The organism is Pseudoalteromonas sp. T1lg88 (genome assembly GCF_002964765.1).
Classification (GTDB): domain Bacteria; phylum Pseudomonadota; class Gammaproteobacteria; order Enterobacterales; family Alteromonadaceae; genus Pseudoalteromonas.
The window spans coordinates 57,672-115,159 of the sequence record NZ_PQCF01000001.1 but is presented as its reverse complement, the minus strand read 5'-3'; the positions used below and the strand labels follow the sequence as shown (position 1 = coordinate 115,159).

The following is a 57,488-nucleotide window of genomic DNA, read 5'->3' as shown; positions in this document are numbered from 1 at the left end:
CCATGTTGACCCATGTGGCCCACGACATTAAAGCTGTGCGCGATCGCGACCCGGCGGTGGACACCTACCTGATGGTGATTTTAAACCTCAAGGGCTTTCATGCCATTCAGGCGCACCGTTTAGCTCATTGCTTATGGCGCCAAGGCCGCAAAGAGTTGGCGCGCTTTATTCAAAGCCGCAGCTCGGAAGTGTTTGGCGTGGATATTCACCCAGCCTGTAAGGTTGGTCATGGCATCATGTTCGACCATGCCACAGGCATTGTGGTGGGTGAAACCGCTGTGATTGAAGACAATGTGTCTATTTTGCAGTCTGTGACCCTAGGTGGTACGGGGAATGAGTCTGGCGACCGTCACCCGAAAATCCGCGCCGGGGTATTAATTGGTGCCGGTGCCAAGGTGCTGGGTAATATCGAAGTGGGCGAGGGTGCCCGTATCGGTGCCGGTTCTGTGGTGCTTAGCCCAGTGCCTGCGCACACCACAGCGGTTGGCGTACCTGCTAAAGTGGTGGGTCGTCCGGATTGTCCTTGTCCGGCCGAGTCCATGAACCAAAACTTTTTGGATGACGAACCGGAAAATAAATCCCATACTAGTGCCATGCTCTAAAACTGAACAGCAGGGAAAGTATGGCAAAGAATCAATTGGTTATGGCCGTTTCAGCGGCCTTTTTTGTGGGTCTGGGATGCGGCTATATGCTGTTTTCCGACACCGAACAACAGCTCACAGCAACAACCCCCAATAGCCTAGCGGCTCAGGCTGGCTTGCTTCCTGCGCCAGCGCCTGTAATTCAACAGGGTCAAAGTGAGATGATAAGCAAGGCCGACATAAGTGCTGAAGAGCCAGTTCAGGAAGATCTGTTTCTCGATGAGCCGCCTACTGGCGAAGCTGCAAGCACAGAGCCGGAAAATGCGAGCAAAATCCCGGAAGAGGCGGAGCAGTTGGAACAACAACTGGCTCAGGCGCGCCAGGAAATAAAAATGTTACAGCGCGCCTTAAAAGGGCCGGAGAAAATGGAATCTCAGCTACAAGAGTTGTTTGCACAGGAAGTCCGTGATGAAAGCTGGGCCTATCTGACGGAAACCCAAACCAGTGATTTTGTTTACAGTGAAGGTTTTGGCGATAAGATCGCCCTAGACAAGGTGCAATGTAAAAGTACCGTGTGTCGTATTGAGTTTTCCGTTTTGGATGGCGCCGAGCATGATCCGCGTACCGATTGGCGACAAATTCAATCACGCCTAGATAAGCAGCCATGGTGGCGCCAATTTCAGCGCACCAGTGCGGTGAGCTCAGATGGCTCCCTCAGCTTTTGGGTTGAACGCAAACCACCTGAGTCATAATTTCCCCGTCGACAACCACGGTCGTTAATTGCTGCTGTGGTTGCACCTGATGCACCGACTTCACAATCCCTTGTTCACTTTTGGTTATGCTATAGCCCCGGGCTAATACCGCCAGCGGGCTGATGCTATCGAGTCTGGCCGCCAATTGCGCAAGCTGAGACTGAGCCTGATAGAGCTGCTCTTTTTGCACCGCCACCAAGCGCGTAGACAACTGCTGCAACTGATATTTTGCCGCCGCCACCTGAGTACCCGGGTTGGCGCGTTGCATGCGCATATTAAGCTGATTTAACTGCCTCTGCTGGTGGCTTAGGCGTCCTTCCATGGCATGGTGCAAGCGCATTTGCAGTTCATCCAAGCGTTGCTGCTGTTGCATTAATTGATTGGCCGGATGCTGCTGCGCTAAGCGGCTTTGCAGTCGTTGCAATAGCTGTGAGCGCTCATGCAACTGATGACGCCAGGCGCTGTAAAGGCGCTGCTTTTGATGCTGTATGGCTTGCTTGAGCTGATTGCTGTCCGGGCTCACCAGCTCTGCCGCTGCCGAAGGCGTGGCGGCGCGAATATCGGCAACAAAGTCGCTGATGGTGGTGTCGATTTCATGGCCGACGGCGCTGATCACAGGTAACTGGCTGTTAAAGATGGCATGGGCTAGCTGCTCGTTATTAAAACACCAGAGATCTTCCAGGCTGCCGCCGCCGCGACCGATGATCAGCACATCCACTTCATTACGGGCATTGGCCAGTTGCAGCTTGTCGATGATCCCCTGATGGGCGGTGTCGCCTTGCACCTGACAGGGATAAATCACCACCTCTAATTGCGGGGCCCGACGTTGTAACACGGTTAAGATGTCCTTGATGGCGGCACCGGTCGAGGAGGTGATCACCCCGACCTTGTTAATCGTGCTGGGTAAAGGTTTTTTATGTGCCGAGCTAAACAGACCTTGTGCCGCAAGGCGCATTTTCAGTGCCTCGAATTCTTGTTTTAAGGCGCCTTCGCCGGCGGCTTCCATCTGCTCGACAATAACCTGATAGTCGCCACGGGGTTCGTACAGGGATACTCTGGCTTGTACCTGCACCTGGTCGCCGTCTTTGGGGCGGAATTTGGCGTAGCGATTATTACCGCGCCACATGGCCGCGCGCACCTGAGATTTATCGTCTTTTAGCGAGAAGTACCAATGCCCTGAGGCGGGGGCGACAAAGTTGGAAATTTCACCACTAAGCACAATCGAGGCAAAGCCACGTTCCAAAATGGTACGGATCTCGCGATTGAGTCGAGACACAGTATAAACGCCCTGGTTAGCGGCAGAATTTGATTGTGAATACATAGTGATAAAGCGCCTGGGGGAAACTTGAGGCAGTTTATCATAAATAAAGCGCAAATTTTATTTTACTCGTGCGTACATCGCTGATAAAATGCCGCCGCAACTCCACCCAATCACCAATTCGTGAGAAGTTGCCAATGCTTAGGATCGCTAAAGAAGCTTTAACCTTTGATGACGTACTATTAGTACCAGGTCATTCAACTGTATTACCACATACAGCAAACCTTAAAACTCGTCTAACCAAAACAATCGAACTGAATTTGCCAATCGTTTCTGCGTCTATGGACACAGTTACCGAAGCGCGTTTAGCGATTGCGTTAGCACAAGAAGGTGGTCTTGGCTTTATTCACAAAAATATGACCATCGCTGAGCAAGCAGCGAATGTTCGTAAGGTAAAAACTTACGAAGCGGGCATAGTTTCTCACCCTGTTACTGTCACTGCTGATCTGACTATCGCTGGAGCCTTAGAGTTAGCACACGATAAAGGTTTCTCAGGTTTCCCTGTTGTTGACACCGATAACAACCTAGTTGGTATCGTAACAAGCCGTGATATGCGTTTTGAAACCAAACTAGACCAGCCAATTTCGACAGTAATGACGAAAAAAGACCAGCTAGTAACGGTAAAAGAAGGTGCGGACCGCGAAACTATTCTAGGTCTTATGCACGAGCACCGTATCGAAAAAATCTTAGTTGTGAATGATGACTTTAAACTCAAAGGCATGATCACGGTTAAGGATTACCAAAAAGCACAAGATAAGCCAAACGCATGTAAAGACGAGCAAGGCCGTTTACGTGTGGGTGCTGCCGTTGGTGTTGGCGCAGGTACCGATGAGCGTATCGCTGCATTGGTTGAAGCGGGTGTTGACATTCTACTTATCGATACCTCGCATGGCCATTCACAAGGCGTTATCGACCGCGTTAAAGCAACGCGCGAAGCCTTCCCTGATTTACAAATCGTTGCCGGTAACGTAGCAACGGCTGAAGGTGCGGTTGCATTAGCTGATGCCGGTGCAAATGCCGTTAAAGTAGGTATTGGCCCAGGCTCTATCTGTACGACCCGTATCGTAACTGGTTGTGGTGTACCACAAATTACCGCGATTTCAGATGCTGTTGAAGGCTTACAAGGCCGTGATATTCCGGTAATCGCCGACGGTGGTATCCGTTTCTCTGGTGATATTGCTAAAGCACTTGTTGCTGGCGCGTCATTGGTAATGGTTGGCTCAATGCTAGCGGGTACAGAAGAAGCACCAGGTGAAGTTGAACTTTATCAAGGCCGTTACTATAAGTCATACCGTGGTATGGGTAGCTTAGGTGCAATGAACCAAAAAGAAGGTTCATCAGACCGTTACTTCCAAGATGCTAAATCAGAAGAAAAGCTTGTACCAGAAGGTATTGAAGGCCGTGTAGCATATAAGGGCCCAATCGCTAATATTATTCACCAGCAAGTGGGTGGTATTCGCAGTGCCATGGGTCTAACTGGCTGTGCAACGATTGCAGAACTAAATACTAAGCCGCACTTTGTACGTGTTACTGCCGCAGGTATGGGTGAATCACACGTACATGATGTGCAAATCACCAAAGAAGCGCCAAACTATCGTCTAGGCTAATTGCCACTTTAGACGAAAACAGGGCTAGCAAGTTGCTAGCCCTTACTAATTTCTGATTAACGAAAAAGCATTAGCGTTAATCCAATTTCATTTAATTTAGATGAGATCGCAATGAGCAAAGATATCCATGACTCCCGTATATTGATCCTAGACTTTGGTTCACAGTACACGCAATTAATCGCCCGTCGTGTGCGTGAAATTGGTATTTACTGTGAGCTATGGGCATGGGATGTAACGGAAGAGCAAATCCGTGAATTTAACCCACAAGGTATCATTCTATCTGGTGGCCCAGAGTCAACGGTAGAGCAAGGCAGCCCTCGCGCGCCTGAGTACGTATTTGAAGCGGGTGTGCCGGTTCTTGGTGTATGTTACGGCATGCAAACCATGGCCATGCAGCTGGGCGGTAAGGTACACGGCTCTGATAAGAAAGAGTTCGGTTACGCGCAAGTTGAAAAAGTGGGTAACTGTCCATTATTCGACGCCATTGAAGATCACCTAGGTGAAAACGGCGCGGGTCTACTGGATGTGTGGATGAGCCACGGTGACAAGGTTGAGTCAATTCCACCTCAGTTCGCGACTACCGCTAAAACAGATACTTGTCCGCATGCGGCCATGTCATGGGAAGAAAAGCGCTTCTACGGCGTTCAGTTCCACCCGGAAGTAACGCACACACTACAAGGTCAGCGTTTACTTGAGCGCTTTGTCGTTGATATCTGTGGTTGTGAAAAACTATGGACTCCGGCGCAAATCATCGAAGATGCGATTGCCCGTATTAAAGAAAAAGTAGGTGACGACGAAGTTATTCTAGGTCTTTCTGGTGGTGTTGATTCATCGGTTGTGGCCATGCTTATCAATAAAGCGATTGGCGACAAGCTGACCTGTGTATTCGTTGACAACGGTCTACTGCGTTTAAACGAAGGCCAACAGGTAATGGACATGTTCGGCGACCACTTCGGTCTGAACATAGTTAAGATTGATGCAGAAGAGCGCTTCTTGAAAGCCCTTGAAGGCATTGACGAGCCAGAAGCCAAGCGTAAGGCAATCGGTCACACCTTTATCGAAGTATTCGACGAAGAAGCTGGCAAGCGCGTAAACGCGAAATGGCTTGCCCAGGGTACCATCTACCCAGACGTAATCGAGTCAGCAGCATCAGCGACTGGTAAAGCGCACGTGATCAAGTCACACCACAACGTGGGCGGTCTTCCTGAAGATATGGAGCTGGGCCTTGTTGAGCCACTGCGCGAGCTATTCAAAGACGAAGTACGCAAGATAGGTCTAGAGCTAGGTCTGCCTTACGACATGCTTTACCGTCATCCGTTCCCGGGTCCTGGTCTAGGTGTACGTGTACTGGGTGAAATCAAGAAAGAGTACTGCGACCTGCTTCGTCGTGCCGATGCGATTTTCATCGAAGAGCTGCATAAAGCGGATCTTTACCATAAAGTGTCGCAAGCATTTACTGTATTCCTGCCAGTTAAGTCGGTAGGCGTAATGGGTGATGCCCGTAAATACGACTGGGTTGTGAGCCTACGTTGCGTTGAAACCATCGACTTTATGACCGCGCGTTGGTCACACTTACCGTATGACTTCCTAGGTAAGGTTTCAAACCGTATCATCAACGAAATCGACGGTATTTCTCGCGTAGTTTACGATATCTCAGGTAAGCCACCTGCGACTATCGAGTGGGAATAATTCCTGATTATCTCTCAATGAGATAAACACACTAAAAAAGGGCTGATATCAGCCCTTTTTTGTTATTGAAAATGAATACCCGTAATGTCGTATTCCTTGATGTAGCGTTTACCGTGCACATCGCTAAAGAAAAACTCCATCTCTATTTTGTTATCCAGCTGTCCATTGTGTTCAAGAATTTCGACTAGGTAGTAATCAACACCAGGCTGATTGATGTTTTCATAGCGCCTGTGTTGAGCCACCTCGAACTTGCTGGGGTTACCAATTTTATCGAAGTAGGCGAACAGGGTTTGCAGTCCACGCTTATAAATATCCTTGTTCTTTTCTGAAGCCTTGGGGTCGCGATACTTTAATAATGGTGCCGAGCGCTTGGCGTTTACTGCGCTGATAAAGTCCGTAATGATCTCTTCATGGGGTGTGACCTTGGTCGCCTGGGTGTCCTTAACCGCCTTCTTCAATTTTTCCGACAAAGGATAAATATTTGCCAGGTAAGCCTGGTAGTCGGTCGAGGTGCTGGTGTAGCTAAAATAGTGCGGCAGGCCCTTGTCGTATTCGGCTTTTAACTTGGTATAGCCTTTTGGGATATGCTGCGAATAAGACGAGAAGAAATTGTATCCAGCCTTGTGATCAAGATGATAAAAGTCGCTCTCATCCACAAGCTTTGAAAAAAGCAGGGTATTAAAGTCTAAAAAGTTCTTTTGGTTGCTAAAGATAAAGACATCACTGATCCACACTTTGTCGTCTTTTTTGATGCTAAGTGTAAATTCGTAAAAGACCTTGTCGTCCTCGGGCATAAAGGTGAGGCGCTTCTTGTTCACCTCATGTTTTTTCTCGCTGAGAATACTCTCGCTGAGCGACAGCTGGTATTGCTCTCCCAGTGCCAGTATTTCATCCGCTACTTCGATATTTAGGTAATTCTTTGCCAGAGTCGGCGTGCTTGCCAGCAGGGCGAGGGCGGTGCACAAGGGTACTAACCAGTTATTGGCTTTTTTCATATTAACGTCCTTATTTGCTTGTTAGCGCTTTGGCCATAAGCCATGCCTATAAAAGCGCTATCCATTTGATTTTTATTGGCATCCGTTTCAATGCCAAATAGGCCGTTAAGGAAAATAGCAAGCAGCCTACAAGGGTGTCAATCCACTTGTACCTATATTTATAGGTGTGCTGCTCATGGACAAAAAAAAGGCCCTGGTTGGGGCCTTTTGACGTCACATTACTTAAATGACTTACTCTGAATTTTTTTGCTTAAGGCTGAATCATGAGCTTGCCTTGACGCGGCTGGTCATAGGTGGCACCGGCTTTAGCAATGTCCTTGATGGCAAAGGTTTCATGCACCGGCAAGGTTAGTTCGCCTTGCTCGGCCAACCCAATCAGCTCCAGTACCGAGTCGGTGATTTGCTCCGGGGTTAAACGGCTGAACTCCACCATGCCCCAAAAGCCTTTTAGGGTGATTTCCTTAAAGATCAGATCGGCCGCATCCACCGCCATGGGCTCGTTGGACATGGCACCAAAAGACAGGACAGTACCACCGTTTCCGACCAGGTTAATCAGCTTACGGGCGGCTTCACCGCCAATCATTTCGATACCGCCGACCACGGGGCCGTCAATAGCGGCAAGGGCACTTTCAAACCAATTGGCTTCGTCCATGGCAAAGACGTTGCCAATACCCAGCTCGTCAAGTTGCGCCTTGGAGCTGCCACGGTTAACCAGGCTCAGTACCTTAAGGCCACGGCCTTTGGCTATTTGGGCCACGGTTTTGCCGACGGCGCCGTTGGCGGCGTTAACCACGATCCAATCACCTGTTTTGGCGGGGATTTTATTAAGCGCCATTACCGAACTCATCGGCATGGCTAATAATTGCGCGGCGATATCGTCGCTGATGCTATCCGGCAGCGGCACCGCCGCCATAGCAGGAGCAATAAAGTACTCTGCCCAGGTGCCAGCGGCGCCGGCCACGTTTACTCGTGTGCCAACAGCAGGGCCTACAACGCCCTCACCCAGTGCATCAACAATGCCTACGGCTTCACTGCCGCCGATGGCGGGCAATTCGGGTAGGCTGCCGTACTCGCCGCGAACGGTCATGATGTCATGGTTATGTATGGGCGAGCGTGTCATACGCACGCGGATCTCCCCCGCCTGTGGCTCGGGAATGGCTATTTCACGGGCGTCTAGCACCTCTGCGGGGTGGCCTGTATTTGTATACATGGCGGCTTTCATTGTGTTCATACGGACTCCAAAATTTATCTTCAGGCGGATTGTTCAAGGTTTTTAACGCGCACCTTGGCATTGCCGCGCAGTGCATTTGAATAAGGGCAAACCTCATGGGCCAGGGCGATAAGCTGCTCGCTCTGTGTTGGCTCTAGGCCTTCTATTGAAACATCTATGGTTACATCAAGCAGATACTGCTCGGCGACCTTGTCCAGGCCCACGGTGACCTGGGTTTGACAGCCCTTAAGTGCCATCTTCAAACGCTTGGCAGTGAGAATAAGGGCATTGTCGAAACAGGCTGCATACCCCATGGCGAACAGCTGCTCCGGGTTATGCCCAGGTGCGCTGGTACCCGGTGTGGTCATGGTAAGGGTCAGGCTGTCGTTGGCTAGCTTGGCGCTGCCATCGCGACCACCACTGGCAATGGCTGTGGTTGAATAAATCATACTGGCTACCTTGTTGGCTCTTACTGTGTTGGGACCCAGTATGCGTGAGAAGCAGATAGAGGAAAAATAATCTAAACTTGGTTTAATATAATTTAATTTATAGCTGAAGCTTATGTCCATTCACCAACTACGCACCTTTGTTGAGGTCTACCGTCAGCGTTCTTTTAGCAAGGCCGCCGATGTTTTGCATATCACTCAACCTGCGGTTTCCAGTCATATCGCTTCACTCGAGTCGCAATTGGATCACCGTTTGTTTGTTCGCCATGTGCGCGGAGTGCGGCCAACCCGTATTGCCGATGAACTAGCGATACAACTGGGAGATACCCTAGATTATGCCGAAGGCGTGTTGGCAAAAATGAAGTCGCACGGCAGCAAAATAGACGGGGTGATACATATAAATGGCCCCATAGATATGCTCTCGAGTATGCTTGCCCCAAAGTTGCAACCGCTCACCGATGCCGGGGCGCAAATACGTTTACACCCCAGTCACGATGACGACATGTTTACCTTTCTGAAAGATGGTAACTCGGACTTTGCCTTGTGTTTAACGCCTCCGGAAGACGGGCAACTGGATTACTGTTTACTGGGAGAGGAGCGGGTTTTCTTGGTCGCCAGCCCAGCCAGGGCGCGGCAAATGAGCCAGGACCTGGAGCTGGTATTAAGTGAGCAACCCTTGGTGGCCTATGATCTGGGCCGTACCCTGGTGCGCCAATGGGTAAGTCATAATGGTTTATTCTTGGGGCACTTAAATGAGATTATCACCGCCCCAGATCTGCGTTGCTTGCGTACCCTGGTGCTGGCGGGATTAGGATGGTCGGTGTTACCCGAGTACCTGGTGAATGATGATTTAAAACACGAACGTTTAGTCGCCATAGGCGGCTCTCAGTCAAACCCGGCGATACAGTATCACTTGTGTTGGCGGGCGGGGGCGTTGCGTAGCCCCAGGATTGCCAGAGCGCAGCAGTTGCTGCGTGGGGTATTTACGCCTTAACGCGGCTAAAATAGACTGTTTTTTCTGCAGTTGTTTATTTTCAAAGCAATTGAACAGGTGCGGTGATATTTTTTCTTTACCTTTATAAAAAGCTCATTATAATGCGTCGACATTGCAGGGGCGTAGTTCCAATTGGTAGAACAGCGGTCTCCAAAACCGACGGTTGGGAGTTCGAATCTCTCCGCCCCTGCCACTTCTTTCCTGAGCGTCTTTACGCTACACTGGCAGCCGCCAAATGCAGTTAATAATTTCCCTATGCAATCACAGTTAGCCGATATTTTTGCTATACAGCCGGTGCGCTTACGTGCAGCTTATCGAACACAAGACACACAGCCTCTTGATGGTGAACAAGTCAAAGATTCACAACCCTTGTCTGGCACTCTGGCCGAGGATATTTTGCGCCTGCTTCCTGCGGGTAGCGAAGTGCACCTAGGCAATGTAAGTACACCACAACTACAAGGCAATCGCGTTTACCTTCCAAGTGATAACTTATCAGTGGCACATAAGCAGGCCCTGTGGCAGCAATTGTGTGAATGCGAGCAGGTACTTAGCCATGCATAGCCTGGCGCCTTTAGGCGAGCAACACCTGGCGGATATGATGGTTATCGAACGTGCCTGTCACAGCCACCCGTGGAGCGAAACGCTGATGCGCTCTTGTATGTCCGGACGCTATTTTTGCACCGGGCTCTTCAGTGATAACACGCTGTTGGGCTTTTATGTCGCCGAGCAAGCCGGCCCCGATATCACCCTGGTGGATATTTGTGTTGCGCCGAGCCAGCAAGGGCAGGGTTTGGGTAAGGTGTTGATGCAATCGCTCATTAAGGACTCGAACGCGCGTAATGCCGAGCTGCTGTTTTTAGAAGTGCGCGAAAGCAATGTGGCCGCCATCGCCCTGTATGAAGGCTGTGGTTTTATCGCCAACGGCGTGCGCAAGAAATATTATCCCGATGGTGAGGATGCCACCCTGATGATGTGCGAATTAAGCACAGTCGAATACTTCAGATAGTTATGCTGAGCGCTTTGACTAGAGCGCTTTAATTAGGCAGTAGGTTGTGTGTCCCTTAGGACAATCCGCTAACTCTCCATATACCTTATAGCCAAGCTTTTCATAAAAGGGCTTGGCCTGAAAGTCCAAGGTTTCCGTGCGCATATAGTTAAAGCCTTGAGCCTTGGCATGAGCTTCAACCGCGGCCATTAGGCGTGAGCCCACGCCACTGCCACGAGTTTGCGCCGACAACCATAGCAGCTCGATAATGCAATAATTCCAAAAAGCATTGGCACGAATGCCGCCAACCACCTCACCCTTGTCATTGCGCGCAAACGCGGCAAAGCGGGTATCCGGCTCGAACACCAGCTGATCTGGCAGATGGTCTTGATTAAAAGACTGGATTCCCTGACTGATGGTTTTTAAATCCGCTTCTGAGGGGGAGGCACTTAATTCTATGTGCATATCTTACTCCGTAACACTAACGCCTTTTAAGTCGACCTAAAGGGGCCTGGTGGCATCCTTTTCTAAAACAAAGCGGATGGCGTGCTCAAGTTTAAGCACCGGATATTCGTGGTGGTCGCATTCACCTTTGCGCAGCGATAATTCAAGCTCGCTGGCGGCTTCGGCCACAGCGTTAAAGCCAAAGCAGCTGGCGCTGCCTTTGATGCTGTGGGCAATGGCCTGCAATTGCTCCCATTCTTTAGCTTCTTGGTGAGCCAAGACCTGCTCAAGGTAGTCGGGGAGCTTTTGCTTGTAGTTTTCATTGATCTGTAAAAAGCGCTCGCTTTTCAATATGTCGTCCCACTTAGAGTTGGCCTCCTGCTGCAGACTTAAATAGGTGGCCAGGGTATGTTCAAGCTGCTCCTTGTCTATGGGTTTGGCCAGTGCCTTGTCGCAGCCCGCCGCTAAATAGCGCTCAATATCATGTTTCATCACGTTGGCGGTCAGTGCAATAATAGGCCCGTCGTAGGCGGCATGGCGCAGCATTTGCGTTGCTTCTTCACCGCCCATCACCGGCATCTGCATATCCATTAAAATCAGCTGGTAGTCTTTAACCAAGGCCTTCTCCACCGCTTCGGCGCCGTTATTGGCAAAGTCCGGGGTGATCCCCCAGCGCTCCAACAGCAAAGAGATAAGCGCTTGGTTGTCCTGATTATCCTCGGCCACCAGAATTTCGCCGTCAAACTGCTGCCAGCTTAAGGTCGGCATAGGCTCCCTGACCGGCTGCATTTCTTCGGCACCATAATAGAAGTCTGGGGCTTCATACACCTGGTTACACTTGATTCTAATGGTAAAGCGACTGCCAATGCCCTGCTGGCTATGAGCATGGACATCACCGCCAAGCAATTGCGCCAGGTTTTTCGCGATACACAGGCCCAGACCACTGCCGCCAAAGCGACGGGTGGTGGTGGTGTCGGCCTGCTCAAAGGGCTTAAAGATACGGGTTAGCTCTTGATCTGAGATACCTATGCCGGTGTCACTGACTACGCACTCAAGCAAGTCGTCGTGGTAGCTGACCTCCAATTGCACCTGGCCTTGGGCGGTAAATTTAACCGCATTGGTGAGGATGTTAAGGAGGATCTGCTTAATGCGGGTCTGGTCGCTGTTAATGTATTTGGGTAAGGGGAACTGGTAGTTGATGGCAAACTCCAGCTGTTTTTGTTGCGCCTGGGGCTCGACTATGGAGTTTAAGTCGTCAAACAGCTCATAGAGTGACACTGGCTCGCGGTTCACCGCCAGTTTTTCCGCCTCAATTTTTGATAGATCCAAGATGTTGTTGATTAGCTCCAGCAGGTGACGCGAGTTACGCAGTACGGTTGCAAGCTGGTGTTGCACCTTGTCATCATCAATCTGGCTGTTCTCCAGCAACTGCTCGGTAAAGCCCATGATGGCGGTTAAGGGAGTGCGAATTTCATGGCTCATATTGGCTAAGAAGCGGCTTTTTAGCTGGTTGGCCTGCTCCGCCTGTTCAATGGCCTGTTCCAGCGCTTTATTGGTTTGCTCCAGCTCCAGGGTGCGCTCTTCAACTCTTTGTTCCAAGGTGTCTTTGTAATTTTTTAGCTCGACCTGGGAGTGATAAATCTTGCTCACCATGTTGTTAAAGTCGCTAAACAGCTGACCGACCTCATCGGTGCGGGTGTCATCAAGGCGCACGGCCAGATTGTTGTTGCCGACACAGTGACTGGCAGCCCCCAGTTGCTCTATGGGGTTAAGTAGCAAGTTGCGCACCACGATAAAGATCAACACCGGCAGGGTGATAATGGAGATCAGCACGATCAGCGCGGTGATGAGACTTATCAGCTTACCGGCCTGGTAGAGCATTTTTTTCGGGATGCTGGTAACGAAATAATGGCCGTCGGGCATTTGCACGCCATAGAGCATACGCTCCGTCTTATCGACGCTCTCAAGCACAATTTCATTGAGGCGGCCATTGTCGGCCCAGAGATCTATGGCCTCTAAATCCTGTTTGCTAAGGGTTTTGCCAAGCAAGGTGTGGTTAGAGCTAAACAGCACCTTACCTTGCTCGGTCAGCAATAAATTCAAGGTGTTGTTATAGGGCGCCTCTAAAATTGCGGTGTTTAAAACCGTCGGCTGTACCCGTAATATAATGTGGCCCAGCAGCACAGGGCGCTCCAAATGGTAGTCCGGGGCAAACACCTTTTGTGCAAAGTAGAGGCTGGTTTCGCCATTGTCTTCTTGCACCATAAACTGCTGGCGGCGCAAAGAGCTGGTCAGCAATTGCTCGAAAAACGGATATTGCGGAGGCGCACTTTGCAGCGTGGTGGAAAAGTAAGCGTAACTTTCCTGCTCGCTGGAAATAAAGTTAATGCTGAGAATATCCGGGTAGGCCTCGGTATAACTGCTAAATACATCGAGCAGGGCACCCAGATGCGCTGTATAGGAGCTTTTGGGGTGATTGAGCTGGTGTAAAAAGTTTTGCAATACCGGCGAGGTGCTAAGCAGTTCTGTGGTGGAATGATAGACATTGAGCGAATGAAACACCTTGTTCTGCTGCTGCTCAACAAAGCGGCTGACGATCAGCTGCGCCTGTTGCTCCGAGGAGCTGGTGACATTGGTAAGGGTAAAACCACCTAAAAACAGCAAGGGCAAGATCACCACAGGAGTGATGTACCACAATAAGCGAATACTGAGCTTGCTTGTTTTCACGGTGCGCCTCCTTGCAACGTCTTAAAATAGCCTGAGCGCGTTATGGTAATCGCCACAACAAAAAAATTATACAAAATGCTCAGCAATAATACACATAGGTGGGTCATGAAGTCACTTTTACTTGTATTCGACGCTTTTGTGCACACCCTAAAGTCGGTATAATCTCGCGTATTAATGTCTTTAAAATTTAATTGCGACTTAACCGCCTCGCCGTGGTTGGGTCGACAGCTCATAAGTGACCGCATGTCAGAATTAATACAGCAAATTAATAAGCGTCGCACCTTTGCGATCATCTCTCACCCGGATGCGGGTAAAACAACCATCACCGAGAAGGTACTCCTGTTCGGTCAGGCCATTCAAAAGGCCGGTACGGTTAAGGGCCGAGGCTCTAACCAGCATGCCAAATCGGACTGGATGGAAATGGAAAAAGAGCGTGGTATCTCGGTCACCACTTCTGTGATGCAGTTTCCTTACAATGAGCGCTTAGTTAACCTGCTGGACACCCCGGGACACGAAGACTTCTCGGAAGATACCTACCGTACCCTGACCGCCGTTGACTCCTGTTTGATGGTGATCGACGCCGCCAAGGGTGTAGAGGACCGTACTCGTAAGCTGATGGAAGTAACGCGTTTACGTGATACGCCGATAGTTACGTTCATGAACAAATTGGACCGCGATATTCGTGACCCAATGGAGCTTCTGGATGAGGTGGAAACCGAGCTTAACATCATGTGTGCGCCCATCACCTGGCCTATCGGCTGTGGTAAAGAATTTAAGGGCGTATACCACCTGCACCGTGATGAGACCATCTTGTATCAAACGGGTCACGGCCATACCATTCAGGAAGTTCGCACCATCAAGGGGCTGGACAGCGCCGAGCTAGATGCCGCCGTGGGTGAGAGCCTGGCCGAGCAACTGCGTGAAGAAATCGAACTGGTGCAAGGTGCGTCAAACGAATTTGATCTGGAAATGTTCCTAAGCGGTGAGCTAACGCCTGTGTATTTCGGTACTGCACTTGGTAACTTCGGTGTTGACCATATGCTTGACGGTTTAACCGAGTGGGCGCCGGCACCTATGCCGCGTAAAACCGATGATGAGCGTGAAGTGAGCGCAGAAGACGAGAAGTTCACCGGCTTCGTCTTTAAAATTCAGGCCAATATGGACCCGAAACACCGCGACCGCATCGCCTTTATGCGTATTGTATCGGGTAAATACACTCAAGGCATGAAGATGAATCATGTGCGCTTAGGTAAGCAGGTGAGTATTTCTGATGCCGTAACCTTTATGGCCGGTGACCGTGAGCGCGCGCAAGATGCTTACGCTGGCGACATCATAGGTCTGCACAACCATGGTACCATTCAAATCGGTGATACCTTTACCGACGGTGAAAAGCTCAAATTCAGCGGTATTCCAAACTTTGCCCCTGAATTGTTCCGCCGGATTCGTTTGAAAGATCCACTGAAGCAAAAGCAATTGCTTAAAGGCCTGGTACAGCTTTCAGAAGAAGGCGCGGTGCAGGTATTCCGCCCGCTTATCAACAACGACTTGATCGTAGGTGCCGTAGGTGTGCTGCAGTTCGACGTGGTTGTGGCGCGCTTAAAAGCGGAATACAAGGTAGATGCCATTTATGAGAGCGTTAACGTTAACACTGCGCGCTGGGTATCAAGCGCTGACGTGAAGAAGTTTGAAGAATTCAAACGTAAGTGTGAAGCGAACCTGGCTCTTGATGGCGGTGATAACCTCACCTACATAGCGCCAACCCGTGTAAACTTAAATCTGTCGATGGAACGCTATCCTGAAGTGAACTTCAGTGAGACCCGTGAACACTAATCGCCCCTAATTTATCCCGGCCAGCGTAATGCTGGCCCAATTGCAAGGTAACTGCAACGATGAACATTAAACAAATTTTAATCGACAAAGCCAATGCCGCCATGCTTGCTGCGGGGCTTGAAGAAGGCACTAATCCAGCGGTAACGCAAAGCACGCGTCCGCAGTTCGGCGATTATCAAATCAATGGCGCCATGGGCGCGGCCAAAAAATTAAAAACCAACCCCCGTGAACTGGCGCAAAAAATTATTGATGCTCTCGACGTATCTGATTTAGCGGATAAGGTTGAAATCGCCGGCCCGGGTTTTATCAATATTCACCTTAAGCCTGAGTTCCTGGCCGAGTCTGTTGCCAGCGCCAACCAGGACGCCAAACTGGGTGTGGCCGAGCATGCGAAAGCCGACACGGTTGTGGTTGACTATTCATCACCAAACCTGGCCAAAGAAATGCACGTGGGTCACCTGCGCTCCACCATTATCGGTGATGCCATTGCCCGCACTCTGGAGTTCCGTGGCGACAAAGTGATTCGTCAGAACCACATGGGTGACTGGGGTACGCAATTCGGTATGTTGATTGCGCACCTAGAAGACCTGCTTAATGACGGTGTTGACCTGGAAAAGGTGGCCTTGGCCGACCTTGAGAGTTTCTACCGTGACGCGAAAAAGCGTTTCGATGATGAGGAAGGCTTTGCCGATCGTGCCCGTGAGTACGTGGTAAAACTGCAGCAAGGCGATGCTCACTGCGACAAGCTATGGCAGATGTTTATCGACACTTCCGTGAAGCACTCAGAAGAGGTATACGAAAAGCTGAATGTAACTCTTAAGCGTGAAGATATCTACGCGGAAAGTGCCTACAACAGCGAGCTACAGCGCATGATCGATGTGCTGCGCGAACAAGGCATTGCCAAAGAAGACCAAGGTGCCCAGGTGGTATTCCTTGATGAGCTAGCCAACAAAGATGGCGAGCCTTCGGTGTTTATCGTGCAAAAATCTGGTGGTGGCTTCCTCTATGCCACGACCGACCTTGCGGCCTGTGAATATCGTTCACAGAAGCTAGGTGCGGATCGCATCATGATTTTCGTAGATGCCCGTCAAAGCCTGCACTTTAGCCAGGTTGAAATCACCGCCCGTAAGGCCGGTTTATTACGCGATGAAACCAGCTACGAATTCTGCCCGTTCGGCACCATGATGGGTGAAGACGGCAAGCCATTTAAAACCCGTACCGGCGGCACGGTAAAACTGGCTGACCTGCTTGATGAAGCGGTGACGCGTGCTAAGGCCAAGCTGTCTGAGCGTGAGTCGCCGTTAATGACCAGGAGCAGGAAGAGATCGCCACTAAGGTGGGTATTGGCGCGGTGAAATATGCGGATCTGTCGAAGAACCGTACCAGCGACTATATCTTTAACTGGGACACCATGCTGAGCTTTGAAGGTGCTACGGCTCCTTACCTGCAATATGCCTATACTCGTGTTAAGAGTATCTTCCGCAAGGCCGGCATCGACAGCGCCGCGCATCAGGCACCGGTAGTGATTGCCGAGCCACAGGAAAAAGCGTTGGCCATTAAACTGATGCAGTTTGAAGAAGTGCTGGATCAAATGGTCGGTGACGCTACGCCGCACGTATTGTGTGGTTACCTGTATGAGCTGGCAAGCCTGTATATGAGCTTCTACGAAGCCTGCCCAGTATTAAAAGAGGGTGTGAGCGAGGAAGATAAGAACAGCCGTTTGGTGCTGTGTTCGCTAGTGGCGAAGACTTTACGCCAAGGTCTAGATTTACTCGGCATCGAGGTTATGGAGCAAATGTAATCTCAGCGGCGTGTAGTTCGTTTTGACGGCGTTGGTACTCTTTTTGAACACTAGTCACATACTTTATGTATGCTCCTAGGTATAAAAAAGAGTACCGCCTTGTCAGCACTTCTACACTTGCTGAATCAGGCGGCCTGTAGTTCGCTTTAGCTGCGTTAGAGAAATGATTGAGTCAGAGTCACATACTTTATGTATGCTCCTTGACATAAATCATTTCTCTGCCTAGCTAGCACTCCTACACTTGCTGATGTGATTTGTAGGTCGGTGCTCTGCGCCGACAAGATAGCTGATAGTTCGTTTGTCGGGATTAAATTCCGATCTACAACCTATATTTGCGGCTTTAGCCTTGCCATTTGTGTTTTAGACGGCGGTGATAATTAGAAGGATTTGCTATGAAACTTGATGATATTCGTCGTGAATATTTACAAGGCGGGTTGGATGAGAGCATGCTCGAGGCCACGCCCATTGCGCAATTTGAGAAGTGGCTAGAGCAGGCTATAAAGGCGCAAATTCCAGACCCAACGGCCATGGTGGTGGCGACTGTGGATGAGCATGGTCAGCCTTCGCAGCGCATTGTGTTGTTGAAAAACCTGGATGAAAACGGCTTTGTTTTCTTTACCAACACCGGCTCGCGTAAGGCCAGTGAATTGGCGAAGAACAACAAGATCAGCCTGCATTTCCCCTGGCATATGTTTGAGCGTCAGGTAATAGTCTATGGCGAAGCTCAGCCCTTGCCGGTATCCGATGTGGCCAAGTACTTCTTATCCCGTCCTAAAGAAAGCCAGCTCGCAGCCTGGGCATCAAGCCAGAGCCGACCCGTGTCTTCACGCCAGGTGTTGATGGAAAAATTCGCGCAAATGAAGAACAAGTTTGCCAAGGGGGAGATCCCCTTACCGGATTTCTGGGGCGGTTATTGCGTAAAGCCCACCAAGGTGGAGTTTTGGCAAGGCGGCGCCCATCGCCTGCACGACCGCTTTATGTATATTCGCCAGGAAGATAACAGCTGGCGTGTTGAGCGCTTAAACCCCTGATGCGCTTTATTGACTCCCACTGTCATCTCGATTTTAGCGAATTCGATGAGGATAGGGCGCAGTGTATTGCCAATGCTCTGTCGCTGGGAGTCACACACCTTGTGGTGCCGGGCGTGAGCCTGGCACAATGCAAAAATCTGCTGACCTTCACCAAACAATACCCCACGACCTATATCAGCGCCGGCCTGCACCCATACTTTCTTGCCCAGCATCACGACTCGCATATCGCCGAGCTGAGTGATTTAATTGCGGCCAATCGCGACAGTTTTGTCGCCGTTGGCGAATGTGGTCTGGATAGAAGTATCGGTGAGCTAGAGAAACAGCAAAGCCTATTTGAGGCGCAAATCGCTTTGGCCAATGAATTTGAGCTGCCGTTGATTGTCCACCACAGGCAAAGTCACGACCTAATCGCTGCCAGCTTTAAGCGCTGCCCGCCCAAATTCGGTGGTGTGATCCATGCGTTTTCCGGCTCACAGCAGGTGGCCCAAAGTTACATCAAGGCCGGATTTAAACTCGGGGTGGGGGGCACCATCACCTATCCCAGAGCACAAAAAACTCAGCAAGCTTTGCACCATGTGGGCGTCGAGCATCTGCTACTCGAAACCGATGCGCCCAGCATGCCCTTGTGTGGTTATCAGGGGCAAAGAAATACCCCAGAGCGCATACCTAATGTGTTTTTAGCCCTGGCCGCGCTGTTACAACGGCAGGACTATGAGGCCTTAAGCGAGCAGCTTTATCTAAACTGCTTGGCTTTTGTGCGAAAGTAGCGCTTTAACTGCCAGCGCTTTAGACCGCGCCCAAGTTGCCAGGTAAAGATGCAGCAAATAAACAGCATCAGCAGCACCTGGCGACCCACCTCATGAATATAGCGGTGGCTGGTGTCTATAGCTGTTTGTGGCAGGTAGTTGACCCGGGCAAAACCTATGGGTTTGTTGTCTTGTGGCGAGGTGATGGGCACCACTATGGGTTGTGTAAGCTTGCTGATCCCCGGTGTAGCCTGAGTGATCCCCAAGTCAGATTGATAGGGACTGTAGGCCTCGCTGTGTGCCTGAGCCGTGCCATGTATATCGTAAATAACCGCGCTTTGGATCACCGCATCGCTGCTGAGTTGATTGGCCAGCTCACCCAGGCGAGGCTTGTTGTTTTGCTCCAACGGCACAGCTGCGGTCAGCGCCAGCTGCTGCGACAGGCTTTTGGCACTGTGATAGCCTTGCTGGTAAAGCATATGGTGACCCTGAAAGCTGGTGTTAAAGGCCATCCAGGTCAGTAACACAAAACACAGCGCGGCAAAGATCAAGCGTCTAAGACGTTGCCATCGCGAGCTGCGCACCGGATTTTTTACTTGTTTATTTTTCATATCACTCATGTGGTTACTGACTTTCGTGGCTATCGGTGATTAAATTGGCAATGCCGTATCACGACTACATTTCGCCTGGGAGCCTTTGATGTCACAGCCTAATATTGCCTTTTCCACTTTAGCACAGCAAGACGATCTGTCCTTAAGTAATCAGCTAAGTTTAAACCTTTGGTATGACATCGACCATCCGTCTTTGGTGGCAGAAAACGCGCCTCAACCCCCAACTTATGTACTGCTATTCGGTTTTCAACTGGGTATGCAAGTGGCTAATTTAATACAACAATTACAACAATGGTCCGGTCAAGTCAGCGCCGTTTGCCGCTTTGAAGCCGACAGTGATTTGCCTCCGGCCTTTGTCTTTGTCGTGCATGGCGGGATGCCGGAATTGGCGCAGCAACTTAAGCAATATGGCGCCGACAATGGCGTGCAATGCGCGGCACTGGTTAATCCGCCTAAGCTGAGCGAGCCCGGATTACTGGTGATGGATATGGACTCCACCGCCATTACCATTGAATGTATCGATGAAATCGCCCGCCTAGGTGGCGTTTATGAAGAAGTGGCGGCGGTGACCGCACAGGCCATGGCCGGAAAACTTGAATTTAGCGCCAGCCTGCGCCAGCGGGTCGCTAAGTTAACGGGGATCCCGTTAGACCTGGTGACCGAACTACAAAGCCAGTTACCGCTTATGCCCGGCATAGAGCAGGTCTGTGAGGTTTTGAAACAACATAATTGGCATCTGGCCATAGCTTCTGGGGGCTTTGTGCCCTTCGCCGCTCAGGTGCAAAGGTTGTTAGATCTGGACCGTATTCATGCCAATGAGTTGGATGATGATGGTCAGGTCTTAGTGGGCACTGTGAGTGGGAAAATCGTCGATGCCGAGGAAAAGGCACGCTTTCTGTGTGCCTATCGCGATGAGCTGGGCCTGGCAAAAGCACAAACTCTGGCCATAGGCGATGGTGCCAATGATCTGCCGATGCTGCATCAGGCCGGTTTAGGCGTGGCGGTGCATGGTAAGGCTAAGGTGGTGGCCGAGGCCCCTGCGGCGATCACCGCTGGCAGCCTGGCACAACTGCTTTATTTTTTAACTATTCCGGCACGTTAACCAATACTTTGTAACCACTTAATAGGGTGCTCGACCAGACTTGGGTGGGCGCCTATATACACCTGCACCAGGCGCGGTATCAGCTCGTTTATGGCAGGACACCCATTCCCTTGCGCCCTTATTAAACCATTACCCAGAGGTGAAAAACCGTTATACTGACAGTCAAATTATTGTTTATTCTTTAATTACGCAAGTTTAAGCGCAAGGTTTAAACACAACCCAAGTAAAAGTTATGCCCTCACTATGGTAAAAAAGAAAACAGCCTTTGTATGTAACGAGTGTGGTGCCGAGTTCGCGCGCTGGCAAGGCCAGTGCAGTGAATGTAAGGCCTGGAACACGGTGACCGAATTTCGCGTGCCCTCGGTTAAAAACACCGGCCGCAGCAGTGCTACCAGCGGCTATGCCGGCCAGGTAGAAGCCAAAATTCAAACCCTGGACGAAGTTAACTTAGAAAGCCTGCCGCGCTTTTCCACCGGCTTTATCGAGTTTGATAGGGTGCTCGGGGGAGGCGTGGTGCCGGGTAGCGCCATTTTGATCGGTGGTGAGCCGGGTGCCGGTAAAAGTACCATCTTGTTGCAAACCATGTGTGGCCTGGCCGAGAACATGAAAACCTTGTATGTCACCGGCGAGGAGTCGCTGCAACAGGTGGCCATGCGCGCCAAACGTTTGGGCCTGCCTACCGATAAGATGCAGACCCTGGCGGAAACCAATGTGGAAACCATTTGCCAGCTGGCGCTGCGTGAAAAACCCGGCATCATGGTTATCGACTCTATTCAGGTGATGCATATGGCCGATATTCAATCGGCCCCAGGCAGTGTTTCTCAGGTACGTGAAAGCGCCGCTTACCTCACCCGTTTTGCCAAACAAAACCAGATTGCCATACTTATGGTGGGTCATGTGACCAAAGACGGTTCTCTGGCCGGTCCTAAGGTGCTCGAGCACTGTATCGATTGTTCTATCTTGCTCGAGGGCAGCAGCGACAGCCGTTTTCGTACCCTGCGTGGCAATAAAAACCGTTTTGGTGCGGTCAATGAGCTGGGTGTGTTTGCCATGACGGGTCAGGGGCTGCGTGAGGTTAAAAACCCCTCCGCTATTTTTTTAAATCGCTCCCAGGAGCAGACGCCGGGCTCCTTGGTCATGGTGATCTGGGAAGGGACGCGTCCGCTGTTGGTGGAAGTGCAGGCGCTGGTGGACTATTCTCAGTTGGCTAACCCCCGTCGCGTGACCGTGGGCTTAGAGCAAAACCGTTTGGCCATGCTCTTGGCTGTGCTGCACCGCCATGGTGGCCTGCAGGTGGCGGATCAAGACGTTTTCGTCAATGTGGTTGGCGGCGTTAAGGTATCAGAAACCAGTGCCGATTTAGCATTAATTGTGGCCCTGGTTTCCAGCTTTAAGAACTACAGCTTGGAGCGAGAATTGGTGGTGTTTGGCGAGGTGGGCCTAGGCGGTGAAATTCGTCCCGTACCCAGCGGTCAGGAGCGTTTACGCGAGGCCGCCAAACACGGCTTTAAACGGGCCATAGTGCCGGTAGATAATAAACCGAAAGAGCCGATAGAGGGCATGCAGGTGCAGGCGGTTGCCAGCCTCAGCGAGGCTCTCGAAGCATTATTTTAGGGTTGTGCCCTTAATTTAACTCGGAGCGTGGACAGCTCCAAAGGAACTTAGTATGAAGAGACTACTTATTGTTGCCGCCCTCGGGGCCATGGCATTTGGCGGTTATAGCTACGCTAATTATTATGTCAGTAAAGAAGCCCGCAAAGACGTCGACGACTACTTATTGCAGCTACAGGCCCAAACCGGCCTGGATGTGCGCTATAAGGAAATAAGTAGCAACCTCTTCAACCAAAGCCTGGAGCTTAATAGGGTCGTGGTTAAAGGGCCTGATGGTGTGCAATTTGCTGATATCGACAGCATAGAGTTAGCGGGTTTCAATCCGATGCAGGCGAGCGATAATACTCGCATGGCCATAAATAACATGACCTTTATGGGCCCTGTGGTGGTGGAGATGCAGGAGCTCGACGGCGAGCGTATCAATGTGGTCAGCGAATTTAATTACAGCGCCGATAACGGTGATGCCGACACTAAGACCGTGATCAATGCCGGCAAGCTCGCCGATGTCGAGTTTAGCTTTGCCATGACCAACTCTCAGTCGCTGATGGCTCTGCGCCAGCAATTTGAAGAGCTAGAACAAAACGGGCAGGGTAATTTGCAACAGCAACTGGCGCTACAAAGCCAGCTGATGACGGCCATGACCGAGTTGGTGCCGAAAAGCTTCAGCTTTAAGCTGGACAATAACGGCAAACTTAAGGACCTGATACAAAGGGTGATTGCCGAGCAGGGCCTGACCTACGAGCAGTTTCAGCAACAGGCGCAGCAGCATCTAAGCATGTCACCAGCGCCGCAAACTTTGCGTGATGCGGCATTGGGCTTTATCGAAGGCACAGAGCAGTTTAAGGTTTCCGTGTCTTTACCCGAGGGCACGACCGTGGCCCAGGTTAATGAGCAGATGATGACCTTGATGGGTCACCCAGAAGAGTTGGCCAAGTATTTTAATTTAAAGGCCTCGGGTAAATAACCCTTTAGGGTTTGTTTAGGAAAAGCCGGATATTAATCCGGCTTTTTTGTGCATTCTCAGCCCGTTTTTATGTATATGGGGTACAGCGCCTAAGCTTTAGTTAGGGGCGCAGCTTTCTGTACACCTTGCCTTGTATCCCACCCTAAAACGCACTTGTTTTATCAATTTTAGTGCCGCAATAAAGGCAAGTATAGTGTCTAGCCGAGACAACCCGTGCGCAACTACCGCATACATTTGCAGGGGCAAATTTACCATCCAATGTACCATCCCGTAGATCAATTTCTTTCATTTTCGAAAGGAGCAGTTCTCGGTTAAAGCCAACCTCTTCGAGGAGCTCACTCATGGCCATGCAAACCAGAGAAAGGTGGTCGACTTTGCTTTGCAGCTCAACGATGTCGTATTGATTATCTGTAGCTTTGCGGTCAACCTGCCTAGTTCGCTCGGCTGCTTCGGTTTTCGTTTGCTCAAGACGGTACTGCTGAAATATATCGAATAGATCCACTTTTACCTCATTAGGGTTATTACTTGGCTGTAATGACAGTTAGCCAGTGCTTGTATTTTCTTTCGTAGCTGTTTTGTTGGCGTCAACCTAGATATTTCTGTTTTGGAATCTCACGGGCTTCAAGCTCTGTTAATTTTTCGGAGAGATATTTTCGAATATCATGGAGTGAAATGTTTTTGGGAACACCTATGGATAAGTTAAAACCCTGAGGGTCGCCAAATATGATTAACTTTCCATCGGGAACTGCAGCATTCGGTATATCTGTCAGTGACCATCCCATTAAATCTTTATAATCCTCTGTACGAGAATATTTTGTGCCAGTAATGATGACGGACGTTTCACTCAAAGAAATGGTAAGTATTTCTATTCGATTCCATTTAGAGATTAGCTCAGCTGCTGGGCCTGCGACCATACAGAACAGCATGGCCAGCAGTGTGAAGTCCCACATCACCGCTTTGTTTGTTAATAAAGCTGAGAGAGGTATTAGAATCAATGGAATTAGAGCGTACCCAATGGCCGATATGGTGATCAATAGTGGGTGGTACTCCGCTTGGTTTTGTAATTTTGCGCGCGCGGCGGCAATCTCTTTTGGCTCTGTCCATTTCATAGTTACTAACAAATTACTCTCGACCAAATGGGTCTTTCCTTGTTTAACTTATTTTTAACACACCAGCTAACTTATTGCTATGCATTGGCTTTGACTTACCTTTAGAGCGTTATCCCTTGTAATATTTTATTTCGACCATAGGTCTAGTAGCTCAGTGGCGCAAAATTATGCAAAGGAGCATTCATGAGCACAACCCCCTATACTCCGCCTAAGGTCTGGCAGTTTGATAGTGAAAATGGCGGCAAATGGGCCAGTCTGAATAAACCAACATCCGGCGCAACCTTTGAACAGCATTTGCCGCGCGGACAACATCCGTTTCAGCTTTATTCATTGGCCACTCCCAACGGCCAAAAAGTAACTATTATGTTTGAAGAGCTGCTGGCTAAGGGGATCAGCGATGCGGAGTATGATGCATTCTTGATTGAAATTAGTGAAGGCTCGCAGTTTGGCTCTGATTTTGTCGCCATCAACCCTAATTCAAAAATCCCCGCCTTGTTAGACACCAGCACCTCACCGGCGACCCGGGTCTTTGAATCGGGCTCTATTTTGCTGTATTTGGCAGAGAAGTTTTCTTCATTTATTCCCAAGGATGCGCAGGCTAAAACCGAGTGTATGAACTGGTTGTTTTGGCAAATGGGCAGTGCCCCCTACGTGGGAGGTGGTTTTGGTCACTTCTATGCTTATGCGCCGGAGCCCATGGAGTACCCCATTAACCGTTTCGCCATGGAAACCAAGCGCCAGTTGGATGTGCTAGATAAGCACTTGGCACAAAACGAATACATGGCCGGGGATGAATACTCCATTGCCGACATGGCTATCTGGCCCTGGTATGGTGCTCTGGTGCTGGGCAAGGCGTACGATGCTGCCGAGTTTTTATCCGTGCATGAATATCGTCATTTACTTGCCTGGGCGAAGAAAATTGAACAACGCCCTGCGGTACAGCGCGGTCGACGCGTTAATCGCACTTGGGGCGACGAAGATGAGCAATTGCGCGAGCGCCACAGCGCCGCCGACTTGGACTAATTAATAAATCTACAGGCACAAAAAAGCACAGCCTAGGCTGTGCTTTTTCATATACGAGCACTGCTGTTGATAGCTTAGTGCAAGATACGGGCGCGAATGGTGCCGTCTACGGCACTCAGTTCTTTTAGCGCCACCTCCGAGTGGTCGCTGTCTACATCGATAACTACATAGCCTATGCTTTCGTCCGTTTGCAGGTACTGAGCGGCGATGTTGATACCGTGCTGGGCAAAGGCTTGGTTAATCTGCGTTAGCACACCCGGGCGGTTTTGGTGAATATGGAGCAGACGGCTGCGGTTAGCCAGCTCCGGCAGGGCTACCTCAGGGAAGTTGACAGCCGTCATGCTTGAACCGTTATCCGAGTACTTGGCCAGCTTGCCAGCTACCTCAACGCCAATGCTTTCCTGCGCTTCCTGAGTTGAGCCACCCACATGCGGAGTCAAAATCACATTATCGAATTGACGTAGCGGCGAGATAAACTCTTCGTCATTTGATTTTGGTTCCACCGGGAATACATCGATGGCGGCGCCAGAGAGGCTTTTATCTTCCAGAGCTTCGGCCAGGGCATCAATATCCACTACAGTGCCGCGCGAGGCGTTAATCAGTATGCTGCCTTTTTTCATCACTGCCAGCTCGGCGGTGCCGATGAGGTTTTTTGTTTGCGGTGTTTCCGGTACGTGCAGGCTTACCACATCCGAGCTTTGCAATAGCTGGGTCAGGTTTTGGATCTGCTGGGCATTACCCAAAGATAGCTTGTCTTCGATATCATAGTACTGCACCGTCATACCTATGTTTTCGGCCATGATGCCAAGCTGGGTACCGATATGGCCATAACCTATAATACCTAAGGTTTTACCACGGGCTTCGAATGAGCCTTCGGCGGTTTTTAACCACTGACCGCGGTGGGCCATGGCGTTGCGTAAAGGAATGCCGCGTAATAACAGCAGGATTTCACCCAATACCAGTTCGGCAACCGAGCGGGTGTTGGAAAAAGGCGCGTTAAATACAGCGATACCGCGTTGTTTGGCAGCGCTTAAATCCACCTGGTTGGTGCCGATGCAGAAGCAGCCCACGGCAATCAGCTTTTGTGCCGCGTCCAGTACCGCTTCGGTGATTTGCGTGCGTGAGCGAATACCCACAATGTGGGCATCGCTGATACGCTCGATGAGCTCATTTTCAGGTAACGATGTTTTGACATAGTCGATATTGCTGTAGCCGTTGCGCTTGAGTGTTTCAATTGCGCTTTGGTGTACACCTTCCAGCAAGAGAATCTTAATTTTATCTTTTGCTAACGATACCTTACTCATGTTCCTCATTCCTCTAACGTGTAGTTGGGCCCTCCGGCGTGCCGATGATCACTGTGTCGGCGCCGCGGTGAGCGAATAGGCCGTTGGTAACCACACCAACAACCTGATTTAAAGTTTGTTCCAGTGACTTGGCATCTGTGATCTGCAGGTTGTGCACATCTAAAATTACATTGCCGTTATCTGTCACTACGCCTTGTCGATAAACAGGGTCACCGCCAAGTTTTACAATTTCGCGGGCCACATAGCTGCGGGCCATGGGGATCACTTCGACGGGCAGTGGAAAATCGCCCAGAGTGTCGACCAATTTGCTGCTATCGACGATACAAATAAATTCTTTAGCCACGGCGGCTACAATTTTTTCGCGGGTTAACGCGGCGCCACCGCCCTTGATCATTTCGTTAGCGCCATTGATTTCATCGGCACCATCAACATAAATGTCCAGGCTATCAACATCATTTAATTCAAATACTTCGATACCCAGAGCCTTTAGGCGTTCGGTCGAAGCTTGCGAACTAGATACCGCACCGCGGATATCGTCTTTCATTGTTGCCAGGGCATCAATAAAGTGATTAACCGTTGAACCGGTGCCCACACCAACAATGGTGTCTTTCTTTACATAATCGAGTGCGGCCCAGGCGGCCGCCTTTTTCATTTCGTCTTGAGTCATGTTGTGCTCGCAAATGAGTTAATAGCTAAGGTTGCGGACTATTGTACCACTACCCGTGAGGGCAATAAATTCGCTCTGGGGTGACAATGTAATCTAATGGCACATCCCAACTGGCCACCGGCAGCGTATCTAGGTGCTGACATTGGTGCGCCACGCCGATTAATTTGGGGCGATGGGGCGCATCCGGTGGTATCTGGGCAAAGGTGCGGTCGTAATATCCGCCACCCATGCCTAAGCGATTACCCTGGCTATCAAAAGCCACCAAGGGGGTTAGGATAAAATCCAACGCCGCAACGGGGCTTACATGACTGCAATTCAACTCGGGCTCCAAGATACCATAGCGGTTAGTGCTCATGGGTGAATTTTCTTCATATCTCTGAAAGAGCAAATGCACCCCGGTAAAGGGGTGGAGAATGGGTAGAAATGGGGTCGCTTTATTTTGCCATAGCCATTGAAATACGGGGTCTAGATTGGGTTCGCCATCATTGCTTAAATAGGTGCCTACTCGAGCGCTTTTAGGGTCTTTTATGACTTGAGAAATATTAATTTTCAGCGCGTTCGCGGCACTTTTTTGTTCTTCTGAAGTAAGCTTTTTGCGTAAATTTCGCATTCGCTTTCGAATGTCAACACGTTGCTCGTCAAATTGCATAGGGCTCTTACATTAAAATTTAAACAGTTTGAGATAAGGAATAGCTCACACCTGGTATGGCTAGAAACACAGTGATCAGTACCAGGATAATTATTAATAACGAATGGCGATATTGTTCACTCATCTATCCCATGGCCATCATTGGCAGTGCTGTTGGCGACTCGATCACACTTAGGCTTGAGTATAAATCCTTTTATTTAAAAAGAAAAAACCTAGCGGTAGGCGCCCATAAGGCATAAAAAACGCCGCACTAAAAAGCGCGGCGCAGTTGCGGTTTAGCAGCTCCAAATTTTTAGTACTTGGCCGCTTCCCCTTCTGCCGGTAGGGCATTGATAATAAAGTCGCGCAGGTCGTTGTTGGAGCTTTCTAAGTCGGCGCGACGCAGATACATCATATGGCCGCTGCGGTAGCCTTTAAAGCTCAGGCGCTCTTTCATCTTGCCGCTTGGATCCAGTTGCCACATGGTGTATTTGGCATCGAAATAGTTGGTGGCACCGTCGAAGTAACCGGCTTGAACCAGCACATTCAGATAAGGGTTTTGCGCCATGGCCAAACGCAGGTTTTCACCTGTGTTGTTGTTGCTGCGATCCCAAGGGTGAACCGAGCCAAACATATTGTATTTAACGTCGGTTTTATAATTTAGCTCTTCACGCAGATAGTAGTTGATGGCCGGGGTAAAGGAATGCAACCAAGAGGTTAGCTCGGCCCAGTAGTCCGGGCGGTCGCCGGCGTTGCGCTTGTCTATGCCCAGGTAGCGTGAGTCCAGACGGCCCACTGTTTTACCCTGGCTGCGCAGCAACTCTTTCCAGAACGACGAGGTAGGAATATCCAGGTTGTTGTTTTCCACGTAAGTCGGCGATACACCGGCATAGCGCGCCATTTGCGCGACAATACGCTGCTTTTCTTCGGCGCCGATAAAGCCGCCTTTAGCTATGGCGGGGATCAATTCGTTGACGGTAAAGTCTTCAACCTGAGGCAATAGCTCATCCAGGTCAAGGGCTTGCAGCTCGGCGTCCAGGGCTTTGTGATACCAGGCGGTGGCGGCAAAATAAGGCAGGCGGTTGGCCGCTTCTACCGGACCTTCACGCTTGATGCCAATCTCGGTGGGCGATACCAAGACCACGCCATTGAGGTACATCCATTGGCTGTTTTGCAGTGCCAATGCCAGACCCGAAACGCGGGTGGTGCCGTAGCTCTCACCGATTAAAAACTTCGGTGAGCGCCAGCGGTTGTGGCGGCTCACAAAGGTATTTAACCACTCGGCCAAGTATTTAATATCGGCATTAACGCCAAAAAACATGTCTTTTTGCTGATCGCGACTAGGCAGTTTGCCATCGGCACCGGCCAGCACACGTGAATAACCTGTATTCACCGGGTTCACATAAAGGATATCCGCCACATCAAGTACCGAATAGGGGTTCTCTTTTACGCCATAAGGCTGTACCGGGTAACCTTCGTCGTCGATTTTTAGCACTTTGGGGCCGGTGTAGGCTAGGTGCATCCAGACCGAGGCAGAGCCCGGGCCGCCGTTAAATGAAATCAACAGCGGGCGCTTGGTATCGTCATCCACACCGCCGCGCTTGTAGTAGGTATAGTGCAAGGTGGCGACTGCATCGCCGTTGTCATTCCATACCGGCTGAGTGCCGGTTTCGGCACTATAAGAAATGCGCTCGCCGTTAATGCGGGCCTTATGCTCGGTAATGACCTTGCTGTCGATATCGATTTGGCGACCATGGGCCGCGGCATTATGTTGGTCTACCTCGGCCAGCGCCGATGGGGCGATCACCACGGCCAAAGACAGGGCCACGGCTTTTAGATGGGTTGCAAACATGATTTACCTTTTGGTTTTTCTTTTCGCTCCATTAAAGGTGCTTGTATTGGAAACTACAAGTTATTGCGATAAGTGGGGCGTTAGCACCTCGGCGATGCGCTTGGCAAAATCGTTGTTTATTTCAATTCCATGTAAGGCAAGTCGCGTGTCTTTAAGGGTGCAATCCAAGGGGCGCGTGGCGGCATTGTTAGCGGTTGCTACGGGGGCTGGGCTCAAGGCGCTTGCGTCCAGGTCCAAAAGCGGCGCCATGGCTTTGGCCATATCCAGCTTGGTTAAGCGCTCCTGGGCACTGAGGTGATAGATCCCTTCTAGCTCAGAGCCCAAGGTGATTATGGCGCCAGCCAAGGCATTGGCGATATCTGCGGTGTCGGTGGGAAAGCGCTGACATTCATTATCGAAGTGGGTGACGCCGTTTTGCAGTTGCTCGGCAATGACGGTTACCGCCGACTCACCGAGATAACCAACTTCACCGTAAAGCACGGGAATGCGAACAATGGCCGCGCTCGGGTAGTGGGCTTGCAATAAGGCTTCGCTGCGCGCCTTGGATTGGCCGTAAAGATTTAACGGGTTTACCTCGGCGTCCTCAGCATAGGGCGGGTTGCGGCCATCGAAGACATAATCGGTGCTAATAAAAATCAGCTTACAAGTGAACTGCTCACAGCACTTGGCAATATGCTCGGTGACCGCGCAGTTAAATTGGATGCTCTGCTCGGGGTCATTATCGAATTTGTCCGGATTGCGCTCGGCGGCGCTGTGAATAAAAAAGTCCGGTTGATGCGTTGCGAACAGGGTGCTGATGGCCTCTTTATCAAACAGATCTACTTTGACTATGGGTGCCTGTGCGCGGGAAAAACCCAAGCCTGTCACCTGATGAGTGGGGGTTAGGTGCGTAAAAAGGGCGCGGCCCAGCAGTCCGGTGGCACCGGAGACGATGATTTTAGCCATAACTTTGCTCTCTAACGGCAGGGGAAAGCGGCAGCCTAACTGTGGTGAAGGGTAAAGTCAAAGTGTCCATTATGGTCTCAAAATGCGTATGTTTACGTTGAAAGTTAACTAGTTAAGCTGACTCGCGGTTGGCGGCGCTCAAGCCTATGGTGTGTTGCTGCCGGCGTTTGAGGCTGGAAAAGCAGCTATGCTTATTCTCATTGCTTCATAGTAAACGGGCTGTGGCCTTGTGCCTTGCACAGCTTTGGCAAAAACCCCCTTTTAACGCACCAAGTTGGTGCGTTTTTTGTGCGCATTAAAAGTTATCTTTTTGTTAATTAAAGAGAAAATATTTTGGCACAAAGATTGATTTTATCTGGAGGAAGAATAATAAACCGAATTGCCTACGAGGGGGCCATATGAAAATGATCAGTGCCATCATCAAGCCATTTAAGCTCGATGAAGTGCGAGAAGCGTTAGCAGAGCAGGGAATAGAGGGAATGACGGTAGTGGATGTTAAGGGCTTTGGCCGCCAGCGCGGGCATACCGAACTCTACCGAGGTGCCGAGTATAGGGTGGACTTTATTCCCAAAATTAAAATCGAGATTGCCACGCGTAGCGACAATGTGGAGCGAGTAGTAGAGCTGATCACCCGGGTTGCCAACAGCGGCAAAATAGGCGACGGCAAGATATTTGTTTTCGATCTTGAGCAAATCGTGCGCATCCGAACGGGTGAGCTTGATGAAGAAGCGATTTAGGGGGCGCAGTCATGGAAAACACCATAGTTGAATTACAATTCTCATTGAACACCTTTTACTTTTTGATCTCCGGCGTGCTGGTTATGTGGATGGCGGCGGGCTTTGCCATGCTGGAAGCCGGCTTGGTGCGTTCGAAGAACACCACCGAGATCCTGACCAAGAACGTCGCCCTTTATGCCATTGCCTGTACCATGTTTTTGCTGGTTGGTTACAACATCATGTATGTGGGTAACAGCGAGGGCGGTTTTGTGCCCAGCTTTGGCTCCTTGATTGGCACTCAGGCCAGTGACGCCGATCATGCGCTGGAGTCTGATTTCTTCTTCCAAGTGGTTTTTGTGGCTACGGCCATGTCCATTGTCTCCGGCGCCGTAGCCGAGCGCATGAAACTCTGGGCTTTTTTGATCTTTTGTGTGGTCATGACCGGCCTGCTATATCCCATTGAGGGCTACTGGACCTGGGGCGGCGGTTTTCTGTCGGCCATGGGTTTTGTCGACTTTGCGGGTTCGGGCATAGTGCATGGCGCCGGTGCCGCTGCAGCCTTGGCTGGGGTCTTGCTGCTGGGGGCGCGTCGTGGCAAATACGGCAAGCATGGTGAAATCTATCCGATTCCCGGTTCTAACCTGCCGCTTGCGACCTTGGGTACCTTTATCCTATGGATGGGCTGGTTTGGTTTTAACGGTGGCTCGCAACTGCTTATCAGTGATGCGGAAAATGCTACCGCGGTGGGCAAAATCATGCTTAACACCAATGCTGCTGCTGCGGCCGGTGCCATTGCTTCCCTACTGGTATGTAAAACCTACTGGGGCAAGGCAGATTTGACCATGGTGCTCAATGGTGCACTGGCGGGTTTGGTGGTGATCACCGCGGATCCGGCCTCGCCATCACCCTTGTTGGCGCTCTTGCTTGGTGCCATAGGTGGCATGGTGGTGGTCTTCAGTATTGTGGTTTTGGATAAGATGCATATCGACGATCCCGTGGGGGCTATTTCGGTGCACGGCGTGTGCGGAGCGCTTGGCCTGATGCTGGTGCCTCTGTCTAATAGTGAGGCCAGTTACGCGACTCAGTTTATTGGTATCTTATGTATCTTTGGCTTTGTCTTTGTCGCATCCTCTCTGGTATGGGGAATTTTAAAAAGTACGGTGGGGATCCGCGTGAGTGAGGAAGAAGAGCTCAGTGGCATGGATCAACATGATTGCGGTATCGATGCCTATCCCGAGTTTGTATCGGTACGTTCAAGTTAATCAGCTAGTTATTACTTACAGCGGCGAGTTTATCTCGCCGTTTTTTATGACTATAATTCCATTTTCAGTCCCTTTAAAAGGTTCCAATCATGGACAATAAATTACTACTGATCATACTTTCAATCTTTTTGCCGCCCGTTGCCGTATTTCTAAAGGCCGGTGCCGGTAAGCACTTAATTATCAATATTATTCTGTGCTTTCTATTCTTTTTGCCTGCGGTTATTCATGCCCTATGGGTATCAACCCGCTAAGCCCTTCTAACTGAGCAGACAGCCAAGCGCACAGCTCTGCCTGCCTCTGAGTCAGATATATTCTGATTTTGATAAGCTAACAAAAGTCAGTACCAGTTAAGCTAGCCCTGGTTAGCCTTAACCTGCACCCTGTCTTGGCATACTCTTGGGCAATTAATTTTGTTCATGAGTATGTTAAGCTTCCACCAATTTTTCATTCAAGCCACGCATTTTCAATCCTATGGCGACAAAAAAGACACCGACAAAGAAACAACCGAAGAGAAAACCTAAGGCCGCACCTGGGTCAAAAATGAGGCGCCTGGGTAAGCGGTTATTTTCCTTAGCCTGGAAAATCGCCCTGGTCACTGTTATCAGCGTGGCCCTGTATATGATTTACCTTGATGCCAAGGTAACGCGACAGTTCGAGGGCAATAAATGGCAGTTGCCGGCTCAGGTATATGCCCGCGCCATGACCTTTTACCCGGGGCAATACCTGTCCATGGACGAGGTGGAATGGGAGCTTAAGCGCCTTAACTATACCCAGGTAACCAAGCTCAATCACACCGGCCAATATGAGCAAAGCAAAACCCGCTTGCGTATTTATCGTCGTGCCTTCGAGTTTGCCGACGCCAATGAAGAGGCCCGTATTATTGAGCTGCGCTTTAGCGGCAACAAGGTTGCCAGCGTCAAAAACAATATAGGTCAACGTCTTGAGAGTGCTCGTTTGGAGCCGGTGCAAATAGCCCGTATCGGTAATGACGAAACTCAGGACCGCGAATTTGTGCCGCTCGATAAATTCCCAGACTTGCTAAAAGACACCTTACTGGTGGTTGAAGACCGCAACTTCTATAAGCACCATGGGGTGTCCTTATGGTCCATTATGCGTGCTCTTTACGCCAATATTCGCGCCGGCCGCACGGTGCAAGGTGGCAGCACCCTGACCCAACAGCTGGCAAAAAATTTCTACCTTACTCGTGAACGCTCACTGGTGCGCAAAATCAACGAGGCCTTGATAGCCCTTATTCTTGATTATCGTTATACCAAGGACGAGATCCTTGAAGCCTACCTAAATGAAGTGTATCTGGGCCAGTCATATACCAAGGGTGTACATGGTATGGGTCTGGCGGCGGAGTTTTATTTCTCTAAGCCCATCGACGAGCTGGAGTTTGACCAAATAGCCCTGCTGGTGGCCTTGGTTAAAGGGCCATCTTATTACAACCCTCGCCGCTATGAAGAGCGCACCATGGAACGTCGCGATCTGGTACTCAGGCTGATGGCGGAAGATGGCCTTATCAGCACCACAGAATATCGTAATGCCCTTAATCGTCCGCTGGATGTTGCGCCTATGCGCCGGGATATAGACAAAACCTATCCGGGTTATTTAGAGCTGGTTAATCGCCAGTTGAAGGAGTTGCTCACCGACAAGGAAACCCTGGATGCCGGAGTGCGGGTCTTTACTTACCTGGACCTGCAAAAGCAGGAAGCCATGGAAGATGCCATCGCCCAGTCCTTGCCTTATTTAGAGAAGCGCCCGAAAACCGAGCAACTTGAAGCAGCCATGCTTTCGGTGAATCGTCAGGTGGGTGGGGTCTCGGCTCTGGTTGCCGGTCGTGATATGCGTTATTCCGGCTTTAACCGGGTGCTGGATACCAAGCGTAATATTGGCTCCTTGGTGAAGCCGGCCGTGTATCTGAGCGCCTTGCAGGTGCCGCGTTATAATCTCGGTACCTTGCTGCATGATGAACCGCTGGAAATCACCGACGAGCGCGGTAAAGTTTGGCGTCCGGATAACTTCGACCACCAATTCCGCGGTGCCTTGCCGCTGTATAAGGCCTTTAGCAACAGTATTAATATTCCGGCGGTGAATCTGGGCCTGGATATCGGTGTCGACAAGGTGGCCAACACCTTAGAAGGTTTGGGTGTGGAAAGTCATATCAACCAGTTTCCTTCCTTGCTGCTGGGGGCCTTGGAGCTGTCCAGCTATGAGGTGGCACAACTTTATACCACCTTGGCAAACGACGGTGCCTATACCCGTTTAACCAGTATTTCGGCCTTGACCGACAACGGCGGCAAGCTGCTGTATCAGCACAAGCCGCAGTGGCAACAGCGCTTCCCTAAGGATGCCATGTATATGACCAAATATGGTATGAAGCGGGTGACCAAGGACGGCACGGGTAAACGTTTGAATAAGCATTTCCCCACCATACAGTTGGCGGGTAAAACCGGCACCAGTAACAATCTGCGTGATAGTTGGTATGGCGGTTTTGACCAAAATACCGTGACCGTGGCCTGGTTGGGACGCGATGATAACCAAAGTACCGGCCTGACCGGTGCGGTGGGTGCCTTGGAGATGTATATTCGTTATCTGCGCCAGCTAAATCCGCAGTCCATTGCCGATGAACGTCCAGAGGGGATTCGTTGGGCCTTTATTAACGAGCAAACCGGTATGCAGGCACCGCCAGGGTGTGGCAAGGTGATTCAACTGCCGATACGGGCCAGCGAATTTAACCCCAGACCTAGCTGTGTGCGTCCTTAAGGGCGCGCACTGAATGTAAAAAAAACCGCCCATTGGCGGTTTTTTTATGGGTGTTATGAGTTGCTTACCTTCGGCTTAGCTAAGGTACTGACTCGGTGCGGCTACTCGGTGGCAGGAGCTATGGTCGCTAAATCATTCATCAATTGATTCCTTCTTTGATGGGCAAACTGTAGCATCAAATCGCAGTTGCCCAGGGTATAGCGGTTGAGAAAAGAAATTGTCTGCGCCGTCGAGTTTGCCATCATGGTTGCGAGGTTTGGCATTAATTGAGTCAGCTCATTATAGAGGGCAATTTCCTGTGCCCTTATTTCATTGCCAATGCCTGACACGGCGCTTTGTTGGTGGGCATAAGCCAAGGTGAACAAGGTGCGATATGCCCAGTAGGCGCCGTGCGCATCAAAGTTATTTGTGCCGCTATGATAGCTGGCGGGGAAAGACTGAACCGCCCCGAAGAAGGGCAGATACATGGCACACAGTGGGGTGCTAACGGCCTGCCAGATCACCCCCTGAAGTTCATGGCATTGTTGCTTATCTAAAGTAATGATATGGCTTTCAGCGGTTTTGTCATAACCTATGGGGCGATTTGCTTTACCCTCAAGCTCGGTGCCCTCATAGGTGGCCGTTAACACGCTAATGACGTCGGGAACAGACACCAAGGCGTCAGGCTTGAGAAAGAGCGGATATTGCTGCTGCCGGGGTGGCTGAGCTAACGAAGGGGTGAGCTTAAGCTGAGCAAGCCAAATTCGATCGACATTATAAGGCTGGCCGGTTACACCGAAGGCCTTCGCAAAATTAAAATGATGTTTATCCGCATCCGGTAATAATTGGTGTTGGCAAACAAACTCGTATAACCCAGGTGAGTGCAGAACCTCGGGAGAGTCCAGGTCGATATCATGAATGCGCATGGCATTGGCTACAACCAGATAGCTGTCTGCCGGCACTTTGACGGCAAGCCAATGGTGACAGGAGCCATTTTCAAAATACCAAATCTCATTGACGTCGGCGATGGTGACACCATTTACTTCGGCGCTGCCGTATTGCTCAATATATTGTCCCAGCAATTGAATTCCGTGCCGGGCAGACTCGGCCTGGGGTAAAATTAGGGTCGGAATTACGGCCTCGGTGATCCCACCTTGTTTAAGCAAGGGATCGGCCTGCGCCGCCTTGTCATTCATGGCCAGGGTGTTGGTGGCCGACATGGCGACATTTTTTTCATTGATGCCGCGCTCTTCATAGAGAAACTTTGCGGGCATTAGGCTGCTTGCTTCGTTATTGGCGTCAAAGTCTGGTGCCGCACTATAGCTAAATGCTTGGGTTGGTTTAGGTACTTTGAGTCCGTTACCCAGGTGCCACAGGCCATCGTCAATGACTTTCTCATTGGCATATTCCGGTTGCTGGCGATAAACAAAATACTTGTTCCAGATATCTCGCTCGCAATCCTCGTTTCGGGAGACAATATTTTGTCGGTGTGTCGTTGCATTTGCAGCCACTATTACACTCGTACACATAATCAATCCTTAAAGAGAAAAGGAAGGTTGCCCTTCCTTTGTTGTGACTTACTCAGTGCTTATTAGGCACCACTGTGGCAATTTCAGATTTGACGTGAATCGGCGAAGTTAACAGGTAATTTTGCCCTTCATTGAGTTCCTGACCATGGAAGTTAAAGTTGAGATTGACGCCTTTTCTAAACAATAAGCAATGGGTTGAACCGCCAAAGTGGAACATGCCCAGTTCGTCACCTTTTTTAACGACTTGCTGCGGTTTCACCGTGACGTCACAGGTTGATACTTCGGCCATACCCACGGCCATAAAGGCCATTAAGCCAATGTCGGGGCTGTCGGCCTTGATATAAATAATGGCCCGGGTTGCCATCTCCGTGATGTAGCCCTGGGATTCATTGGGCCCTGCGGGATCTTCACCTATTGCCGGTGCCTCTGCGTAATAGCTGCCATCTACGAATTCCACCATTTCAATGACGCCATCGACGGGGCTATTCCAACGGTGGTATTGAGTGGCACTCAAAAATGCCTGGTATACGGTACCACCGGCAAATTCCGGGTAGTAATCAGCATTGTTATTGAGCATGTGTTGCAAGGAATAGGGCTGACCTTTAATCCAAAATGTATCTTGAAGCTGCACATTGGTTGCCCATTTGTAAGGTGCAGACTCGCAGGCATTGGCGATGACGTTGTTATCATCGGGCGCGGCGACTGGGCGCTGATCCGCTTTAAAGACACGGGTAAAGAAGTCATCCCAACAGGAAAAGCCATAGTGGGGCAGCGTTGGATCACACTCAAATGTCTTAATAAATTCCTCTCGCGAACCCGCCATTTTCGCCATGGCGGCATCGCTTAACCAACCCGTGGGGGAGCCATTCAAGACCGACACGGATTCACTGGATTTTAAAAAGTTGCCCCAGTCATTGAGGATCCGTTTGAAGTGCTTGTTCACCGTGGGATCCCGAAAGGCGCAGTAGCCACTTTCCGTTGCCATCACCCGATCAAGGATGGCGTTGATTGGAAATCCCACCAGACCTGTTTCGTTAAATTCTGGAGGCATGCTGAGCACGTAGTTACACATGGCCAGCATTTGCTGGTAATTTTCGACAATAGGCGCTGGCTCAGGGCCGCTGTCGCCACCATGTATTGGTGTGTTGTGGCGTTTAGGTTGTTCATTAAACATGCGCGTAAAGAGCATAAAGGCGCCGGCGTCACCTTCAATGTAGTCTTTAAAGGCTTGAATGCATGGCTGTAAAGGCAAGTCCGCCTGCTTGGTCTTGGCGGCTAACTGGCGCAGCCAATCATTTAAGGTTTCCTGGTCTTGCGGAAGCCATTCGCCAACTCGATACGGGGTGTGACTGGTATTCATACTAGTGTCCTCATCTATAAGGGTTAGGTTTAAGGGTGAGTTGGTTTAAGGCTGGCTAACCAGTTATCGACCACCTGTCTGGGTACGCCTCGGGTGCGACAATGCATGGCATCGGTACCCAGCCAGGGAAACTCAGGCTTACTGTCAATGCCAACAACCGTATGGCCAGGTAATGCAGCTCGATAGGCAGTTAAGGCCGCTTCATCGTATTTTTCGTATCCCTGCCCAGACAGAGGAACATATACAAAGTTATTTAATATCAGGCTATTAGTGTAGGCAGCCGTTGTCGCAGGCTCGTCGGCGTTAGGAATATACATGTTTTGGCAAAGTACACGATAGACCTGATACTCCTGTGCGAAGTTATCGGCAATGACATTAAGTTTTTCATTAATCTCGGTATTTTCAGATTGGGCAACCAGTACCTTATCCTCTGATAAAAACTTACCCCAACAATCTATGTGACCGATGTAGGTGCCTGTGGGGTCATCAAGCACGCGATAAGAGCTAATGCCCATAAATCGATTAAGTTGCTCAAGTATGTAGTGCATTCGCTTCTCTATGATCTCCGGCGCATTTCTATAGAGGTCCCCCTCATTGTGGGTGGGTAGCTCATTTTGCGTTGCTACCAGATAGGTGGAAGCTATGTTGCCCTTTCCATCAACCATGTAGTTACCGCCCACATCGAGTAAGCCTGAATAATAGAAATTATGCACCTTGATGGGTGTTAACTTGGTTGGCTCTTCTTTATGCCAGCGGGCCTTATTCCACTGGCGAATGGGATTGTTGAGAAAATCTGAAAATTTGACGGCGCCGTAATCATCATTGGGTCTAAAGATCCCCAAGCCTTCCTTAGGTGAGACATTCTCCGCACCTTCAACTAACCCCACTTCGCCGCCGCCTAAAGTGGTATAGGTATGCTTGGCAATACCGTAATAATCGGAATCCTTGTTGTGCACCCACCAAGGTCCAAAATCCCGTGTCCAGAAGGTATCCGTATCCCAGGGAACTATATGTAGGTGCTCAGGGTTATAGGTTAAACCCAGTGCTGATGCCGTTTCGCTAAGATCTTGATCGATAATTTGTTTTTGGCTTACATCGCCACACATCACAAAAATATGGACGGGGTTTGAGGTGTCATTTTGCTGCATGCGGACAATCAACTCATTCGGAATACCGAATGAGCGCGGTCCAGAGGGCGGAAACTGAGGTTGGCTTGGTGCCACTGTGCCAGGGTAGGCGATTAGCACACCGCCCATAGGCGCAAACTCCGCAATGGCACTTACGCAGCTGGGGGTGTCGTTATGATAGACGGTATTGGGTAATTCTTTGACTAGTTGGCTGACTTCGGATGCCAGGGAAACGGGAAATAACGTAGGGCGTTTGTTGGGGGTAGTCATAAGTACTCTCCGTGTGATTTGTTTATAAAAAACCAGGTCGAAGCAAAGGCGCTTTTCGCCAACAAGGCGAATAACAAAGTCCCTTGAATTTGATCACGTTCGTACAGCACTTAAACCATAGCTATGGATTATCAAAACGCAATTTCAAATGTTAAAATTTAGTTAATTATTTGCCGGTGGTGAATGGGCAGCGCAGGGTTATGTTGGATTTGGCATCAAGGTGCGGGCGCTGTCATTATGGTATGGCTGCACTCACAGGGTGGTAATGGGTAATCTCGGGTGGGCTGTTATCTGTAAGCGACTGTAAGGTTTTTTGAGCTACAAACCAATGACTGGGTACTGAGTTGAGCGGTAAAACAAAAGTCTTTGCAGTAGTGTGAAACCGCCAAGACGGCGGTTTCAGTGTTCAATGCCAGCTTATAACTTAGCGAAGGCGCGCTCGGCCGCCGCTATGGTTTGGGCGATGGCTTCGTCATCGTGTGCCTGGCACACAAAGCCTGCCTCAAACGCAGAAGGAGCAAGGTATACGCCTTCTTCAAGCATCAGGTGGAAGAAACGCTTAAAGCGCTCTAAGTCGCACTCGGTGGCTTGCTGGTAACTGGTTACCTTGTCGGCATCGGTGAAGAAGAAGCCATACATACCACCGGCATAGTTGGTAGTAAGTGGGATACCGGCTTTGTCTGCAGCGGCTTGGAAACCTTCACAGATGGCCTTGCTTTTCGCTTCCAGCTCTTCATGTAAACCTGGCTTGCTAAGAAGTTCAAGGGCTTTTAGACCTGCGGCCATAGCAATTGGGTTGCCAGACAGGGTACCGGCCTGATAAACCGGGCCTACCGGGGCAATGTAATCCATGATTTCTTTCTTACCACCGAAGGCACCCACCGGCATACCGCCGCCGATCACCTTACCTAAACAGGTTAGATCCGGAGTGATATTGTAATAAGCCTGGGCGCCACCTAGGGCGACGCGGAAACCTGTCATTACCTCATCGAAGATCAACACGCTCTTATATTCATCACAGATTGCACGTAGGCCTTCTAAGAAGCCCTCAACCGGCGGAATACAGTTCATGTTACCGGCAACCGGCTCGATGATGATACAGGCGATCTCTTCTGGGTACTTGGCAAAAATCGCTTTTACTTCATCCAGGTTGTTGAAAGACACGGTCAGCGTGTGCTTGGCGAAGTCTTCAGGAATACCCGGTGAGTTAGGCACACCTAAAGTCAGGGCGCCAGAGCCGGCTTTTACCAGCAGTGAGTCGGCATGACCGTGGTAACAGCCTTCAAATTTTAAAATCTTGTCGCGACCCGTGTACCCACGAGCCAGACGAATGGCGCTCATGGTGGCTTCGGTGCCCGAGTTTACCATGCGTACCGAGTCGATAGACGGCACCAGCTCTTTGACCTTTTCGGCCATATCGATTTCCGCTTCGGTAGGCGCGCCGTAGCTTAGGCCGCGCTCAACCGCTTCGTGCACGGCCTGCTTAATTTCCGGGTGGTTATGACCCAAAATCATAGGTCCCCAAGAGCCCACGTAGTCTATATATTTGTTACCGTCGGCATCAAAGGTGTAGGCACCTTCGGCATGGGTGATAAACAATGGGGTACCGCCAACGCCGTTGAAAGCACGGACTGGAGAGTTCACGCCACCAGGGATCGAGGCTTGGGCGCGGGTAAATAAATCTTGGCTTTTGCTCATGTTGCTTCCTATTAGGTTGGCAAATTAATCTTCACGTTTACGGCTGAACCAGGGCACAGTGGTCTCATGTTTCTCGACCAGGTTGTCAACGCCCAGGGTTAGCGCAAACAAGGCCATGCGGATCAGCACGCCATTTTGTACCTGACGGAAGATGGCCAGGTTGTCGTTGCTATTTAGGTCGTTATCCAGCTCATTGGCATCGCTGCGGCTATCGCGCGGCAATGGGTGCATCAATACCGAGCTTGGCTTACAGTGGGCGTTGTAAATCGCCTGGCTGATGCGGAAACCACCGCGGTATTTATTGGCTTCTTCCTGGCTGGGGAAACGCTCTTCCTGAATACGGGTCTGGTAGACGATATCGGCGGCCAGGTTGCCTTCCATTTTATCCACCAGTTCGATTTGGTGACCGGCATTGGTCACGGTATCAAGAATGCTCTGCGGCATTTGCAGGCCATCCGGCGCCACCATGGTAAAGCGAACATCTTTGTAGTGGCACAGCAGCTTAGATAAGGAGTGTACGGTGCGACCGTATTTTAAATCACCCACCAGGGCAATGTGCATGCCATCGACCTTTTGGCCAAAACGGCTTAGTTCGCGGTCTATGGTTAGAAGGTCAAGCAGGGCTTGAGTTGGGTGCTCGTTAGGACCGTCACCACCGTTAAGAACGGGGACGCTACAGCCGGTAGCAAACTCGGCGACCGAGCCGGCATCCGGGTGGCGCATGGCCACCGCATCCGCATAGGCGGAAATAACCCGGGCAGTATCATACAAGGACTCGCCCTTGGCCAGAGCCGAGCTCTGCATGCCGGTTGTTTCGCGCACTAAACCGCCAAGTAGATTGAATGCGGTGCCGAAGCTCACGCGAGTACGGGTACTGGGTTCAAAAAACAGGTTGGCAAGAATGGCGCCTTCGAGCACCTTAGTGCGTTTTTGTTTTTTGGCATAAGGTTCCATCCGTTTTGCGACTGCAAATATATGCTCGATACTGTCTCTATCGAGTTGATTTACAGAGAGAATGTGTTCACCTTGAAAGCGTAGCATGGAGGTCGTCCCAAACGTTAAAGTAAATAATTCGGTGTTCTACCAAGAGGCGAATTTGCAAGTGCGCCCCTGGCATTTAAACGCCACCGCGTTTGGCTGCGCACTATAGCAAATTTTTCGGTATTTTTAGAGTACTGGTTTCAATACCGCTAAAAAGATAATAGCCGCGAGGATAAGTACCGGGAATTCATTAAAAATGCGGTAAAAACGATCGCTGCGGGTGTTGCGATCATGTTTGAAATCGGCCAGTAATTTAAAGCAGTAGCCGTGGTAGGCATAGAGCACCAAGACCAGCGCCAGTTTATAGTGCAGCCACATGCTGGCGCGGAACCATTCGCGACCATATTCCACTATGGCCAGCACCCCGAACACAGCTGTCAAAATAGCAAAAGGAGTGACGAAAAACAGCAGACGGCGTTCCATGACTTTTAACATGGCGCTGCATGATTTTTCTTCGTTCAGAGCATGGTACACAAACAGCCGAGGCAGATAGAAAATACCGGCAAACCAGGCAACCATAAAAAACAGGTGCAGGGCTTTGTAAACTAACACTAAGGTCATGGGGTTTCCTTTTTATAATAGTGCGTTACGAATGGTGAGGATGTGGCGAATTTGATCCCAGCGTAAAATACCGACGATTTCTTTTTCATCGTGCATATCATACACATACACAGCACCACTGCGTTTATCTTTAAGAATATCAAAGGCATCGGCCAAGGTGGCCTGTGAGCTTACACCATCGAGTTCAACATAGAGAATATTGATGTTTTCTTCAGACATCAGGTTTAAATCGTATTCCGCAAGGCGGTAGCCGTTATCTTCGTCGTAGACGATAAGTGGCGTTTGCCCATCAAGGTGAGCGAGGGATTCCTTGATCTGCTCCTTGTCGGCGGAGTACAGCAGCTTAAAGTTTTCATTCATTTCCGCCATGATGCCGACCTTTTGCAGTGCTTCTTTGGCGGGAGAAACCTGATAGGTGAGCTCTTGGAAATCCAGCTGTTGCAAGAAAATGGAGCGATTGCCAAAGACCTGCAAGGCGGTGACATAGGCGGTCACTATCACCAGCATGGCGGGCACGATAATTTGCGGGCTGGAGGTCAGCTCCATCACAGCCGTTAACGCCGCCAAAGGAGCGTGTAAGGTGGCGGCCAGTAAGCCGGCCATGCCCAATACGCCATAGGTACCGGCCACATCTGTGCCCGGCGCCACAAGGTGGGCAAAGAAGGACATGAGTGTGCCCATCACCACGCCCAAGCCGATAACCGGGCCGATAATACCGCCAGGGATCCCCAAACCGATAGCGAATAGGGTGGCCAGCAGTTTGGCGATTAATATGGTTAGCAGCAGCTGCACATTATCCGGGGAGGTCATGGCGATGGTAATGGCACTCATGCCCGAGCCCATAGCCTGGGGCACCAAATAGCCTATGCCACCGGCGATAACCCCGGCGATTAACAACCGTGGCAACATGGAGAGAGGTTTAAAGGTACGGATAATCAGCATCAGATTCTTATTAAAGGCATAGGCCACGGCACCCAAGGTCATGCCGCAGATCACCAGGTAAGGGTAATGCCAAAAACTCAAGGGGGTTACGCTAATCAATGCCAGTTCTGAGTCGGCACCAAAAACAAACTGAGTGGCCAGGGCACCGGTCACAGCAGCTAGCATAATGGGCACGAAGATATGCACCTTGTATTCACGAATGACCACCTCCATTACGAAGATCACCGCCGCCAGCGGCGTATTGAAGGAGGCGGCAATACCGGCGGCCACGCCGCAACCGCTCAAGGTACGCATGGCGTTATAAGGCAGGTGTAATTGATTGGCGAGAATACTGGCACCTGTAGCGCCCATATGCACCGAGGGGCCCTCGCGGCCCACGGAAAAGCCGCTGATCAGCGCCAGGGCGCCACCAAAAAATTGGTTCACCGTGTTGTAAAACGGCATTTGCCCATAGTGCATCTTCATGCGGTGAATAACGAAAGGGATCCCCAGGCGATAATGCTTAAAGCCGGTCAGATAGGCAAAGAAAGCAATAACGCAGGCGGCGCCTACCGGGAGTAAAAAGCGTTGCAGTTCACTGAGGGTGGTAAAGTCGTCGAAATCATCGAGGAACAGGTTCTGCGCTATGATAATCGTCAGGCGAAACATGATGATCAGGCCCGCAGCGATAAGGCCGGCGGCAATACCTAATAAGCACAGTTGTGCCGATGTTTTTGGCCGGGCAAGGCGACGTCTCAGCGCCTCTAGATGCATACCAATTCCTCTGGGCTTTGATAGGGCTAGGGTTATTAACAGTAGTTTATCAAAGCTTATCTAATAAATCCTTGTTTAGTATCAGGGTTTGCGACTTTGTATTTTAGCCTTAGGGGCTAAAAACCAAGGCGGTGCAGCCAATACTTGATTAACTTAGTCGGGTATTAGATAATTTGCACAAATAGGTAGTGAGAGAGACGGTATGTCCGAGCAAGTTCCAATTAAATTCAGTGATGCCGCAGCAGCGCGCGTTAAGCAGTTGATCGAAGAGGAAGAAAACCCTTCGCTAATGCTGCGTGTTTATGTCACCGGCGGCGGATGTTCTGGTTTCCAATATGGTTTTACTTTTGCCGAGGAAGCCAACCCGGGCGATATGCAAATTGTGAAAAATGGTGTGACCCTAGTTGTTGATCCTATGAGCTTGCAATACCTGGTTGATGGTGAAGTGGATTATACCGAAGGTTTGGAAGGCTCGCGCTTTTTCGTTAGCAACCCGAACGCCACGACCACCTGTGGCTGTGGTGCCAGCTTTAGCGTTTAACCACGCAATTAAGATAAATTTGAAAAAAGCCGCTTATGCGGCTTTTTTATTTTTGATGTCTATAAATCGCTGTTCGTTATGTACACCATCAAGGTGAAAAAGCCCAAGACGAACAATGAGAATATAATTATATAAAAGAACCCCTTACGGCCCTGTTTTAGGGGAATATTGTTGGCATTGAGAAACAGCCACCAAGCGGCGCAGAGAATCACGGGCAACAAAAACAGCAAACGAAACATCTTTTCCCCAAAAATGACGATTTAACTCAATTTTAGCGCAAAATTCCTACCCTCTAAAGAAAAATTAAAGACTTAGCGCAGGCCTGATAAATTAGAGCTATCTATCTAATTTATCAGTAGTATTTTATTGAATAAGGTATGCAAACTATTTCGCGCCGAAATTAGGTAAACTTTTGTACATACGCTATACCTAAAATGGGACATGTGCTTTAATACTGGCTGAATGAGACGGGCAAATTTCATTCGCTAATAATTATAGAAACTTTAATTCATCTAGTAGGAGATGTAATTATGATGGGTAAAACCGTTTCTTCCGAGGAAAATGGAAGACTAACCAAGTGGCTGAAAGATAAACGCCACGAGAAAGGCCATACCATGCGCAGCTTGGCACAAGTTCTGGGTACGCCGCATTCATTCATAGGTAAAATTGAAAATCAGGAACGTCGCTTGGACGTGATTGAATTTATGCGTTATTGCGAAGCACTGGATGTGGATCCTTATGAAGGGTTAGCGCTACTCAAATAAGCATTGAAAGCCTATTTTCTGGAGCCCAGGAAGGGCTCTATAGTTTTATCCCAATTCACTTAAATAGCTAATCATTCTAGCGGGCTAAATATCATGCTCACTAGGTTGAAATTCTTTGATGTAGAATAACTACATATAAAAAATCCCACCTTGTTGGCACATCATTTATCCAGCGCTATCTCTGAGCACATACTTAACAGAATTGGTATTATTCCTGCCCCTTGGCATTCCTTCCATTTTCATGAAACTGCCGCTCTAACTGATACAAGCGTTTACGTATCAAGAACAAAAACACCAAAGACGGTATTACCATCAGCGCCGTAAGAATAAAAAACATCGACCAATCGCCGTGCAACCAATCGTCGACTATGACACCACTGTAACCGGACAGCAGGGTGCGCCCGAGATTGCCCAAAGAGGCAAGCAAGGCATAGTGGGTGGCACTGAAGGCGCGATCGCAGAGCATGGAAATAAAGGCCACCATGGCCACCAAGGACCAGGCCTGGGTAAAACCATCAAGTAATATGGCCAGCGCATAGAGCGAGAGTTTAGGGCCCGCGACGGCAATCCAGGAGAACATAAGGTTCGATGCCGCCATGGCGACGCCACTGATAAACAAGCCCTTTACGATGCCGAAGCGACTGTTAAAGAGGCTGCCTAAAAAGGCAAAAATAATGGTCAGCACCGCGGTGCCGAGCTTGGAAAAGGTGGCGATATCCGAGTTGCTAAACCCCACTTCTTTATAAAAGACGATGGACATACGCGCCAAAAAGGCTTCGCCAATCTTAAAGAGGAAGATAAAGGCCAGCAGGGCTAGGGCGGTTTTAACCCCGTTACGGGTAAAGAAGCTGCGCAGCGGCTCGATAATGGTCACCCCAAGCCAGGCTATTACGATATTCACCCAATGTGGTAAAACGGTGGCGTGTTTACCGAGTTGTTGCTGATACTGTTGCTCTAATTGAGCATGCACATGTTCGCGATTCGACTCGGGCTCTTGGGCAAAGAATACATAGACGATCAAGAGCGCCACAATAACCGCCAAAGCCAAATACACATCCGGCCAATCCACCCCGGGAATATCCGCGGCATAAAAGGGCATGGCGCCGAGCAGAGCATAACCGGTCCACCATCCGCTGGTTGCCATGGCCGCCGCCGCCGACATTTTTTCACTTTCATTTTCGGCCAGTATATCAATACGGTAGGCATCAATGGCAATATCCTGGGTGGCAGAGGCGATGGCAATAATCAGTGCCAGCAGAGCTATAACAAATAGTTGCTCGCTGATATCGACAAACGCCATGCTCAGGGTGGCAGCAAACACAATGCAGAGACAGCATAAGATCCAACTGCGGCGTTGACCCAGCCAATCGGTGAGCAATGGAATGCGCACCCGGTCGACCAGAGGCGACCATAAAAAGTTAATGGAGTAGGCGCCAAACACCATGCCGAACAGGCCGATCATCGAGCGAGTGAGGCCTTCGTCTTTAAGCCAGGCGCTCATGACCGAGCCAATCAACACCCAGGGAAAGCCGCTGCTGATACCAAAAATAAACACGGTGACCAGGCGTCGGTCGCGAAAATGTTGGGTGAAATCGCGTAAAGAGAGGGCTGTGTGGCTCATGTTTATTCTTATTATTAGCGAGAAGAAAAAGGGCGATTAGACTCGCCCTGATAGAGTTAGTACGGCTGTGCCTCTAGCACCTTGATATCATAAATAATCACCGCTTGCTTGGGCACATAGGAGTAGCCGATCTTTTCTTGGTAATCGGTTTCAACGCGCATGATTTTATCTAAGGTTTCAAAGCCTTCCACTACGGAGCCAAACACCGAAAAGCCCCAGTCACTGCCTGGGTTAAGGTGGTCATTGTTATCCATGTTGAAGAAAAACTGACGAGTGGCCGAGTGCGGCTTTCTGTCCTGATAGGCCATGGCAATGGTGTACATATCATTTTTCAGACCGCTGCCGCTTTCGTTGAAAATGGGGTCATTTTCATGCAGGCCGTCATAGTCTTTGTCGTAGCCGCCGCCCTGGATCACAAAGTCGCGCTCGTTTTCTTCATCGCGCTCAACACGGTGAAACACCGAGCCCTTGTAGCTGCCATCTTGCACATAGGTAAGAAAGTTATTCACCGTCAGTGGCGCGCGTGAACGATCCAGTTCGACGGTGATTTTGCCTAGGCTGGTTGTGAACTCAACGCGGGGAAATAAATTGCTCTTTTGCACAAATTCACCCTGTACCGCCGCGTGCGCCAAGGGCGTTAGCAACAAACAGAAGGTAAAAAAGGCACTGATGAGGCGAGTGTTCATATCGCTCCCTTTTGCATGTAATTGTTAAGCTCAGGGTCGCTCATAATGCGTGCCACAAGCTGTTCGATAAGTTTATTTAGTTGCGCCTCAACCTTGGCCTGATCATAGCCAAAGGGACCGCGAAACTGGCTTTGGCCATTATACATTTTATTGAACTGACTACCATTGCGCTCGACAAACACCTGCAGAGCGATTTGCGCCTCGCTGTAGTGATCCACGGTATTTTGCATCACGGTGGCGTTTAAGGTGTGAATGGCTACCTGCATACGGGTGCCAGCCATGGCACTGATTTGGGCGCCGTTAGCTTCTAAGGCCTGGGTAAAAACCTTTTGCATCTTGTTATTTAAATCCGGGGTGGACATTAAATAACGATTTTCGCCCTGGGCAATGGAAATGGTTGGGGCCTTAGCTCTTTGGTCAATCACCTGTAACGACAAGCTTTGGTTATAGCTAGTAAACTGACCGCTTTGGTAGAAAGGGTCTAAGATGGCTTGTGCCGAGCGGTTGCTACATCCTGTAAGTGCCGTGCTCAAAGCGATAATAGCCAACAGTGAAAAACGGTTAAACATAATTATCCTATTACTTTTTTCGCGCTCAGCACGACAAACTTCTTGTTTGAGCCAAGGAGTTTGGAGCCGCCGAATAAGCGCTTTAGTTTTTCATGGTAATCAAGGTGTCGGTTGCCTACGATACGAAGCTCACCGCCGGGACGCAATACTTTTTTGGCGTCGTTAAACATCTGCCAAGCGATATGATCGGTCACTGCATTTTGCTGATGGAACGGTGGGTTACATAACACCAGGTCATAACCTTGGGCATTAAAACCACTTAGACAATCGTTATGGATAAACTCACAGCGGTGCAGTTCATCGGGCAGGTTCTCTAGGATGGTTTGGCGCGCCGAGGCTACCGCCATGGCCGACTCATCGACAAAGGTTACTTGCGCCTCGGGGCATTTAATCAGGGTTTGCAGACCAATCACACCATTGCCACAACCGAGGTCGATAATGCGAATGGGCTTTTTCGACTGCGGTAGATAATTACTGAAAAAGCTGCGCCTATATCCAAAGAGTCGCGGGAAAAGACATTGGCATGATTGACCAAGGTGAAGTCGCTGCCTTCTAGTTGCCAACTTTTTGGGAAGGGGCTTTGCTGCGCTTTATTGTGCATGGTGGCGGTGATAAGGCGTGCCTTCTTTTGCGCCAACGTGGTATTGGCCGGACCAATATAACGCTCCACCAGATTAATGGTTGAGGTATGAATGGCTTTGGTTTTGCCTGCCAGAATCACGGGGGTACCCGGCTTCAGACTTTGTGATAATTGCGCCAATTGATGCTGCATATAGCCGCTGTTTTTCGGTATTTTGCCGATCACTAGGTCATAATCGTCGGCAAGCGGTTCAAGGCTGGTCAGCGGCGTAAGTTGCTCGGTATTCAAGTTATTTTCTTTGAGATTATGCTGCCATGCTTGTATAGCAATGTACGAGTCGCTAACTGAATCTGAAGTTAATTGGTTAAAGGCGCAGGCCAGGGCGCCGAAGTCATCATTGAGGATCAGCAAGCGCTTGGCATCAGCATGATGCTCGTTAATATAGTCGACAAGGTATTCATCCGCCGCATCCCAGGCCTGCAGGCTGCGGTTTTTCTGTTGTAATGGCAAGCGATGTAAGTGGTAGGTATTACCACCTAGTTGAGCTGATGTTATCATGAGCACTTAGGTTTAACTGACAATGGCGCTAGTTTATCACGATGCGTGCCAACACCCACACCCAAAACAACGACCAATTGCCTGCGAGCTTACCAGCGAGCTTGCCAGCAGGCATGTTTAGCTATCAGCCTCATGCCCTTGATGAGGTTAAGGCACAGCGATTGTTTGCCCATTTACGTGATACCTTGCCCTGGCAGCAACCCAGTATTTTGGTCTATGGCAAGTGGCACGCTATCCCGCGCTTGCAGCTTTATATGGGCGATGCCGACAGTGCCTATGAATATTCCCAGCAGCGTTTTGAGCCCGCTCCTTGGGTACCTGAGCTCGACGCCATGCGCCAGCGTCTCAACGGTGCCTTGGGCTGTCACTTTAATGCGGTCTTGATTAATTACTATCGCCATGGCCTGGATTGTATGGGTTGGCACAGTGATGATGAACCCGAATTAGGACCAGAGCCTGTAATCGCCTCAATATCTTTAGGAGCGCTGCGCAAGTTTAAATTACGCCATAAAGCCAGTGGTGAGGTAACTGACTTGGCCTTGACCAATGGCAGCCTGCTTATTATGAAGGGGCAAAGCCAGCACTGCTACGCTCATAGCCTGCCTAAACAACGCAAGGTGACGCAAGGGCGTATCAATTTAACCTTTCGCCACATTGATTCGTCTTTGCTATAGTAGCCTCACCTAAGTATTTGGCAGGCACTCTATTTATGTCTATGCAAACGCGTATTGAGGAAAAACTCAGCGCCGCCATTCCCTGCAAACATCTGCGGGTTGAAAATGAAAGCCATATGCATGCCCGTGGCAGCGAGTCCCATTTTAAGGTGGTGGTGGTCAGTGAGCAATTTACCGGTCAGCGGCTGCTGCAACGTCATCGCGCTATAAACGATATTTTGGCACAGGAGCTGCGTGAGCATATTCATGCGCTGGCTATCCATGCCTATACCCCCGAAGAGTTCAGCGAAAAGCAAGGGCAAGCCCCTGAGTCGCCGAGCTGTTTAGGTGGTTCTAAATTTGATAACTAAACACCCGGCGCGAGTCATCAGACCTGTGTAGTGAAGAATAGTCGCTACACTAGCGCTAATTTTTCGGCAAGATATGGAATTTTATCATGGTCATTAAGCCTAAAATCCGTGGATTTATATGCACTAACGCACACCCAGCAGGCTGTGCGGCACATGTACAACAACAAATAGAATATGTAAAAAGCCAAGGTGACTTGGGCCAGGGTCCAAAAAACGTTTTGGTCATTGGTTCATCAACAGGTTACGGCCTAGCATCTCGTATCGTATCGGCATTTGGCCATGGCGCTAAAACGTTGGGCGTGTTCTTTGAAAAAGAAGGCACAGAGAAGAAAACCGCCTCAGCAGGTTGGTACAACACTGCGGCCTTTCAACAGGCTGCCGACGAAGCCGGCATCTGGGCTAAGAACATCAATGGCGATGCGTTTTCTGATGAAATCAAGGCGCAAGCCATCGACACCATTAAGAATGAACTAGGTAAAGTAGACCTGGTTATTTACTCTTTGGCGTCACCGCGTCGTACCGACCCGAAAACAGGTGAAACTTACTCGTCAACGCTTAAGCCTATCGGTGAAAGCGTAACCACTAAAAACCTTAACACCTCCAAGCGTGTTATCGACGAAGTGAGCGTTGAAGCGGCCAGCGAAGAAGAAATTGCCAACACAGTTAAAGTGATGGGTGGTGAAGACTGGCAGCTGTGGATCGATGCTCTTAATGAAGCAGGTGTATTGGCGGACAACTTCAAAACTACTGCTTACACCTATATTGGTAAAGAGCTGACCTGGCCTATCTATGGTCACGCGACTATTGGTAAAGCCAAAGAAGACCTGGACCGTGCGGCACGAGAGATCAAAGCATCGACTGCTGCGTTATCTGGCGAAGCCTATGTAAGCTCACTGAATGCAGTAGTGACGCAGGCAAGCTCGGCTATTCCAATTATGCCTCTGTACATTTCAGCACTATTCAAAGTGATGAAAGCAGACGGTACCTATGAAGGCACCATAGAGCAAATTACCGCGCTATTCAAAGAGAACCTGTACGGTGAAACACCACGCTTTGATGACGGCGGTCACCTGTTCCAGAATTACAAAGAGCTTGAAGACGATGTGCAGCAGCGCATTCAGACGATTTGGGATACGGTTGATACCGATACCATAGACGAGCTGACCGACTACGTGGGTTACCACAAAGAGTTCTTACATCTATTCGGCTTTGATTTAGCCGGCGTTGACTATGACGCGGATGTGAACCCGGATGTGGCCATCAACAACCTGCTGTAATTGGGTTGTATCTGCTAAAAAAGCCAGTCTTAAGACTGGCTTTTTTGTATCTGGGTAACGGTGTTATGTGATTAATTAGCAATTAGTTACAATTGAACACGCGGAATTAAGACTTTGGTCTATATTGAAGTTTATTCATTCGAGAACGCCGCTGATCCTTGGATAATTTTTACTTTTTAACTCGCATAGTCGCCGTGAATGATGTTAAAATTCGGCAGATGTGTGACAAGTTCGCTGCGTTGCTTGAAACACTGGCTGACATAGGTGCTCTTTTATACCGTTTGTATTACTGATGTAGGTTGATAATTACTCATTTTGATGTTTTTAAAACGTCGTTAGGGGGAGTTGGCCTTACATTTACAACGCGGTTTGGTACCAGTCGGTCGATGCTAAGCGGCGCGGTTGGTGAGATTTTAAGTTTCTTTCCTTTAATGTAATGCAAGTGCGTATGATCAACATAAAAAAAGGTCTGGATCTACCGATAGAGGGCGCACCTCAGCAAGTTATTCATGACGGTCAACCCGTTAAACGAGTAGCTGTGCTAGGTGAAGAATACATCGGCATGCGTCCAACCATGCGAGTTCGTGTGGATGACCAAGTCAAAAAAGGCCAAGTTCTTTTTGAAGATAAAAAGAATCCTGGCGTAATCTACACTGCACCGGCTGCCGGCGTAGTAAAAGAAATCAACCGTGGTGCAAAACGTGTACTGCAATCAGTTGTTATTGAAGTTAATGGCACTGAGCAAGAAACGTTTGCCAAGTTCGACCAAAGCCAACTAGCAAGCCTAGATCGCGACACAGTTGTCGATCAACTTGTTAAGTCTGGTCAATGGACCGCACTACGTACTCGTCCTTTCAGCAAAGTTCCTGCGGTAGATGCTAAGCCTAGCTCAGTATTCGTAACTGCTATGGACACCAATCCGCTAGCCGCTGATCCAGTGGTTGTGATTGCCGAAAATGCTGATGCTTTCGAAGCCGGTCTGGCCGTGGTTTCACGCCTTACCGAAGGTAAAGTGTACGTATGTAAGAAAGCGGGCGCGCAAGTACCTAGCTCATCAGTTGCTTCTGTTGAAGTACATGAGTTTGGTGGCAAGCACCCAGCCGGTCTTGTTGGTACTCACATCCATCACCTAGATCCAGTATCTGCATCTAAGCAGGTTTGGCACCTAGGCTACCAGGACGTGATTGCTTTCGGTCAGCTTTTCCTAACTGGCGAAATTTACACAGATCGTGTGATTTCTTTAGCCGGTCCTCGCGTTAAGAACCCGCGCCTAGTTAAGACCCACATGGGTGCTGCACTAGACGATTTAGTTGCGGGCGAACTAGAAGACGGTGACAACCGTGTGATTTCTGGTTCTGTACTTTCTGGTACTAACGCCACTGGTCCACACGCCTTCCTAGGTCGCTACCACACGCAAGTGTCGGTACTGCTTGAAGGTCGTGAGAAGGAACTATTTGGTTGGATTGCACCAGGTAGCAACAAGTTCTCTGTAACACGCACCTTCCTTGGTCACCTTGCACCAAGTCGTCTATTCAATATGACTACCTCTACAGGTGGTTCTAAGCGTGCCATGGTACCAATCGGTAACTATGAGCGTGTAATGCCGCTAGATATTTTGCCTACGCTACTGCTACGTGACCTGATTGCACGTGACTTAGACAGCGCAATTACCCTAGGCGCATTGGAGCTAGACGAAGAAGATTTAGCATTGTGTACCTTCGTTTGTCCTGGTAAATACGAGTACGGTTCAATCCTTCGTGACTGCCTGACAACCATCGAGAAGGAAGGTTAAGATGGGCTTGAAGAAATTTTTAGAAGACATCGAACCGCATTTTGAACCTGGCGGTAAACACGAAAAATGGTATGCCCTGTATGAAGCAGCTGCGACTATTTTCTACACACCAGGCTATGTAAACAAAGGCGGTACTCACGTTCGCGATAACATTGACCTAAAACGTATTATGATTTTAGTGTGGATGGCAACGTTCCCAGCCATGTTCTTTGGCATGTTCAACATTGGTCACCAAGCGGCTGACGCAATCGCGAACGGTTTTGCACTTGGCGATTCATGGCAAGTAGCTTTATTCCAACTGTTCGGTGGTGAACTAACCGCTGATTCGGGTTGGGGTGCGAAGATGTTCTACGGTGCCTGTTTCTTCCTACCTATCTACGCTGTCACTTTTGCTGTGGGTGGTTTCTGGGAAGTGCTATTTGCATCGGTTCGTAAGCACGAAGTAAACGAAGGTTTCTTCGTAACCTCAGTGCTGTTCGCGCTAATCCTGCCAGCGACTATTCCACTTTGGCAAGTAGCCCTAGGTATTACCTTCGGTGTTGTTATTGCCAAAGAGGTATTCGGTGGTACTGGCCGTAACTTCCTAAACCCGGCATTAGCGGGTCGTGCTTTCCTATTCTTCGCATACCCTGCGCAGATTTCAGGTGACACGGTATGGACAGCGGTTGACGGTTTCTCTGGTGCAACTTACCTAGGCCAAGCGGCTACAGGTGCATTGGATTACGCCAACATGGAACTTTGGTGGAATGCTTTCTACGGCTTCATTCAAGGTTCTGTAGGTGAGACCTCGACGCTAGCGCTTGCTATCGGTGGTTTATTCCTTATTTATGTGCGTATTGCTTCGTGGCGCATCGTACTAGGTACTTTCCTAGGTATGGTGGTTACATCAATGCTACTTAACTTCATCGGTTCTGAAACTAACGCAGCATTTGCTATGCCTTGGCATTGGCACCTAGTGCTGGGTGGCTTCGCCTTCGGTATGTTCTTTATGGCAACCGACCCGGTTTCAGCGTCATTCACCGATAAAGGTAAGTGGGCTTACGGTGCGTTAATTGGTTTCATGGTGGTAATGATCCGCGTAGTGAACCCTGCGTACCCAGAAGGCATGATGCTAGCAATCCTATTTGCTAACTTATTCGCGCCGCTATTCGACCACTTCGTAGCGCAGTCAAACATCAAGAGGAGATTGGCACGTGGCTAGTAAAAACGAATCAATCGGTAAAACGCTTGGTGTAGTAGTGTCACTATGTTTGGTGTGTGCGGTTATCGTATCGTTTGCATCAGTACAATTACGTCCACTACAGCAAGAAAACAAGCTTAAAGATATTCAAAGCAATATCCTGGCTGCAGCTGGTTTTGAAGGCGTTACAAACGTTCAATCTACGTTTGATGCAAACATCGAAACCCTAGTTGTTAATGTTGAAAGCGGCCAACAAGTGCAGTTTGACAACGAAGACGCTCGTAGCGCTTGGATTAAAGCGTACGATTTTGAGAAAAGTAAGTTCGATGCGGCAATGAGCATCAAGCTAACTAAAGCTCAAGATAAAGCGGGTATTCAACGTCGTACTACTGAAGCGCCGGTATACATTAGCCGCTCCGACGACGGCTCAGTAAACTCTATCATTCTACCTATCCAGGGCTACGGTCTTTGGGGTGTAATGTATGGTTTCCTAGCGCTAGAAAACGACGGTGAAACTGTTAAAAACCTTATCTTCTACAAGCACAACGAAACTCCAGGCCTGGGTGGTGAAATCCAAAACCCAACTTGGACGGCTCAGTGGCAAGAAAAAGAGCTTCCTATTGACCTAGTGAAAAGTGGCGCCAAGAATGCTCACCAAGTTGATGGTCTATCTGGTGCAACACTGACGTCTAACGGTGTTGATAACACGGTTGACTACTGGACTGGCGATCATGGCTTTGGTCCTTTCCTTGCGAAAGTACGTGAAGGAGCGTTGAAATAATGGCTGATACTAAAGAAATGAAGTCGGTTCTATTTGGACCTGTCTTCGCCAATAACCCAATCGCCCTGCAAGTACTAGGTATTTGTTCTGCGCTGGCGGTTACTTCAAGCTTGAAAAATGCCTTGATCATGTCAATCGCATTGACCTTGGTAACAGCCTTCTCAAGCTTGTTTATCTCGATGATCCGTAACCAGATCCCATCAAGCGTTCGTATTATCGTACAGATGACGATTATCGCTTCATTGGTAATCGTGGTTGACCAGGTGCTACAGGCCTTCTCTTATGCAACTGCAAAAGAGCTATCGGTATTCGTTGGTCTAATCATTACCAACTGTATCGTAATGGGTCGTGCCGAAGCATACGCAATGAAGTCGCCGCCTTTGATGTCATTCCTAGACGGTATTGGTAACGGTCTTGGCTACTCGGTAGTGCTACTGACTGTTGGTTTCATTCGTGAGCTATTCGGTAAAGGTTCACTATTCGATGTGGAAATCATTCCACTGGTGCAAAACGGTGGCTGGTACCAGCCTATGGGTCTATTGATCCTTCCACCAAGTGCATTCTTCATCATCGGTCTATTCATCTGGGTACTTCGTACCTATAAGAAAGACCAAGTAGAAGCGAAATAAGGGGCGAGTTGTGGAACAGTATCTTAACTTATTTGTTAAAGCGGTTTTCATTGAAAACCTTGCGCTTGCCTTCTTCTTGGGTATGTGTACTTTCCTAGCTGTATCTAAGAAAGTAAAAACGTCACTAGGCCTAGGTATTGCGGTTATCTTCGTACTAGGTATTGCGGTACCGGTAAACCAAGTGGTTTATCACGCGGTATTGGCACCAGGCGCACTTGAGTGGTTGGGTTTCCCAGAAGCTGACTTAAGCTTCCTACGCTTCCTAACCTTCATCGGTGTTATTGCTGCCCTAGTACAAATTCTAGAGATGGCTCTGGATAAGTTCTTCCCGCCGCTATACAACGCGCTGGGCATCTTCCTACCATTGATCACGGTAAACTGTGCGATTTTCGGTGCGGTATCCTTCATGGTAGAGCGTAACTACAACTTCGGTGAGTCAGTGGTTTTCGGCCTGGGCTCAGGTGTGGGTTGGGCACTGGCAATCACTTTGCTTGCTGGTATCCGTGAGAA

General features: G+C 49.7%; 53 protein-coding genes, 1 tRNA gene and 2 pseudogenes (2 of these 56 cut by a window edge). 30 read left to right on the top strand and 26 right to left on the bottom strand.

Annotation, left to right across the window (positions count from 1 at the left end; genetic code table 11):
- Together cysE and C2M34_RS00500 are read left to right on the top strand one after the other, a co-directional pair.
- Positions 1-602 carry the 3' portion of a serine O-acetyltransferase gene (cysE, locus tag C2M34_RS00505; protein ID WP_105199651.1) on the top strand. It extends 214 nt beyond the left edge of the window, so 602 of the gene's 816 nt are visible here — the last part of the coding sequence; the start codon falls outside the window, past its left edge; it ends in the stop codon at positions 600-602.
- Positions 603-622: 20 nt separating this feature from the next.
- Positions 623-1,333, top strand: coding sequence for a hypothetical protein (locus C2M34_RS00500; protein ID WP_105257784.1), 711 nt, complete (start codon positions 623-625; stop codon positions 1,331-1,333).
- On the opposite strand, the gene xseA is transcribed toward C2M34_RS00500, so the two are convergent.
- Positions 1,296-2,654 carry an exodeoxyribonuclease VII large subunit gene (xseA, locus tag C2M34_RS00495; protein WP_105257783.1) on the bottom strand — a complete coding sequence of 453 codons (1,359 nt, stop codon included), beginning with the start codon at positions 2,652-2,654 and terminating at the stop codon, positions 1,296-1,298. The two genes, C2M34_RS00500 and xseA, sit on opposite strands and share 38 nt — an antisense overlap.
- A gap of 134 nt (positions 2,655-2,788) precedes the next feature.
- On the opposite strand from xseA, the gene guaB reads away from it, so the two are divergent.
- Positions 2,789-4,258, top strand: coding sequence for an IMP dehydrogenase (guaB, locus tag C2M34_RS00490; RefSeq protein WP_105199653.1), 1,470 nt, complete (start codon positions 2,789-2,791; stop codon positions 4,256-4,258).
- A gap of 111 nt (positions 4,259-4,369) precedes the next feature.
- Positions 4,370-5,947 carry a glutamine-hydrolyzing GMP synthase gene (gene guaA / locus C2M34_RS00485; protein WP_105199654.1) on the top strand — a complete coding sequence of 526 codons (1,578 nt, stop codon included), beginning with the start codon at positions 4,370-4,372 and terminating at the stop codon, positions 5,945-5,947.
- Between the two features lie 62 nt (positions 5,948-6,009).
- Here the strand turns inward: guaA and C2M34_RS00480 are convergent, their stop codons facing one another.
- The 3 genes from C2M34_RS00480 to C2M34_RS00470 all read right to left on the bottom strand — a co-directional run bounded on the left by C2M34_RS00480 (position 6,010) and on the right by C2M34_RS00470 (position 8,601).
- Positions 6,010-6,942, bottom strand: coding sequence for a hypothetical protein (locus C2M34_RS00480; protein ID WP_105257782.1), 933 nt, complete (start codon positions 6,940-6,942; stop codon positions 6,010-6,012).
- Between the two features lie 250 nt (positions 6,943-7,192).
- Positions 7,193-8,173 (bottom strand): zinc-binding dehydrogenase, encoded by a 981-nt coding sequence (locus tag C2M34_RS00475; protein ID WP_105257781.1) that lies wholly within the window; start codon positions 8,171-8,173, stop codon positions 7,193-7,195.
- Positions 8,174-8,193: 20 nt separating this feature from the next.
- Positions 8,194-8,601 carry an Ohr family peroxiredoxin gene (locus C2M34_RS00470; protein WP_158681369.1) on the bottom strand — a complete coding sequence of 136 codons (408 nt, stop codon included), beginning with the start codon at positions 8,599-8,601 and terminating at the stop codon, positions 8,194-8,196.
- Between the two features lie 112 nt (positions 8,602-8,713).
- On the opposite strand from C2M34_RS00470, the gene C2M34_RS00465 reads away from it, so the two are divergent.
- The 4 genes from C2M34_RS00465 to rimI all read left to right on the top strand — a co-directional run bounded on the left by C2M34_RS00465 (position 8,714) and on the right by rimI (position 10,598).
- Complete coding sequence (locus C2M34_RS00465; RefSeq protein ID WP_105213232.1) at positions 8,714-9,592, top strand: LysR family transcriptional regulator; 879 nt, start codon at positions 8,714-8,716, stop codon at positions 9,590-9,592.
- A 116-nt stretch (positions 9,593-9,708) separates the two neighbouring features.
- Positions 9,709-9,785: transfer RNA gene (locus tag C2M34_RS00460), tRNA-Trp, on the top strand.
- Positions 9,786-9,847: 62 nt separating this feature from the next.
- Positions 9,848-10,153, top strand: a complete 306-nt coding sequence (locus C2M34_RS00455; RefSeq protein ID WP_105213231.1) for a hypothetical protein — start codon at positions 9,848-9,850, stop codon at positions 10,151-10,153.
- A complete protein-coding gene (gene rimI / locus C2M34_RS00450) occupies positions 10,146-10,598 on the top strand; it encodes a ribosomal protein S18-alanine N-acetyltransferase (RefSeq protein WP_105199659.1) in 453 nt (150 codons plus the stop codon). Before C2M34_RS00455 ends, rimI begins: the two co-directional genes overlap by 8 nt.
- Before the next feature lie 18 nt (positions 10,599-10,616).
- On the opposite strand, the gene C2M34_RS00445 is transcribed toward rimI, so the two are convergent.
- Together C2M34_RS00445 and C2M34_RS00440 are read right to left on the bottom strand one after the other, a co-directional pair.
- Positions 10,617-11,042: a GNAT family N-acetyltransferase gene (locus tag C2M34_RS00445; RefSeq protein WP_105257779.1), complete on the bottom strand. Its 426-nt coding sequence runs from the start codon at positions 11,040-11,042 to the stop codon at positions 10,617-10,619.
- A gap of 36 nt (positions 11,043-11,078) precedes the next feature.
- Entirely contained in the window at positions 11,079-13,748 is a 2,670-nt protein-coding gene (locus C2M34_RS00440; protein WP_105257778.1) for an ATP-binding protein, read from the bottom strand.
- Between the two features lie 243 nt (positions 13,749-13,991).
- On the opposite strand from C2M34_RS00440, the gene prfC reads away from it, so the two are divergent.
- The 4 genes and pseudogenes from prfC (at position 13,992) to C2M34_RS00420 (ending at position 19,177) form a co-directional block, all read left to right on the top strand.
- The gene (gene prfC, locus C2M34_RS00435) at positions 13,992-15,578 is read left to right on the top strand and encodes a peptide chain release factor 3 (protein WP_105199662.1); all 1,587 of its coding nucleotides are present in this window, start codon (positions 13,992-13,994) and stop codon (positions 15,576-15,578) included.
- A gap of 59 nt (positions 15,579-15,637) precedes the next feature.
- Positions 15,638-17,379 (top strand): annotated as a pseudogene (gene argS, locus C2M34_RS00430) (arginine--tRNA ligase).
- Positions 17,380-17,771: 392 nt separating this feature from the next.
- On the top strand, positions 17,772-18,410 hold the full coding sequence (pdxH, locus tag C2M34_RS00425; protein WP_105213227.1) for a pyridoxamine 5'-phosphate oxidase: 639 nt from the start codon (positions 17,772-17,774) through the stop codon (positions 18,408-18,410).
- Complete coding sequence (locus tag C2M34_RS00420; RefSeq protein ID WP_105257777.1) at positions 18,410-19,177, top strand: TatD family hydrolase; 768 nt, start codon at positions 18,410-18,412, stop codon at positions 19,175-19,177. Before pdxH ends, C2M34_RS00420 begins: the two co-directional genes overlap by 1 nt.
- On the opposite strand, the gene C2M34_RS00415 is transcribed toward C2M34_RS00420, so the two are convergent.
- Positions 19,144-19,767 carry an AhpA/YtjB family protein gene (locus C2M34_RS00415; protein ID WP_105199770.1) on the bottom strand — a complete coding sequence of 208 codons (624 nt, stop codon included), beginning with the start codon at positions 19,765-19,767 and terminating at the stop codon, positions 19,144-19,146. The genes C2M34_RS00420 and C2M34_RS00415 overlap by 34 nt on opposite strands.
- A gap of 88 nt (positions 19,768-19,855) precedes the next feature.
- Between C2M34_RS00415 and serB the strand changes: the two genes are divergently transcribed.
- The 3 genes from serB (at position 19,856) to C2M34_RS00400 (ending at position 23,444) form a co-directional block, all read left to right on the top strand.
- On the top strand, positions 19,856-20,869 hold the full coding sequence (serB, locus tag C2M34_RS00410; RefSeq protein WP_199878756.1) for a phosphoserine phosphatase SerB: 1,014 nt from the start codon (positions 19,856-19,858) through the stop codon (positions 20,867-20,869).
- A gap of 243 nt (positions 20,870-21,112) precedes the next feature.
- The gene (gene radA, locus C2M34_RS00405) at positions 21,113-22,483 is read left to right on the top strand and encodes a DNA repair protein RadA (RefSeq protein ID WP_105213225.1); all 1,371 of its coding nucleotides are present in this window, start codon (positions 21,113-21,115) and stop codon (positions 22,481-22,483) included.
- Positions 22,484-22,535: 52 nt separating this feature from the next.
- Positions 22,536-23,444, top strand: a complete 909-nt coding sequence (locus C2M34_RS00400) for a hypothetical protein (protein WP_105257776.1) — start codon at positions 22,536-22,538, stop codon at positions 23,442-23,444.
- Positions 23,445-23,586: 142 nt separating this feature from the next.
- On the opposite strand, the gene C2M34_RS00395 is transcribed toward C2M34_RS00400, so the two are convergent.
- Together C2M34_RS00395 and C2M34_RS00390 are read right to left on the bottom strand one after the other, a co-directional pair.
- Positions 23,587-23,946 carry a hypothetical protein gene (locus C2M34_RS00395; protein ID WP_105255694.1) on the bottom strand — a complete coding sequence of 120 codons (360 nt, stop codon included), beginning with the start codon at positions 23,944-23,946 and terminating at the stop codon, positions 23,587-23,589.
- Positions 23,947-24,028: 82 nt separating this feature from the next.
- A complete protein-coding gene (locus C2M34_RS00390; RefSeq protein ID WP_158677895.1) occupies positions 24,029-24,553 on the bottom strand; it encodes a hypothetical protein in 525 nt (174 codons plus the stop codon).
- Between the two features lie 183 nt (positions 24,554-24,736).
- On the opposite strand from C2M34_RS00390, the gene yghU reads away from it, so the two are divergent.
- Positions 24,737-25,576 (top strand): glutathione-dependent disulfide-bond oxidoreductase, encoded by an 840-nt coding sequence (yghU, locus tag C2M34_RS00385; RefSeq protein WP_105213221.1) that lies wholly within the window; start codon positions 24,737-24,739, stop codon positions 25,574-25,576.
- 74 nt (positions 25,577-25,650) lie between these two features.
- Here yghU and serA read toward each other — a convergent pair whose 3' ends face one another.
- The 5 genes from serA to C2M34_RS00355 all read right to left on the bottom strand — a co-directional run bounded on the left by serA (position 25,651) and on the right by C2M34_RS00355 (position 30,972).
- On the bottom strand, positions 25,651-26,880 hold the full coding sequence (gene serA, locus C2M34_RS00380; protein ID WP_105199670.1) for a phosphoglycerate dehydrogenase: 1,230 nt from the start codon (positions 26,878-26,880) through the stop codon (positions 25,651-25,653).
- Between the two features lie 13 nt (positions 26,881-26,893).
- On the bottom strand, positions 26,894-27,547 hold the full coding sequence (gene rpiA, locus C2M34_RS00375; protein WP_105199671.1) for a ribose-5-phosphate isomerase RpiA: 654 nt from the start codon (positions 27,545-27,547) through the stop codon (positions 26,894-26,896).
- A gap of 49 nt (positions 27,548-27,596) precedes the next feature.
- Positions 27,597-28,196, bottom strand: a complete 600-nt coding sequence (locus C2M34_RS00370) for a 5-formyltetrahydrofolate cyclo-ligase (RefSeq protein ID WP_105257774.1) — start codon at positions 28,194-28,196, stop codon at positions 27,597-27,599.
- A gap of 292 nt (positions 28,197-28,488) precedes the next feature.
- Positions 28,489-30,027: a S10 family peptidase gene (locus tag C2M34_RS00360; protein WP_105257773.1), complete on the bottom strand. Its 1,539-nt coding sequence runs from the start codon at positions 30,025-30,027 to the stop codon at positions 28,489-28,491.
- A 60-nt stretch (positions 30,028-30,087) separates the two neighbouring features.
- On the bottom strand, positions 30,088-30,972 hold the full coding sequence (locus C2M34_RS00355; protein ID WP_105257772.1) for a dTDP-4-dehydrorhamnose reductase family protein: 885 nt from the start codon (positions 30,970-30,972) through the stop codon (positions 30,088-30,090).
- Between the two features lie 398 nt (positions 30,973-31,370).
- Here C2M34_RS00355 and C2M34_RS00350 point away from each other — a divergent pair, with 398 nt between their 5' ends.
- From C2M34_RS00350 to mrcB, 4 genes are all read left to right on the top strand, one after another.
- Positions 31,371-31,709, top strand: coding sequence for a P-II family nitrogen regulator (locus tag C2M34_RS00350; RefSeq protein WP_105257771.1), 339 nt, complete (start codon positions 31,371-31,373; stop codon positions 31,707-31,709).
- A gap of 11 nt (positions 31,710-31,720) precedes the next feature.
- Positions 31,721-32,950, top strand: coding sequence for an ammonium transporter (locus tag C2M34_RS00345; protein ID WP_105257770.1), 1,230 nt, complete (start codon positions 31,721-31,723; stop codon positions 32,948-32,950).
- 89 nt (positions 32,951-33,039) lie between these two features.
- Positions 33,040-33,201 (top strand): YqaE/Pmp3 family membrane protein, encoded by a 162-nt coding sequence (locus C2M34_RS00340; RefSeq protein WP_105199678.1) that lies wholly within the window; start codon positions 33,040-33,042, stop codon positions 33,199-33,201.
- A 220-nt stretch (positions 33,202-33,421) separates the two neighbouring features.
- Positions 33,422-35,716 carry a penicillin-binding protein 1B gene (gene mrcB / locus C2M34_RS00335; protein ID WP_105257769.1) on the top strand — a complete coding sequence of 765 codons (2,295 nt, stop codon included), beginning with the start codon at positions 33,422-33,424 and terminating at the stop codon, positions 35,714-35,716.
- 101 nt (positions 35,717-35,817) lie between these two features.
- Here mrcB and C2M34_RS00330 read toward each other — a convergent pair whose 3' ends face one another.
- The 7 genes from C2M34_RS00330 to C2M34_RS00300 form a co-directional block, all read right to left on the bottom strand.
- Positions 35,818-37,224 (bottom strand): C69 family dipeptidase, encoded by a 1,407-nt coding sequence (locus tag C2M34_RS00330; protein ID WP_105257768.1) that lies wholly within the window; start codon positions 37,222-37,224, stop codon positions 35,818-35,820.
- Between the two features lie 52 nt (positions 37,225-37,276).
- Entirely contained in the window at positions 37,277-38,584 is a 1,308-nt protein-coding gene (locus C2M34_RS00325) for a phosphatidylserine decarboxylase family protein (RefSeq protein WP_105257767.1), read from the bottom strand.
- Between the two features lie 29 nt (positions 38,585-38,613).
- Positions 38,614-39,981, bottom strand: coding sequence for an agmatine deiminase family protein (locus tag C2M34_RS00320; protein WP_105257766.1), 1,368 nt, complete (start codon positions 39,979-39,981; stop codon positions 38,614-38,616).
- Positions 39,982-40,398: 417 nt separating this feature from the next.
- A complete protein-coding gene (gene hemL, locus C2M34_RS00315; protein WP_105257765.1) occupies positions 40,399-41,679 on the bottom strand; it encodes a glutamate-1-semialdehyde 2,1-aminomutase in 1,281 nt (426 codons plus the stop codon).
- Between the two features lie 24 nt (positions 41,680-41,703).
- Entirely contained in the window at positions 41,704-42,720 is a 1,017-nt protein-coding gene (locus C2M34_RS00310) for an aspartate carbamoyltransferase (protein WP_105199683.1), read from the bottom strand.
- A gap of 126 nt (positions 42,721-42,846) precedes the next feature.
- On the bottom strand, positions 42,847-43,281 hold the full coding sequence (locus C2M34_RS00305) for a CopD family protein (RefSeq protein WP_105199684.1): 435 nt from the start codon (positions 43,279-43,281) through the stop codon (positions 42,847-42,849).
- Between the two features lie 12 nt (positions 43,282-43,293).
- Positions 43,294-44,976: a chloride channel protein gene (locus C2M34_RS00300; protein ID WP_105199685.1), complete on the bottom strand. Its 1,683-nt coding sequence runs from the start codon at positions 44,974-44,976 to the stop codon at positions 43,294-43,296.
- Between the two features lie 202 nt (positions 44,977-45,178).
- Between C2M34_RS00300 and erpA the strand changes: the two genes are divergently transcribed.
- The gene (gene erpA, locus C2M34_RS00295; RefSeq protein ID WP_105199686.1) at positions 45,179-45,517 is read left to right on the top strand and encodes an iron-sulfur cluster insertion protein ErpA; all 339 of its coding nucleotides are present in this window, start codon (positions 45,179-45,181) and stop codon (positions 45,515-45,517) included.
- A 59-nt stretch (positions 45,518-45,576) separates the two neighbouring features.
- Here erpA and C2M34_RS15810 read toward each other — a convergent pair whose 3' ends face one another.
- Positions 45,577-45,756 (bottom strand): hypothetical protein, encoded by a 180-nt coding sequence (locus C2M34_RS15810; protein ID WP_105199687.1) that lies wholly within the window; start codon positions 45,754-45,756, stop codon positions 45,577-45,579.
- Between the two features lie 291 nt (positions 45,757-46,047).
- Here C2M34_RS15810 and C2M34_RS00285 point away from each other — a divergent pair, with 291 nt between their 5' ends.
- Positions 46,048-46,281 (top strand): helix-turn-helix domain-containing protein, encoded by a 234-nt coding sequence (locus tag C2M34_RS00285; protein ID WP_105199688.1) that lies wholly within the window; start codon positions 46,048-46,050, stop codon positions 46,279-46,281.
- A 208-nt stretch (positions 46,282-46,489) separates the two neighbouring features.
- Here the strand turns inward: C2M34_RS00285 and C2M34_RS00280 are convergent, their stop codons facing one another.
- The 4 genes and pseudogenes from C2M34_RS00280 to C2M34_RS00265 all read right to left on the bottom strand — a co-directional run bounded on the left by C2M34_RS00280 (position 46,490) and on the right by C2M34_RS00265 (position 50,295).
- The gene (locus C2M34_RS00280; RefSeq protein WP_105257764.1) at positions 46,490-47,902 is read right to left on the bottom strand and encodes an AmpG family muropeptide MFS transporter; all 1,413 of its coding nucleotides are present in this window, start codon (positions 47,900-47,902) and stop codon (positions 46,490-46,492) included.
- A gap of 56 nt (positions 47,903-47,958) precedes the next feature.
- On the bottom strand, positions 47,959-48,588 hold the full coding sequence (locus C2M34_RS00275) for a peptidylprolyl isomerase (RefSeq protein ID WP_105199690.1): 630 nt from the start codon (positions 48,586-48,588) through the stop codon (positions 47,959-47,961).
- Entirely contained in the window at positions 48,585-49,157 is a 573-nt protein-coding gene (locus C2M34_RS00270; RefSeq protein ID WP_105199691.1) for a YajG family lipoprotein, read from the bottom strand. The genes C2M34_RS00275 and C2M34_RS00270 overlap by 4 nt, the downstream gene beginning before the upstream one ends.
- 2 nt (positions 49,158-49,159) lie before the next feature.
- Positions 49,160-50,295 (bottom strand): annotated as a pseudogene (locus C2M34_RS00265) (methyltransferase).
- A gap of 41 nt (positions 50,296-50,336) precedes the next feature.
- On the opposite strand from C2M34_RS00265, the gene C2M34_RS00260 reads away from it, so the two are divergent.
- From C2M34_RS00260 to nqrE, 8 genes are all read left to right on the top strand, one after another.
- Positions 50,337-50,969, top strand: coding sequence for an alpha-ketoglutarate-dependent dioxygenase AlkB family protein (locus C2M34_RS00260; RefSeq protein WP_105257763.1), 633 nt, complete (start codon positions 50,337-50,339; stop codon positions 50,967-50,969).
- A gap of 35 nt (positions 50,970-51,004) precedes the next feature.
- Positions 51,005-51,319: a BolA family protein gene (locus C2M34_RS00255; RefSeq protein WP_105199694.1), complete on the top strand. Its 315-nt coding sequence runs from the start codon at positions 51,005-51,007 to the stop codon at positions 51,317-51,319.
- A gap of 86 nt (positions 51,320-51,405) precedes the next feature.
- Positions 51,406-52,596: an enoyl-ACP reductase FabV gene (gene fabV / locus C2M34_RS00250; RefSeq protein ID WP_105257762.1), complete on the top strand. Its 1,191-nt coding sequence runs from the start codon at positions 51,406-51,408 to the stop codon at positions 52,594-52,596.
- 448 nt (positions 52,597-53,044) lie between these two features.
- Positions 53,045-54,388 carry a Na(+)-translocating NADH-quinone reductase subunit A gene (locus tag C2M34_RS00245; protein ID WP_105257761.1) on the top strand — a complete coding sequence of 448 codons (1,344 nt, stop codon included), beginning with the start codon at positions 53,045-53,047 and terminating at the stop codon, positions 54,386-54,388.
- Position 54,389: 1 nt separating this feature from the next.
- Positions 54,390-55,589: an NADH:ubiquinone reductase (Na(+)-transporting) subunit B gene (locus C2M34_RS00240; protein WP_105213209.1), complete on the top strand. Its 1,200-nt coding sequence runs from the start codon at positions 54,390-54,392 to the stop codon at positions 55,587-55,589.
- Positions 55,582-56,349, top strand: coding sequence for a Na(+)-translocating NADH-quinone reductase subunit C (locus tag C2M34_RS00235; protein ID WP_105257760.1), 768 nt, complete (start codon positions 55,582-55,584; stop codon positions 56,347-56,349). The genes C2M34_RS00240 and C2M34_RS00235 overlap by 8 nt, the downstream gene beginning before the upstream one ends.
- Positions 56,349-56,978: an NADH:ubiquinone reductase (Na(+)-transporting) subunit D gene (locus C2M34_RS00230; RefSeq protein ID WP_105199699.1), complete on the top strand. Its 630-nt coding sequence runs from the start codon at positions 56,349-56,351 to the stop codon at positions 56,976-56,978. The genes C2M34_RS00235 and C2M34_RS00230 overlap by 1 nt, the downstream gene beginning before the upstream one ends.
- A 10-nt stretch (positions 56,979-56,988) precedes the next feature.
- On the top strand, positions 56,989-57,488 hold the 5' portion of the coding sequence (nqrE, locus tag C2M34_RS00225; protein WP_105188154.1) for an NADH:ubiquinone reductase (Na(+)-transporting) subunit E. The gene runs 109 nt beyond the window's last position; only the first 500 of its 609 coding nucleotides appear in the window; its start codon is at positions 56,989-56,991; its stop codon lies off the right edge, out of view.

Coding starts and splice junctions, on each gene's coding strand:
- C2M34_RS00445 (WP_105257779.1), bottom strand. CDS start 11,042: ATGCACATAGAATTAAGTGCCTCCCCCTCAGAAGCGGATTTAAAAACC.
- C2M34_RS00340 (WP_105199678.1), top strand. CDS start 33,040: ATGGACAATAAATTACTACTGATCATACTTTCAATCTTTTTGCCGCCC.
- C2M34_RS00415 (WP_105199770.1), bottom strand. CDS start 19,767: ATGAAAAATAAACAAGTAAAAAATCCGGTGCGCAGCTCGCGATGGCAA.
- C2M34_RS00420 (WP_105257777.1), top strand. CDS start 18,410: ATGCGCTTTATTGACTCCCACTGTCATCTCGATTTTAGCGAATTCGAT.
- radA (WP_105213225.1), top strand. CDS start 21,113: ATGGTAAAAAAGAAAACAGCCTTTGTATGTAACGAGTGTGGTGCCGAG.
- mrcB (WP_105257769.1), top strand. CDS start 33,422: ATGGCGACAAAAAAGACACCGACAAAGAAACAACCGAAGAGAAAACCT.
- C2M34_RS00270 (WP_105199691.1), bottom strand. CDS start 49,157: ATGTTTAACCGTTTTTCACTGTTGGCTATTATCGCTTTGAGCACGGCA.
- fabV (WP_105257762.1), top strand. CDS start 51,406: ATGGTCATTAAGCCTAAAATCCGTGGATTTATATGCACTAACGCACAC.
- C2M34_RS00470 (WP_158681369.1), bottom strand. CDS start 8,601: ATGATTTATTCAACCACAGCCATTGCCAGTGGTGGTCGCGATGGCAGC.
- pdxH (WP_105213227.1), top strand. CDS start 17,772: ATGAAACTTGATGATATTCGTCGTGAATATTTACAAGGCGGGTTGGAT.
- C2M34_RS00500 (WP_105257784.1), top strand. CDS start 623: ATGGCAAAGAATCAATTGGTTATGGCCGTTTCAGCGGCCTTTTTTGTG.
- guaA (WP_105199654.1), top strand. CDS start 4,370: ATGAGCAAAGATATCCATGACTCCCGTATATTGATCCTAGACTTTGGT.
- C2M34_RS00325 (WP_105257767.1), bottom strand. CDS start 38,584: ATGAATACCAGTCACACCCCGTATCGAGTTGGCGAATGGCTTCCGCAA.
- C2M34_RS00280 (WP_105257764.1), bottom strand. CDS start 47,902: ATGAGCCACACAGCCCTCTCTTTACGCGATTTCACCCAACATTTTCGC.
- C2M34_RS00305 (WP_105199684.1), bottom strand. CDS start 43,281: ATGACCTTAGTGTTAGTTTACAAAGCCCTGCACCTGTTTTTTATGGTT.
- C2M34_RS00320 (WP_105257766.1), bottom strand. CDS start 39,981: ATGACTACCCCCAACAAACGCCCTACGTTATTTCCCGTTTCCCTGGCA.
- hemL (WP_105257765.1), bottom strand. CDS start 41,679: ATGAGCAAAAGCCAAGATTTATTTACCCGCGCCCAAGCCTCGATCCCT.
- C2M34_RS00230 (WP_105199699.1), top strand. CDS start 56,349: ATGGCTGATACTAAAGAAATGAAGTCGGTTCTATTTGGACCTGTCTTC.
- C2M34_RS00310 (WP_105199683.1), bottom strand. CDS start 42,720: ATGCTACGCTTTCAAGGTGAACACATTCTCTCTGTAAATCAACTCGAT.
- C2M34_RS00240 (WP_105213209.1), top strand. CDS start 54,390: ATGGGCTTGAAGAAATTTTTAGAAGACATCGAACCGCATTTTGAACCT.
- yghU (WP_105213221.1), top strand. CDS start 24,737: ATGAGCACAACCCCCTATACTCCGCCTAAGGTCTGGCAGTTTGATAGT.
- C2M34_RS00360 (WP_105257773.1), bottom strand. CDS start 30,027: ATGTTTGCAACCCATCTAAAAGCCGTGGCCCTGTCTTTGGCCGTGGTG.
- C2M34_RS00355 (WP_105257772.1), bottom strand. CDS start 30,972: ATGGCTAAAATCATCGTCTCCGGTGCCACCGGACTGCTGGGCCGCGCC.
- rpiA (WP_105199671.1), bottom strand. CDS start 27,547: ATGACTCAAGACGAAATGAAAAAGGCGGCCGCCTGGGCCGCACTCGAT.
- serB (WP_199878756.1), top strand. CDS start 19,856: ATGTCACAGCCTAATATTGCCTTTTCCACTTTAGCACAGCAAGACGAT.
- C2M34_RS00300 (WP_105199685.1), bottom strand. CDS start 44,976: ATGCATCTAGAGGCGCTGAGACGTCGCCTTGCCCGGCCAAAAACATCG.
- C2M34_RS00275 (WP_105199690.1), bottom strand. CDS start 48,588: ATGAACACTCGCCTCATCAGTGCCTTTTTTACCTTCTGTTTGTTGCTA.
- C2M34_RS00400 (WP_105257776.1), top strand. CDS start 22,536: ATGAAGAGACTACTTATTGTTGCCGCCCTCGGGGCCATGGCATTTGGC.
- xseA (WP_105257783.1), bottom strand. CDS start 2,654: ATGTATTCACAATCAAATTCTGCCGCTAACCAGGGCGTTTATACTGTG.
- C2M34_RS00350 (WP_105257771.1), top strand. CDS start 31,371: ATGAAAATGATCAGTGCCATCATCAAGCCATTTAAGCTCGATGAAGTG.
- C2M34_RS00475 (WP_105257781.1), bottom strand. CDS start 8,173: ATGAACACAATGAAAGCCGCCATGTATACAAATACAGGCCACCCCGCA.
- erpA (WP_105199686.1), top strand. CDS start 45,179: ATGTCCGAGCAAGTTCCAATTAAATTCAGTGATGCCGCAGCAGCGCGC.
- C2M34_RS00390 (WP_158677895.1), bottom strand. CDS start 24,553: ATGAAATGGACAGAGCCAAAAGAGATTGCCGCCGCGCGCGCAAAATTA.
- C2M34_RS00455 (WP_105213231.1), top strand. CDS start 9,848: ATGCAATCACAGTTAGCCGATATTTTTGCTATACAGCCGGTGCGCTTA.
- guaB (WP_105199653.1), top strand. CDS start 2,789: ATGCTTAGGATCGCTAAAGAAGCTTTAACCTTTGATGACGTACTATTA.
- C2M34_RS00260 (WP_105257763.1), top strand. CDS start 50,337: ATGCGTGCCAACACCCACACCCAAAACAACGACCAATTGCCTGCGAGC.
- C2M34_RS00370 (WP_105257774.1), bottom strand. CDS start 28,196: ATGCAATTTGACGAGCAACGTGTTGACATTCGAAAGCGAATGCGAAAT.
- C2M34_RS00245 (WP_105257761.1), top strand. CDS start 53,045: ATGATCAACATAAAAAAAGGTCTGGATCTACCGATAGAGGGCGCACCT.
- rimI (WP_105199659.1), top strand. CDS start 10,146: ATGCATAGCCTGGCGCCTTTAGGCGAGCAACACCTGGCGGATATGATG.
- C2M34_RS00255 (WP_105199694.1), top strand. CDS start 51,005: ATGTCTATGCAAACGCGTATTGAGGAAAAACTCAGCGCCGCCATTCCC.
- C2M34_RS00345 (WP_105257770.1), top strand. CDS start 31,721: ATGGAAAACACCATAGTTGAATTACAATTCTCATTGAACACCTTTTAC.
- C2M34_RS00285 (WP_105199688.1), top strand. CDS start 46,048: ATGATGGGTAAAACCGTTTCTTCCGAGGAAAATGGAAGACTAACCAAG.
- C2M34_RS15810 (WP_105199687.1), bottom strand. CDS start 45,756: ATGTTTCGTTTGCTGTTTTTGTTGCCCGTGATTCTCTGCGCCGCTTGG.
- serA (WP_105199670.1), bottom strand. CDS start 26,880: ATGAGTAAGGTATCGTTAGCAAAAGATAAAATTAAGATTCTCTTGCTG.
- C2M34_RS00465 (WP_105213232.1), top strand. CDS start 8,714: ATGTCCATTCACCAACTACGCACCTTTGTTGAGGTCTACCGTCAGCGT.
- C2M34_RS00330 (WP_105257768.1), bottom strand. CDS start 37,224: ATGTGTACGAGTGTAATAGTGGCTGCAAATGCAACGACACACCGACAA.
- prfC (WP_105199662.1), top strand. CDS start 13,992: ATGTCAGAATTAATACAGCAAATTAATAAGCGTCGCACCTTTGCGATC.
- C2M34_RS00480 (WP_105257782.1), bottom strand. CDS start 6,942: ATGAAAAAAGCCAATAACTGGTTAGTACCCTTGTGCACCGCCCTCGCC.